The sequence below is a fragment of the Bacillus sp. JJ1532 genome, from assembly GCF_036965085.1.
Taxonomy (GTDB): Bacteria; Bacillota; Bacilli; order Bacillales; family Cytobacillaceae; genus Cytobacillus.
Genome location: NZ_JBALOW010000011.1, coordinates 33,291 through 90,961 on the forward strand (window position 1 = coordinate 33,291; position 57,671 = coordinate 90,961).

A 57,671-nucleotide genomic window follows, 5' to 3' on the forward strand; every position below is an offset into this window, starting at 1 on the left:
CTTGTTTTAGTAGTTTAAGATGGAAAACGGAAGTCATGAAGGGTTCATGAATCTCGTTTATGCAGGTTAAGTTGGAAAACAATAGCCATGAAAGTTCATGGTATTTAAGGCCGGTGATAATAACATACTAAGACAAGCATTTATGAAGTTTAGTGGAAACTTTATTGATTATCCAATATACTTGTAGGCGATGAAACCAAGAGAGTATTTAGACTAATAATGAAGGGGGAAATTGCCAGTGTCGAAATTGCCTAATTGTCCAAAATGTAATTCAGAATATACATATGAAGATGGAAATCTGTTTATTTGTCCGGAATGTGCCCATGAATGGAATCTGGAATCGGAGGCACAAAATGATGACGTAAAGGTTTATAAAGATGCAAATGGAAATATCCTAAACGATGGGGATACGGTTACGGTCATTAAAGACCTTAAGGTGAAAGGGAGTTCATCTGTTATCAAGGTTGGAACGAAGGTTAAAGGAATCCGTCTTGTGGATGGCGACCATGATATTGATTGCAAAATTGAAGGCTTTGGAGCCATGAAATTAAAATCTGAATTTGTTAAAAAGGTATAAGAAAGACAAGATATTAACATGCTTGTATGTAAGATGTCCTTACCTAAGGGCTCTGAATCGTTGAAGAAAGATAAAAGCTGTTCTGCCTAAAATGAGGCAGAAACAGCTTTTTCTTTTGCAACAAGCTGGATTTATGTGCATAGATTATGGATAAAACCAACTATGCAAAGGGGAATACTCGACATGATTCACCCACATACGGAATTACGCTTTATTAATGATCAGATAGGTTTTGGGGTATTTGCAACTGAATTCATTCCAAAGGGTACAATTACGTGGGCTTTGGATGAGCTGGATCAAATACTGGAGCCAAACGATGTTGAAAATCTAGATCAATACAGAAGGGAGCTCCTAAAGAAATACTCCTATCGTAATCAAGAAGGAAAATATATTCTTTGTTGGGATTTAGGCAGATATGTGAACCATAGTTTTCATGCTAATTGTTTAGGAACAGCTTATGAATTTGAAGTGGCAGTCCGGGACATTCATCCTGGGGAGCAATTAACGGATGATTATGGAACTTTAAATATAGATGAACCCTTTGAGTGTATACCAGAGGATGGAACAGAAAGAAAGGAAGTTTACCCTGATGATCTTCTTTATTTCTCAGAGGAATGGGATCAAAAAGTAATTGAAGCTTTACGAAACCTGCATGAGGTTAATCAGCCACTCATTCATCTCATTCAACCACAATTTATGGAAAAAGTAAAAATTGCATCGTCAGAGCAAATTCTATTGGATTCAATCCAATGCATCTATTATGACCGAAATAAACATAGGTAATGGATTATTAATGATGAAAGCTAAAAAGAGCAGGAGGTAAATTCCTTGCTCTTTCAGCATGTATATTTTTAATAGCAAAAAAAAGCTGTTATTCTACCTTAACCTTAACTTTATCAACCGCATTGTACCCATAGCCTTTTCTATTCCAGAAAGGTATCGATGGCTGAACTCGGTGGTAAGAATCGGTTGCTTTTGAAATAATCACGTATTCACCTTTCTCAGCTGCCTTCCACTGGTATGACCACGCCACCCAGCCATAACCAACAGGATCCCGATTTTCCATTTTCACATTTGTCCACGTTTGCCCATCATCCAAACTAATCTCAACTTTTGAAACAGTGCCTTCACCCGTCCAAGCTATTCCTTTTATTAAATGCTTACCTGTATTTAAAATTTTCATATCCAAAGGCTGCTGAATCGTTGAATTGACATGAAGCGTTGTGACCGGAAAAGCATCCTTGTCATTTTCCTTATGAGGATAATACACATAGTCTATCGATTGGAAAGGACCGGAAAAATGAGAATCAATAATCGATATTTGCTTTATCCATTTGACAGAAGCCATGCCGTACCATTGAGGCACAATTAATCGCAATGGGTAACCATGCTTAAACGGAATGGGCTGATGATTATATTCATAGGCAATTAAAGTATCAGGGTGCAGTGCTTTTTCGAGAGGCAGGCTTCGTGTATACGTATGAATCTGATCGGAATCGGTTCTTTTTCCATAATCGTAGCCTTCTATGACTACTTCCTTAGCCCCTTCTCTAATGCCAGTCTGTTTAAGCAAGACACGCAAAGGAACCCCCTTCCAATAACCTTGGCTTATTCCTCCCTTTTCCCATTGTTCCCCAAATACTTTAGGTTCGAAAAGGCTTCGCTTGTCTCCTGCACATTCGAGTGCAATCTTTACTGTTTTTGCTGGAAGCTGCAGAATGTTTTGCATAGAAAGCAGTGAGGGAGTTGATACGAGTCCATTAATAGGGAGCCAATAGCTTGAATAAGATAATGTCGGATAAGAAAAGTGGTTCCGTCTATAAAAAAATTTGGCTGGCACGATGTCATTTTTAATGAAATGAATCGGTGATTCCTGATTTTCAGGAACTAAGCTATGTGTTTTTAAAAAGGGCTTTACAACAGGATATGGCTGATTTTGCATAATTCCCTCCTGGTAAGAATGGTGATTAATAATGATTATGTTGAATTCATCCTAAGTAGGCATAGTTAACGTGAATAGAAAACTCAATTTATGCTTATTTTTCAAACAGGCTGTAATGGATATAACATCTATCTTTGAAATAAACTTTGATTTATTAGAAGGATCCGCGGGTTTATAAAAAATATGAAGCATACACCCTCCAACATCAGGGATGTATGCTTCTCTATACATCTATTTAACTTTTCTAATTTCAATTTGGAATTCTTTAAGTCTCTGGTACAGGGTTGTACGGGAGATGCTAAGGTGTTTGGCTGTTCTTGTGATATTTCCCTTGTGTTTCATTAATGTTTGAATGTAAAATTGGCGTTCGTGTTCATAGTTTTTTTCCTTTATATCCGTAATGCTCTTTATATTATGGAGGGTATAAGTGTCTTCCTGCTTAAATGCTTGGACATTTTCAGCTATTTCTTGAGGAAGATGCTCTTGTTCAATAATGGATGAGTTCCCTGCTAAGTAATAGGCCCTTTCAATAACGTTGCAAAGCTCTCGTACATTTCCGGGCCAATTGTATTTTTTCATTAGCATCATGGCTTCATTTGAAAATTCCTTCTTATTACCAGTTAGGGCATTGAAATCTTCTAAATAATGATAACTGAAATGGGCGATATCTTCAGGCCTTTTGCGAAGAGGTATTAATTCGATAGTAAAAACATTTAGCCGGTAATACAGGTCACTACGAAATGAGCCATTGAAGGCAATTTCCTGAAAAAGATCCTTATTCGTTGCGGCAATTATTCGAACGTCTAATGGAATAGGCTTGTGACCGCCAACGCGAACGACTTCTTTTTCTTGCAAAACCCTTAATAAGGCTGTTTGCAGCTCAAGAGGCATTTCACCAATTTCATCAAGAAAAAGAGTCCCGCCATTAGCAACCTCAAATTTGCCTGGGCTGCCGCCCTTTTTGGCACCTGTAAAAGCCCCTTCTACATACCCAAACAGTTCAGAATTAATCAGTTCTTTTGAAATTGCACCGCAATTTATCGCTACAAATGGCTTATTCCTCCGTGCACTTTCATTATGGATAGCACGGGCAAACATCTCTTTGCCAGTCCCGCTTTCCCCTAGTAAAAGAGTATTAGCTTGTATTTTCGAAGCAGAGCGTGCCAATTCAATTGTTTTTAAAAATAAATCACTAGAGCCGACTAGATCATAGGTGGTTAAGTTCTTTCTTTCATTAAAGGAAAACCGATACGGATGGCGAGGAAGGGATTTAAAATGAATAAAAATCAACGAATTTTTCTTTTGTACTTTAATCTCGTAGCTTTCTTCGCTATCCTTACGCCTTAAAATACTCTCCTCGCCCTTTTCTCTATCCGCCCTATTCAAAGAAATCTCCTGTAAAACAGTTTGTACTAGGCTTTGTTTATTTCTCCATAGTTCTGCTGCCTTATTGTTTTGAAAATGAATTTGCCCTTCCTTTATGATAAACAAGCCTCCCGGCTGCTGGTCTGTAATTTCACCAAGGGCGTTATTTAGAATATACTGTTTCTCTTGACTTTCAACTAGCTTAGAACTTAGATGGATGATACACCTAATGCTTTCCAGCAGCTGTTCAGTTGATTCAGATGAAGTCTTTGGCATATAAACGCCCAATACACCTTTAAGTTCATCAAATGATCCAATAATAGTGAACCCTGCAACAACATATGTATTGTTTGATTTCATATCCCTTTCATTTGTAACTTCATATGCGGAAGTTTTCACTCTGAAAGCAGCAGCAATTCCACTGTTTTTCAATAGAGTGCTATTTACCGTATCTCCCGGTCGCAAATTTAATAGTGGGGAGGTTGCTGCGGGAAAGCCACCATTAATGATTTCTATCAGCACACCTTCCTCATTAAAATAGGCAAACGGGAAGGGCAGCTTTGAAAGATTCTTTTTGAGTTCAGAAAGAAGGGGCTCGCATTGATTATTTTTAGTCTGGAATTGTTCATTCTTTTTGACAGGGATAATGTCCTTACGGTGTGATGGCAGGGCATCTTCCATTAAGGGAATCGGTTTAATTGGATTATCTGACTCCCATAAAATATGAAATTGACCGGATTCAGTAACCTTTCCAATCCGAGAATTTAGCCATACATGCTGATTGATCGGATCAACCATAATTTTCCCTTGTGGGGCTTCAATGGATAGACCAGACAAGGCACGTCGAATGGCATCAGCTGAGAAGGTATCTACTCTTTTGAGTGCTTCTGAAAGCAGGATCATGCTATTATAGGCACTTTCCATAACAGAACTAATAATATCAGTCCCATAAATTCGCTGGAATTCCATTATGAATTTTCTATTTTCGGCACGATCAATAGTGCTGAAATATGAAAAACTGGAATAAAGTTCAGTTTTTCCTTTAGGATCAATCGCTTTAATTTCGGTTTCTGCTGTCACATTACTAGCAATGGCCTGCTGAAACCCGAGTTTTTCATGCTGCTGGTAATAGCTAATAGTACTGTCGCCAACCAAGGTCGAAAAGATAATATCTGGATTCATCTGTCGGATTTCACTGAAATGCTTATCAAAAACTTGGTTTCCTAGTGCAACGTATTGTTCTCCAAACACAGATCCTCCGTGATATTCAACTAGCTGGCGTACGAATCGGTTTATCTCCCTAGGATAAATATAGTCTGAGCCTAGAAGGTAAAAGGTCTTTCCGACATGGCGGATGAGCCAAGGGATGAATTCCAGCAGCTGTTGATTAGGAGTTGAATTGGAATAAAAGATGTTGGGATGCATTTCTCCGCCTTCATTTATGGTCGGATAGAATAATAAATTATTATGCATTTCCAAAACGGGAATAACACTTTTCCTGCATGCAGCGGTGTAGCAGCCAACAATGGCCGTTACTTGATCGGTAACGATAAGCTTTTCAGCCTTCTGGCGAGTTATATCAGGATCGGAAGCTGCATCCTCAACGATCGGGATAAGTGTTTTTCCATTAATACCGCCGCTTTCATTAATATGTTTAATCGCTAATAAGCATGCTTGATACTGTCCCCGTTCGGTAATACTGGTTGTCCCTGTTAATGAAAAGAGAATTCCCACTTTCAACTCCTGTTTTTCCATTGATATTGGCTCCTTTCTTTTATAAAATTGTTCATTTTTTGTTCAGTACACTAATTTGACAGTTGAACATCCTCTTTACAGATTTGAGTGTACAAATGCTTAACATTTTGTTTGTGAGAAAATTTTTTAAATGAAAAATGTAATTTTTATAAAAGGAAGAAAAGTTGACTATCAAAAGGTTAACAACATCAATGTATTATATTCTTCATTTCATTAAAAAAACCTTTAAGTCTTTTATCTATGAAACTTGGTATGGATTTTGCATTACAAATAGTGAAGGGTGCAAAACAAAGAAAGGAAGTGACTGATTGTTTGGGTTTATTACAAATGTCACCCAAAATTCAAAGTTAATTGACTGACTATTCTAAAATTTATTCAGCTACTTTGGTAGGTCAGAAACATTACATGTTGAAAATTAAGGAGGGTTTATTTTGAATGCACAAGCAAAGAAAGCTTATTTAAGTACAGATAAATACATCCTTGAGAATAACATTAAGCCCCTTATTACAGAGGAGTTAATTGAAGAGCATAGAAAGCAGCCTGTTGGCAGACATAGCTATAATCTGAGCATGGTTCTCAATTTCCTAAGAAGAAATCACGAAATTATCGAAGGAAAAGATCTTATTGTTTGTACAAAGCCACATCAAGAATGGTGTTTAGGGGAGCATCCAGGGAAGCGCGGAGTTCCTTATAAAGTTTTTGAAGATCAATGCTTTGACACACGTGAGAAGGCGGAGCATGCATTATTCCTTAAAAGACTCAAAAAACATGGATTAGTAGATTAATAACTACCAAAAAGGGAGAGGATTCTATTGGCAATTAACGGTTATACAGATCGATTAAGTGTTCAGCCTGGTCAAAATATTAAATTTATGGTAAACAGTGACCAAAAAAAATATAAAACAGAAATTGTCCATCTTGTCCATGGAGATTCCAACCCTGAAGGGCCAGGACTAAAGATTTATAGTGTAGATGCAGATGTGAATAAGGAGTATGATGGCAGAAAGCAGGCCATACATATGGGGTCCTATATCAAATTCGATTCTCAGTCTCATTTTGAAAGCGTTAGCAGTTTTTCGTTGCAAGCAATGATTTTTCCAACAACACCTGATTTAGGCGTGCAAGGAATTCTAACAAAATGGTCCCCTGATCAAAATTCAGGCTATGGCCTTTTTATTGACGAAAAAGGCTGTCTGGCTTTATGGATTGGCGATCAAAACGGGAAAGTTGAGAAGGTTAGCACAAACAAGCCACTTATACAAGGCACATGGTTTTTTGTTGGGGGATCCTTTGATGCAGAAACGGGAAAAATAACTGTTTTCCAAGAAGCTGTTATTACGAAAACAAATGGGAGATTTTCACTTCCATTCGGCATTGATGATATGAATGCTAGTAATGAAGTAGAGACTGTAGTGAAGCCCCATACTTCCAATGATGCTGAATTCATTATCGCTAGTATTTTCCAAAAGGCAGACGGTAAACAAAAGGTTATTTGGCGATTCAATGGAAAAATTGACCGTCCGCGTATAGCGAATGCAGCTTTAACGAAAGAAGAAATGTCTGCATGGATTGAAAATCCTTCTGGAAATCGCGTTGTAGCTGCATGGGACTTTGCAGAGGGGATTACGAAGAAGGGCATCAAGGAGCTTGAAAAGATATATGATAAGGGGCCAAATCAAATCCATGGTGAAGCAGTTAATCACCCTACTCGCGCGATGACTGGATATAACTGGACATCTGAGGAGCAAAACTTTACCCATGCTCCAGAACAATATGGAGCTATTCAATTCCATGATGATGATATGACTGATGCGAAATGGGATGTTGACTTTGAATGGACAGTACCTGACTCGTTAAAAAGCGGTGTATATGCTGCCCATGTGTATGCAGGAGATGATGAGGATTACATTGTATTCTTTGTTAGACCGAAGAAGGGAAAGCCTACTGCGAAAGCAGCTCTAATTATTCCTACTGCCAGCTATTTAGCATACGCCAACAACCGCTTCCAGGATATCCCGCTTGCCCAGCTTATGTTTGGAAGGGCTCCAGTCGTACAGCAGGAGGATATGTATTTAGGGGAGCATGCGGAATTTGGTCTATCCACATATGATCATCATAATGATGGCTCTGGGGTTTGCTTCTCATCAAGCTTGCGGCCAATTTTGAATATGAGACCAAAATACCGTCATAATCTATCTCCTTCCCTATGGCAATTTAATGCGGATTTACACTTAATCGACTGGCTGACTGAAAAAGGCTTTGACTTTGATGTCATTACGGATCAAGACTTGCATTTTGAAGGATATGAGCTGTTAAGCCATTATCAAGTGGCCATTACAGGCTCTCACCCAGAGTACTACTCGGGCCAAATGCTGGATGCTGTAGAGGATTACCAAGCTAATGGGGGCCGCTTCATGTATATGGGCTCAAATGGATTCTATTGGGTTGTTACCTTTGATCCGAAAAATCCAAACCTCATGGAAGTTCGAAAGAATTATGGAAACCAAGGCTGGAAATCTAAACCGGGCGAAATTCATTTAAGTATTACAGGCGAACAGGGCAGTATTTGGAAGCACCGCGGCAGGGCGCCTCAAAAGGTTTGCGGCGTAGGATATATGGCGGAGGGCTTTGAAGTATCCTCTTATTATCTCAGATCAGAAGATAGCTTTGAACCAGGAGTAGAATGGATTTTTGAGGGAATTGGAAAAGACGAAAAAATCGGTGACTTTGGTCTAGTAGGTGGAGGAGCAGCTGGATTAGAATTAGATATTTATGATGAGGAGCTTGGAACTCCTTCACATGCCGTCATTGTGGCTTCATCTGTAGGCCACACAAATGTCTATGTGCCGGTAGCAGAAGAATTGTACTTTAATATTCCAGGCCTAGGCGGGGAAGAGAATCCAAGAGTTAGGGCTGATATGGTTTACTACCCGACCCCAAATGGTGGTGCGGTATTCTCAACAAGCTCTATTGCTTATTGCGGAAGCCTATCACACAATAATTACGATAATAATATTTCTCGTCTAACAGAGAATGTTTTGAATCGTTTCTTATCAGATGAACCGATTCCATTTCCGGATTTGAGCAAGAAGGCTGAAACTGTAAAATAATTGTTTTAATAAGAAAGAGTTATTGTTAGATTAATAGTTTAATGGGTATGGTAAGCTCCGGTCAAAAATTAGAGGAGCTTACCTTTTTGTTGTATAGAATCCCCTTTACTTTACTAATGTTTTAAATTAAAATATCTCCAATTAAATATAATTATCAATACGTTAGTTTATATGTATTAGGCATATAATAAAAAAAACGTTTATAAAGGGGTAATGAGGATGAACAGCTTCCATAAGAAACCAAATATTTATGTTGGAGAAGTGAATTTAAAAGTAAAAGACTTACAAGCCTCAATCAATTTTTATCAAAATTTAATGGGCTTCAATATATTAGAAGAAACTAGTCATAAAGCTGTCCTAACAACTGATGGGAAAACTCCATTAGTCACACTTGAACAGCCTGCAGATGTCGTCCCGAAAACTGGCCGTACGTCAGGTTTATATCATTTTGCCATTCTGCTGCCAACCCGAGCTGATTTATCTGTCTTTTTACGGCATTTGCTTCAGACTGGCTACCGATTTGGAGCGGCCGATCATTATGTGAGTGAAGCTTTGTATCTCAATGATCCAGATGGAAATGGAATCGAAGTATATCGTGACCGCCCGTCTGATGAATGGAATTGGAAGAATGGGTTAGTGGATATGGCAACGGAACAGCTGGATGGGGAAGGAATCTTGGCTGAAAGTAATGCGGAGTGGACTGGTTTGCCTGCTGATACTCTGATGGGGCATATTCACCTGCATGTAGCGGATCTCCATCAGGCAGAGGAATTTTATACGAAGGGCCTTGGTTTTCAGACTGTTAGCTACTACCCGCAAGCTGTCTTTCTATCAACCGGAGGCTACCATCATCATATTGCCATCAATACTTGGCAGGGAGTCGGAGCACCAACCCCTCCGGAAAATAGTGTAGGTTTGAAATGGTACACACTTGTTTTTCCGAATGAGGCAGCTAGAGACAACGTGGTTGCACAGTTGAAGGGAATCGGTGCATCGGTTAAAGAGGAAGAGGATTATTATGTGACAAGTGACCCAGCTGGGAATGGGATACGGTTGGTTGTCTAAGCAGATAAAGCAGGCCTAGAGATGGGGAGCACAACCATCTTAGGCTTGCTTTTCATTTTTTTGAAAAGAATATTGTTTCTTCGTGGTTGGAGAGTTTCCCTCCATTTTTGCCTTTTATCCTCTTTGCAGAGTATGATTAAAATATGTATGAACGTATCCTCAGAAAGGAGCGGTACATGTGGAACTGCATTTAACTCAAAAAATGATCAAAGACATGTGCGGTGCTGTCTCCTTCAAAAGAGGAGACTCTTTTTATCGTGCGGGAAAGATAAAGATAAATAAATACAGTCATAATTGCTGTGAAGCTACAGTTACAGGTACGGAAGACTTCAATGTGACGATTGAAATGAATGAAAGTGGCGGCCTAAAGACCGCATGTAGCTGTCCAAAGCTTGCTTCTGTTAAAAATGATTGCCAGCATATTGCGGCTGTTTTGCTAGCTATGTACGATCGGCAGCGTCAAGGGGCAGAGCCGATGCAGAATGATTTGCTGACGGAGGGGCTGCTTCGGCTTTTCAACGATCAGCCCGTTCGGTCAAGCGGCGAGCAGCTTCATTTTGAAAATAGACAAGTTCTTCCTGCTGAACTCATCTGTAAACCGGTGGATACGGGCAAGGGTTCATGGATGATGGGGGTCGAAATAAAAGTAGGCCCTGTTCATGTCCTGGATATTCGGGGATTTCTGGATAGAATGGGGGCAGGCCAATCCTGCGAGCTTTCTACACTATTCACGTATGATTCGGGGATTCATTGCTTTCAAAAGGAAACAGATGATGTGATTCAGGAGCTCCTTCAAGTAAGGCAAGATGAAAAGGCCTCTCTGTCAAATCAATCGGACGGTGCAAAAAGCGACCACATGGTGATGATTCCGTCTTCTTCTTGGGGACGACTTCTTCCTCTCCTTATTAAGGCTCCACTCGTTAAGCTAATGTATGCCGGAAATACGTTTGAAGGTCTACGGTTGTCAGAAGAGGGGCTTCCGTTACAGTTTGACTTTGAAGAAAGTGAAAGAAAAGGATATCAGTTGCGTATAAGCGGAATGGACCGTTTGATGGTGATGGATTTATACAGGGCAGTCTTATATGATGGGCGAATCATTCAGCTGAAAGAAGAAGACTGCAGGCGTCTAATGGAATTGAAACAAATGCTCGAAACGACCGGAACGAATGAAATTCCGATTTCGAGCAATCAGGTTGATTTTTTTTTGGAAAAAGTGATTCCGGGCTTGAAAAAAGTCGGAAATGTTCGTATATCAGATGCCATTGCTAATCGGCTTGTGAGGGCTCCATTAATCGCGAAGCTTTATTTGGATCGGGTAAAAAATCGTCTGCTCGCTGGGCTTGAGTTTCATTATGAAAATATCGTCATCAACCCGCTAGAGGGACGGGAACCGCCTTTGAGCATCATGCTCATAAGGGACGAGGAAAAGGAAGACGCGATCCTTCAGCTGATGGAGGATAGCTCCTTCGGTAAAACGGATGGCGGTTATTTTTTGCAAAATGAAGAGCTAGAGTTCGAGTTTTTATGCTACACCGTTCCAAAGCTGGAGAAGCTTATGCAGATTTATGCCACAACAGCGGTAAGAAATCGGATTTTCAGAGAAAACGCCCGTCCGCAAATTAGGGTGAGGGTCAAGAAGGAACGCACCAATTGGCTGGAGTTTAAATTTGAAATGGACGGCATACCTGAACAGCAAATCCGGGATATTTTACAAGCTTTGGAGGAAAAAAGAAGGTATTATCGTTTGCGAAACGGATCGTTGCTTTCATTGGAAACACGGGAGTTTGAAGAAATACAACGTTTCCTGCGTGCTGTTCCTGCCCAAGATGAAGATTTAGAAAGCGGGTTGAATGTCCCGATTGTTCAGGGGCTTCGGCTGCTAGATTCGGCAGAGGGGAGCCAAGCCTTTACATTGGAGGAATCGTTTAAGCAGTTTTTAGAAAAGCTTCGCAATCCTGCAAGTTTGGAGGACAAGGTTCCAGAGAAGTTAGAGCCTATTTTGCGGGATTACCAAAAACAAGGCTTTAAGTGGGTGAAAACCCTTGCCGGCTATGGGTTCGGAGGGATTCTTGCAGATGATATGGGACTTGGGAAAACACTGCAGAGCATTGCGTTTATTTTATCAGAGCTCTCGGATATCCGTGAGAAGAGGGAGCCTGTTCTGATCGTATGTCCATCCTCATTAACCTATAACTGGCTTAGCGAATTGATGAAGTTTGCTCCGGAAATAGAAGCTTTGGTGATGGATGGCAGTAAAGCAGAGAGGGTCCAATTGCAAAGGGCTTGCATAGAAATGGATGTCGTTATTACCTCTTACCCCCTGCTGCGCCGAGATATCAAATGGTACGAGAAACAGGCCTTCCATACTGTGTTTTTCGATGAGGCACAGGCCTTTAAAAATCCGATCACGCAAACAGCGAGAGCGGTGAAAAGAATACAGGCGAACCACCGTTTTGCCCTCACCGGGACGCCTATTGAAAATTCGATTGAGGAGCTTTGGTCGATTTTTCACGTTGTCTTTCCAGAATTATTTATGGGATTACAGGAATACAGTCACTTGTCAAAAAAGACGATATCCAGAAGAATTCGTCCATTCTTGCTTCGCAGGCTGAAGGAGGATGTTCTGTCAGAGCTTCCTGAGAAAAATGAAGCGGTGATATCAGTAGAGCTGTTCCCGGATCAGAAGAAATTGTATGCAGCCTATTTGGCGAAGCTTCGTCATGACACGCTTAAACATTTGGACAAGAACACACTCAGGAAAAATCGCATTCGGATTCTTGCAGGATTAACAAGATTAAGACAAATTTGCTGCCATCCAGCCTTGTTCGTAGACGGCTATAAAGGAAGCTCAGCAAAATTTTTGCAGCTCATGCAGCTAATTGAAGAGGCAAGGCTTTCAGGAAGAAGGGTGCTGATTTTCTCCCAATTTACAAAAATGCTTTCGCTTATTGGCAGAGAACTGGTGAAACAAGGTCTGCCTTTCTTCTATTTGGATGGTCAAACTCCATCCGAAGAACGTGTGGATTTATGCAATCAATTCAATGCAGGGGAGCGCCACTTTTTCCTCATTTCCTTGAAAGCGGGCGGCACAGGGCTCAACCTGACTGGTGCTGACACGGTTATTCTATATGATCTTTGGTGGAATCCGGCTGTCGAGGAGCAGGCTGCAGACCGCGCTCATCGCATCGGGCAAACGAAAACGGTGCAGGTCATTAAGCTTATATCCCGCGGGACCATCGAGGAAAAAGTGAATGAACTGCAGGAGAAAAAGCGCCATTTAATAGAAGAGGTCATAGAATCCAAGGAGGGTGTGATGTCTGCTCTTACGGATGAAGATATTAGGGAGATATTGGGGGTTTAAGGGCGACATAGAAACGCTATAAAAAAATTGAGAGACAGATACATACGTTTTGTCTCTCTCTCCTCCTTTAAGAAATTATTTAAATGTAGAAATAGATTCTTCAAGCTTTTCCGCAAATCCCTTTAATAAAAGAGTTGTTTCCTCTAAATTATTTATTTTTTCTATTTCCTCTTTCGATGCACGATCTACTTCTATCGTATCTTCAACCGTTTGTTTTGTAATATTGGCAATACTCTCTAGGGATGCGAACATTTCCTCTGATCCCGCACTTAATTGCTCCGTTACAGCTGAAACCTCATGGATTTCTTCATTTACCTTCTGAGTATTTATCAAAGTTGAAACTTCCTTCTTATTCAAACGTAAATAAGTAAATGCCTGAATATTTAACAATTTTATAACAGTTGGCATAATAGTGTTGTAACGTTCATTTGTAATTAGTATTATAGGGAAATGCAGGATAGGTATTGACCTACAATTGAAATTTCATCATACATAGGGCTTAGTACCCTTTTTTGAAAGCGCTATTAAATTTTTATTAATTTGTACATATGGTCGGAAAAAGGGAGAGAATTTTTCCGAACCAAGTTTCAAAAATCAACAAACATGATTTTTAAAAGAATATTAGATTTAAGAAACGGGAGGGAGAGTATGATGAGCGGAAACTCCATTACGATAGAACAATTGGTTCGGCAGTTTAAATTAGAGATATTAGCTGGAGAGAGTCAATTGGACCGGATCATTACAAAACCGAAAACAGTTCGACCTGGCTTAGAATTTATCGATTTCTTTGAATTTTTACCGATGGAAAATGTTCAGGTTCTCGGGAAGCATGAAGTAAATTATTTAAAGACGTTAGATGATGATGAGAGAAAGCTTCGTGCTGGCAATATTGTTAAATATAATCCCCCATGTATTATCGTGACCTCCCATCAGGAAAAACCGAAGTACTTGGCCCAATTTTGCAACGAGGAGAAGATTCCTTTGCTGCAAACAGAGGAATCCACTTACGAATTTATTGCAAAGCTTGATGCCTTTATGGTTAAAACCCTGGCACCCGAGACTGCTGTTCACGGTGTATGTGTGAACGTTTCGGGGATCGGCATTTTGCTGAGAGGTAAATCAGGCGTTGGAAAAAGCGAGACCGCCCATACGCTAATCGGACGCGGACACCGACTAATCGCCGATGACATCGTTGTGCTGAAAAAACTTAGCCCGCAAACGCTTCTCGGCTCCCATAATGGAATGAATAAGGAATTCCTTGCTCTGCGCAGCATTGGACTATTAAATGTAGTGCGTCTGTATGGAAGGAAGGCTTTCCAAGAGGAAACCCGGATCGCTCTTGATATCGAATTAACGAAGTGGGAAAAGGATGATCTTAATAACGAGCTTGAGCTTGAGTCCAAGTTTACGGAATACATGGGTGTTCAGATCCCTCATATACAAATTCAGCTCCAACCGGGCCGAGATGTGGCTGGATTAATCGAAGCCGCCGCTAATAATTGGTACTTAAAGCAGCAAGGCTACAGCGCAGCGGAAGAATTCATGAAGCGCCTTGAAGGAGAGGGGCCGGAGTCGAGCTGGAAATAAGTATTTAATGAATAGCAGACCCTCTGCCTGTTTGATATAGGGTAGGGGGTCTTTAGGATTATGTTCAGATGAATGGCCGTGCAAAGCGTTCACTATAGAAGTCTCATGGCGCGCGTTTCGAAGTCCCTTCGATAAAAACACTCACTATGAAGTGTTCATGGCACGCGTTTCGGGGACCCTTCGATAAAAACGCTTACTATGAAATATTCATGGACCTTGTTTAGCGTCCCTCACGAAAAATACACTCATCATAAAAATTTCGCACACCTTATTCACTCTAAATTCCTTAGCCTAGCCTTCTTTTGTGAGACATTTCCCTACTCATCAGCTAAACTAAAAAGGTAAAAGTAATTGTAAGGATAGGAGGAGAGGGACTATTCGGACATTAGCACGTTTTGTAACGAAAACATATAAATATATCATTTTGGCATGGATAGTACTGACGGTTGTTATGTCGTTTTTCGCTATCCGGCTTCCAGCTATGCTGCAGGGCGATGGGTTTCGGATGAATGGGGAGCATTCGGAGGTTATGGATATCGCTGCGGATACATTCAATATGCCAGTAGAAACCATGTTCCTCGTTTTCAACGAAGCTAGCGATAAAAAAATCGAGGATATGGTAAAAAAAGTAGAGGAACTTGGTGTTGCTTCTACCATTACCTCGCCTTTAGAAGATCCGACACTCTATAAAGATCAGCTAGCTTATGCGATTCTTCAATTTGATGATAAGGATCTGGATATGACCCAAGTCGTAACAGATATTCGTGAAACAATTGGAGATGAAGAGGGAATTGTGCTGACAGGGGCACCTGCGATTTCCAAGGATATCAATACAGCCAGTCAAAAGGATTTAATGATTGCAGAAGCGATTGGCCTTCCTATTGCAGTGATCGTTCTTCTTTTTGCTTTTGGAACGGTTATTGCTTCAACGATTCCGCTAATTATTGGAATTACAACGATTCTTGTTTCCTTTGGAACGCTGACGATAGTAGGCGGCCATGTGGATTTATCTATTTTTGTCATGAACATCATTCCGATGCTGGGGCTCGCGCTGAGTATTGATTTTGCGCTATTGTTTATTAGCCGGTATCGGGAGGAACGGAAAAAATCAAACTTGTTTGATGCGGTTTCTACAACCATTCGGACAGCTGGGCGATCAGTCATTTTTTCTGCCTTTTGTGTGTTTATCGGTTTAGGCGCTATGCTGTTCATTCGAGTTGAGATTTTTCAAAATATCGCTATAGGCGGGATGATTGTTGTTGCGATGGCGGTACTCACTTCCATCACACTGCTGCCATCCGTATTAATCGCATTAGGGGATAAAATTGATAAGTGGCAGCTGCTAAAAGTAAACCAAAACGGGACGGATCGCTGGCGCCTTTTCGCCAATTCGGTCATAAAGCGTCCTGTTATCATTACGATCATCGCTCTCATATTATTAGGAATTGCTCTTATCCCTGCAAAAGACATGAATTTAACGATTCCGCAAATTGATTCTTTGCCTGAATCGTATGATTCCCGTCAAGCCTATGAGCTGCTGGAGGATGAATTTGGCCTTGGAAAGAAAGCCTCTGCTTTTGTTATAGCCACCCGCGAAAATGGCTGGCAGGATACCGATGGTTTAGAGCAGATGAAGAAATTAGAAGAGGATCTGTTAAAAGACCCGCTAGTTGAAGAGGTCAAAACCATTTATGCTTTGAGTGGGATTCACTTGCCGGAGGAATGGGAACAGGCATGGACGGTGCCCGAAATGAAGGCCAAACTCGAACCGTTAACAGAATCATTCATTAACGATGAAAAGCTGCTCATTCCCGTTACCTTAAATGCTTCTGGAGCCTCGACAAAAGCACAGGATTGGGCCCGGCATTTATCGGAAAAAGAAACAGAATTTGATTTACTCATTGGTGGACAGCCAAAATTTAATCAAGAAATCTTTGATGAAATTTCGAATCAAATTTGGCTCGTTCTCACGGTGATTATCGTTTCGACCTTTTTCATTCTGATGCTTGCATTCCGGTCCATTCTCATTCCGATTAAGGCAATCCTGATGAATATCATTGGATTAGCAGCAACGTTTGGGATCCTTGTTTATATTTTTCAATATGGTCATTTTGGACTGACAGCCGGTACGATTGCCCTCATTATTCCAGTTCTCGTCTTTAGCCTCGTGTTTGGGCTTAGCATGGATTACGAAGTCTTTCTCATATCGAGAATGCAGGAGGAATATGCAAGTTCCTTTGACAATGACAGGGCCACTGTGGAAGGCCTTGCCACAACGAGTAAAATTATTACTTCCGCTGCCTTAATCATGATTGTTTTAACTGGGGCCTTTGCCTTTACGGATGTGATGCCGGTGAAACAGATCGGGGTTGGGATCGCCGTTGCCGTGGCCATTGATGCAACGATTATTCGGCTTTTGCTCGTCCCGAGCTTAATGAAGCTGTTTGGGAAATGGAATTGGTGGCTGCCTTTTCGAAAAGGGAGCTATAAAGCGGGGAATTGGCATTAATAAAATAAAGCTAGAAAATCACGGAGCACACCCCATCAAGTGCTCCGTGATTTTTTTTTCGCGGGATTCCATTAAATAGAAAAGAAACGTTCGGCACACGAAGAATCTGGTGTATAATGAAGAAATCATAAAAAATTTATAGGGGTAGAAACAAGTGGATAAACAAAATAGTAAGTATAGATGGGTTGTTTTTGCCGCAGTCTTGTTTACCTATTGTGTAATCGCAAGTCAAAGAACAGCCCCAGGATTAATTACAGATCAAATTATGAAGGACTTTAGTGTAACGGCATCGACCATTGGATTGCTGACGAGTATTCAATTTTTGGCGTATGCTAGTTTGCAAATACCAATCGGTATACTTTCAGATCGATTCGGGCCTAATATTTTTCTTATCGCGGGAACATTATTAAATGGTGCAGGGACGCTGATTTATAGTTTGGCAGAGCATGAGTATGTTCTCTTGTTTGCTAGATTATTAGTGGGAATTGGGGATGCCACCATTTGGGTAAACGTAGTCTTAATCTTAAGCCTGTGGTTTAAGGGTAATGAATTTGTAGGATTGATTGGAATAGCGGGGATGGTTGGGAGTCTGGGCTTCCTGCTGGCAACAGTTCCTTTTTCTGAGTGGATTACGGTATGGGGCTGGAGAAAACCATTTTTTACAACGGGTCTTATATTATTGCTGAGCGGATTCATTCTTTATTTTGTCCTTGTTCATAAACCGAAACAGATGTTTAAAACCGATACTGATTCCGCATCTGCCTCCCCAAAAATAAGGGAAAAACGTGAAAATACACTGAGTCTGCTTAGGCGCATCCTTACAAGCCGCCAAGCATGGGCAACCTTCTTTTGTCACTTCGGGATTGTCGGAACATATATCGGATTTATCGGTTCGTGGGCGGTGCCATATGGGATGCACATGTACGGGATGACACGTTCTGATGCGAGCCAGCTCATTATGATTGGTCTGATTGGTGCTGTTATGGGATCTCCTTTATCGAGCTGGGTGGCCAATCGGTTAGGGACGATCAAGCGTCCTTATGTCGTTGTTCATTTCATCACCGTTATTTGCTGGAGCGTGTTTTTTGTATTAAGCGGGAAGCCGCCACTTTTTATGCTGATTTCGCTATTCTTTATCATCGGCTTTTGTAACGGTGCTAATATGTTTACTTTTGCCGTTGTACGCCTATCCTTTGATGTAAGGGAAGTTGGATTTGTTTCGGGATTTGCGAATACAGGCGGTTTTCTGAGTGCTGTTCTTTTGCCAAGTATTTTTGGGAAGGTATTAGATCACTTTGGTACGGCTGCAGGTGGGTATCACTACGGATTTATCATACCGGTTCTATTTTCGCTTGTCGGTCTAATCGGGGGACTTCTAATTAAGGAACAGCGGCAGGAAGCTAAGAAAGCACTTGCTTAAATTATTTGAGAAAGCAAATAGGATTGCTTTCTTTTTTTTTGCCTAAAATTCGCATTTCCTATATGGATCAATTTTCCAGACAATATGATTACGTATCAATGAGAAATTAAACACTTTTTTCCAAGTCTTTTTAATGCCATATCATAATATTTAGGATATAATCATATATATTTCGATTATCGAATGAAATTTAAGGGGAAATTTGGATATGTGGCGAAACAAAAATGTCTGGATCATTTTATGTGGGGAATTAATCGCTGGGTTTGGGTTATGGATGGGTATTATTGGAAACCTTGAATTTATGCAGGAAAAGGTGCCATCGGATTTTATGAAGTCCGTTATTTTGGCGATCGGGTTATTAGCCGGTATACTGGCTGGTCCAATTGCAGGAAGGATTACGGACCAAAAGAGGAAGAAAATGGTGATGATCTATGCAGGTCTAGGGAGAATGGTGAGTGTACTCTTTATGTTTATTGCATTGCAAACCGGCTCCATTCTTTGGCTTATAGCCTTTGTCATTAGTATTCAGATTGCCGCTTCATTCTATTTCCCGGCGCTTCAAGCAGCCATTCCTTTAATTGTGGATGGAAAAGATTTATTGAGAATGAACGGAGTCCATATGAATGTAGCCACGATTGCCCGGATTTTAGGTACATCCTTAGCAGGCATTCTGCTAGTAGCTATGTCGTTGTTTATGTTATATCTTTCATCATTTATTGCTTATTTCTTCCTATTCGTATTTACCTTATTTTTAAAAATTGAAGAACCGGTTAAGCAGAAAAACATGAGCACGTCCAAGTCAAAGGGAAGCTTTAAAGAGGTATTACCTGTCATTAAAGGGCTGCCGATCGTATTAATGACACTTGTCCTAGCACTTGTACCGCTGTTATTCTTAGGCGGCTTTAACCTTCTAGTAATAAAAATAAGTGAATTTCATGATGATCAAATGCTGAAGGGGATTATTTATTCGGCTGAAGGGATTGCCTTTATGATAGGGGCTTTTGCCGTGAAGAAAATGAGTGATCGCTGGTCACCTTATAGCATTATGTTTTTCTTCTCGCTTATTGTAGGATTTGCACAAGTTTCATTATTCTTTGTAGATTCAAAAATAGTGACGGTTACAGCCTTCGCGGTTGTTGGTTTTTCAGTTGGCTGTTTTTATCCTACTGCTGCGACCATTTTTCAAACAAGAATGCCGAAAGAATTCCATGGGCGCTTTTTCTCTTTCCGCAGTATGTTAGATCGAGTGATGTTCCAGGTCGTCCTTCTAGGAACAGGATTTTTACTGGATTTAGTTGGGCTGCAGATGATGGTAGTGATTTTCGGAATCATTTCTGCAGGATTGACCATTTATTTCTATCTTCAGTTTAAGCGTCATATCGGTCGTGAAAACCAGAAAAAAGCCGTTTCCTTTTAATAACTGTTTACTCGCATAATGGGCGTATGTTTGGAAACTCTATAGATGTATTTTAGTCATAGAGGGGAGTGTGCGCGCATGCTAAAGCGAAAGTTAGATCAAGCAAAGGAACAGCAGCGGGTAGTGGAAGCTCAAGACCAATTCGGGCATTTTGGCAAGACAGATACGGAGTTTTCCTTAGAGGAAAGCGTACAACAGGCGATAGCGAAAAGCCAGGCTTACCAGGCGCAAAACAAACAGCCTACCTATGAGCCAAATAAACCTTTTTAGAATAATCTGCAGTCAGGCGGGAGTAAACTACTCTCGTCTATTTTTTTGCGGTATGATAATAGAAAGTAAAGAAAGGAGCTGATTTGGAATGTCAGAAAAACTAGAGCTGGCAACGTTTGCTGGAGGCTGCTTTTGGTGCATGGTATCACCATTTGATGAGCAGCCGGGGATTAGGGAGGTCATTTCAGGCTACACGGGCGGTCATAAGGAAAATCCAACTTATGAAGAGGTTTGCTCCGATACAACTGGACACTATGAAGCAGTCCGAATTACATTCGATCCTGCCATTTTCCCGTATAAAAAATTACTTGACCTGTTTTGGCAGCAAATTGACCCAACCGATGAGGGAGGGCAGTTCAATGATCGTGGGCTATCCTATCGTACGGCGATTTTTTATCATAATGAAGAGCAAAGGGATATGGCCGAAGCCTCAAGAAAAGAATTGGCTGAGAGCGGCCGTTTTCTAAAACCAATCGCAACTGAAATTTTGCCGGCCAGCCGTTTTTACAATGCGGAGGATAAGCATCAGGATTATTATAAAAAGAACCCACTTCACTATAATCTTTATAAAGAAGGGTCTGGCCGTGCGCGATTTATACGCGAGAACTGGAAAAACCGCAAAAGTGAAGAACAATTGAGGAAGGAGTTAACTCCAATTCAATATGAAGTAACACGAAATAACGCGACTGAGCCTCCGTTCCATAACGAATTTTGGGACCATACTGAAGAGGGCATCTACGTAGATATTATTTCAGGCGAGCCGCTGTTTAGTTCGAAGGATAAATATGATGCCGGCTGCGGCTGGCCAAGCTTTACAAAGCCATTGAGAAGAACAGAAATTGAGGAAAAATTTGATGGCTCTTACGGAATGAGAAGAATAGAGGTCCGTTCAAAAACATCCGAATCCCATTTGGGTCATGTCTTCGATGATGGACCTGGTCCCGACCATGCGCGGTATTGTATAAACTCTGCTGCACTGCGATTTATTCCTAAGAACAAGCTTACGGATGAAGGGTATGGGGAGTATTTGAAGTTATTTGAACATCATTAATATATGATGATTGTTAAAGGGAACAAAGACAAAGGTTAGCATACTCATGTCTTTGTTCCTAGCTTTTTATTTTCTTAGTATTGCTAATCGATAAGGGGAAAGCTTTGCTTCCATAATTCCTTTTTTAACAGCAGGATCATTTTCCATAAGCTCTATTGCTTCTTCTTCCGTATCTACTTCCAAAATAACTAGCCCTAATGGATCAGTATCTAATGTTCTGCCTGCTAATATGAGTTTCCCTTCCTTTTCTAAGCTTTGTAAAACCTCAAAATGCTCCTGAACAATGTTATTCTCCTTGTCTGTCCAATTGTCTTCATCTAATAACGATGGAATGAGCTTAAGTTGATATAGAAATTGTAATTTTTCCATGAAAAATATCTCCTTTTTTATTTAATTATTCAAGATGCAGGATCTGATTTCTTTTTAACATAGATGGAAAGAGAGGGTGGAATTTTTAAAATAGTGGTAAAGGATAAAATAAAAATGAATCGTGCTAGATTCATTTATTAACTGTTTACTTGTTTACAAACTGTAAACTTTACGTGCACAAATGCGTTTACTTGTTTACAAATTCGTATACATCCTTCAGTAGCAATAGGTGTACGGATTTGTTACACAAGTATACATAAATGTTTACAAAAAATCACTAAGTTTACAAGATGTTTACTGATTTACAGTTGTATTTTATTTCGGCTATGTCCATTGAAGATTTCAATTATCCCCCTTAACCTTAAAAGTAGAAACTGCTTTATACATATAAAACAATTAAATAAAAAAGGGATGAAGATGAAATGACTAAATCCAGAATTGCAGCGATTGATGTTGGAAATGACTCGGTTAAGGCTATTTTCGGGGAAGTAGAGTACGAATTAAATATTCCTAATATTATTGCTAGGGACACAGAGGATCGTCCGATCATTGGAATTGAAGAGCTGGATCAGAAAAATCCGCTTGATGGCATACATATAAAGGTCCATTCACCTGCTCTAAAGGAGAATAACGTCATTTACCGAGTTGGAAACTTGGCAACAAAAAGCAATAGCGCATCAGAGCTTGACCCTGGGAGCAGTAAATCAGAGGAAGATCAAACATTAATTATGCTTTTTGCAACACTGGCTTTAGATGCAGTAAGGTCAGAAAACAAAGATGTCTTCCAGCGGACAAAAAATATCATCGATGCTGCCTACACACTCGGAACGGGACTCCCTCTTCGTGAGGTTAAAGAGGGAAAGGATGCCGGATACCGTTCGAAATTAATTGGGTCTGTCCATCAGGTGGAATTTCTTGTTACACCTAAATACCAAGGATTAAAGGTGAATCTAAGGTTCGATGAGGTCAAGGTATATCCTGAAGGATTTGCTGCTTATATTAATCTAGTCATGGATAATGATTTAAAGATTATTAATAAGGATCTTATCGACAAAAGGATTATTATCCAGGATATCGGGGGGCTGTCTACAGATATAGCGGTTATTAAGAACCGAAATGTTGATGATGATAAGGCTCAAGGGTTTAATCTTGGTGTGTCCGAATCATTAGAAGCCATTAGAGAAGAAATAAGATCCAAGCATGGCATTGAACTCGACAGCCGCAGAGATGTGGTTGAAATTATTACGAAGAAAAATGACCGCAATCATATTATGGTAAAAGGAAGCCGTACAAGTGTCCATGACATTACAGATCGAATCCTGCTTGATTTGGCTAAGAAGCAGTATCGTTTATTGCGGAATGTGTGGCAAAAAAACTCGCAGACAGAGATCTGCTATTTTGTCGGCGGCGGAGCGAATGTACTTAAGGAATATATAAAAACCATAAACAATAATTTAGATGGGTATAACATAGATTTTTTTGAAAATGAAAAAGAGAGCATTTGGATGATGGCCAATGCCTATTATAAATTAATTAAAGACTATTCAAGGAAAATGGAAAAGGTAAAAGCGGTCAAAGAGCCTGTGAAGGGCTAAGGTGATTCTATGGAAAAATCAAAATCAGGTATGATTAAAAGGGGACAAGCGATATCCTTTCGTATCCCTTCAGATACACCTGACCACTTATTAAAGCATCTGCAAAAGCTAAAGGAAACGGAACGAAGAAATTTCTCAAGCAAAATGGCCGAGTTTGTTCTAGAGGGAGTTGGAAAATCCTGCTCCCAAGAAAGGGAAACGATTACCATTCCCCTTCCTCAGAGATTAAGTAAATCCCAGCGAGATTGGCTAAAGCATGAGCATTCCGAAGCCCTCATAGGCAATATTATTTATCAGCTGCTAATCGATCCCGTTCGGTCAACCTCATTACTGGCATCTATGAACAGCAAATCTATCGATATTAATGAAGCATTGTATTTGCAAGAAGAGCCCGAAATTGAGGAAACGGCTAATCTTTCAAAATATGAACAGGAATCAGCAGCCGCTTTAGAAGAATCCATGGACGATGATCTAATGGATTTTGATTGGGAAACCGCCAAGAAAAGTCAGGAGCCGGAGGTAGAGGAAGAAACTGCCGAAACCAATTTCGACCTTGATGATCTGCTTGGTGATTTCCTTGCTAAGATGAATAAGTAGAATACTAAAAGCAGTGCCTATTTAGAAAAAAGGCACTGCTTTTTTATTTGAACAGCTCTATGTATAGTAGAGGGTTTCTAAGAGGAATAAAATGGATAAGAGAGTATCGGTTTTACTTAAGAGCCGTACGATAGTCTTACTGTACGGCTCGATAAGCTTAGAAAATGTATCTCTTTTCAATATTACTTTATTTTGTTACCGCCTCTAAAGCCACTTCAATCATGTCATTAAAAGTGGTTTGTCTTTCCTGAGCTGTTGTTTGCTCATGAGTAATGATGTGATCACTTACAGTTAAAATAGATAAAGCTTTCACGCCAAATTTGGCTGCTAAATAATAAAGTCCAGCCGTTTCCATTTCAACAGCAAAAACGCCTAATTTTCCTAGCTTTAAAAATGTTTCGGTATCGTCTGTATAGAAAAGATCAGAAGATAGAACATTTCCCACATGAAGATTAAGGCCCTTTTCAACGCCGATTTCGTATGCGCCCTTTATTAATTCGAAATTCCCGATTTGTGGAAAATCATATCCAGGAAAATCATTGCGGATAATAGCTGAGTTTGTGGCAGCAGCTTGAGCAATGATGACATCACGAATTTTTACATCCTCTTGAATGGCTCCGCAAGTGCCAACGCGAACAAGATTCTTGGCGCCATAATCCTTAATTAATTCATGAATATAAATGGATGCTGATGGCATACCCATCCCTGTTCCTTGTACGGAAACACGTTTCCCTTTATATGTTCCTGTGAAGCCTAGCATGCCTCTCACTTGGTTATAGCAAACAGCATCTTCTAGAAAAGTCTCAGCAATGTATTTGGCACGCAGCGGATCTCCCGGCAGTAATACGGATTCTGCAATTTCTCCAACTTTTCCCTCGATATGAAAACTCATATATCTTCCCTCCAAAATTCTATCATTCGAAAGCGATTCCAAAAAATCATAACACAATAAAATTTTGAGTTCTGTTAAAGGGGTAACGAAAAAATTGTGAGCCAATTCACAAAAAAACGTTAAACGCATGACTCAACTACCTACAACTCATTTGCTATATTTGAATTACTCTCCAGACTAAAGAGAATTCCACTTGCGAAGTGATGGGGTCTCTTCAGTTTCGTTACATATTAATTCCAGTTTGTCTTTTTCAAGGAGGTAAACATACTTACCTTTTACATCAATAAGGCCCTCATTTTGAAAATCACCTATGGTTTTGGAAATGGATTCTCTCGTCACACCCAGCATATTTGCTAGTAAAGACTGATTTACTTTCAGGTCTATTTTGTAACCGTTATCACATGGTTTTCCGAAGTTATAAAATAAATCTATGAGTAAATTTGCAACCTTCGTGCGGACATCATAGAAGGTTAAATACCGAACTAGCCGATTAAGGATGCGGGTCCTCTCGACAAGAATTATATAGGCTTTTCTGAGGACTGATGGGTATTTTTCCACGATATTTAAGAAATCATTCCTGGAAATAAGCCAGGTTGAAACATTCTCTATTGCTTCAATCGATGAGATTCGGTGCTGGTCGTTAGAAAGTGCTTCTGTCTCACCAATAATATCTCCAGGCATTGTTATACCAAGTACAACTTCCCTGCCTTCATGTATACGGCAGACTTTTGCCATTCCTGAGCGAATGATATAAATCTCATCACTTTGATCATTTTCAAAAATTAGAACATGGTTTTTTTTGAAATGACGTTCTTTAAGTAAAGGAATGATATTAGATAATTCATTCTCGGGAATATTAGCGAAAATAGCGCAGTCTGTAATTTTGGTAATCAAAGGAATCCAACCTTTCAGTTCATTGTTTCTACTTTCTTTGGAATGATAATGAACATTATACCATGGGAATTAATATAAAAAATTTGTTTAAAAGATCAGGTTTCATTAATATTGGACTTGAAGGATTCATAGTAGCGGTGCTTTCTTTTCAGCGATTATCGCTTACTATGCCGATACGGCAGGATTAGGATTTCTATCTCTTGGATTGGCTTAGTTGGGGCATTTGTTTTTACTGTCATTTTTTCGATTATTCATACCCTTGAGGGTTATATATTCTTGCGGCAAGCACAATCTGCTGTGGTGCTTTTCATTAGAAAGAAGTGATTGGCTCTTGTTAAAACAATTAAATCAATGGTTTCATCTTCAAGAAGAAAATACGAGTGTCCGCACAGAGATGGTTGCTGGCCTAACCTCATTTATTACGGTAGCCTATATCATTGTTGTCAACGGTGCGATTTTGAATATGGCTGGCATGCCTTATGAAGCTGTCACTATTGCCACAGTGATTTGCTCCTTTATAGGCTGTATGTTATTAGCCTTATGGGCAAATTCTCCACTGGTCATCGTTCCAGGGATGGGGGACAACGCGTTTTTCGTATTTACACTCGTGTTATCTTTCGGCCTATCTTGGCAGCAGGCTTTAGCCGTTGTGTTGATAGCGGGAATTGTTTATGTATTAACGACAACTTCGAAAGTCGCTGTTTTTTTATCAAACTCTATTCCGATGTCTATGATTCATGCTATGACTGCAGGAATTGGCTTATTTATTGCATTTCTAGGTCTGAAAAATGGGGGTGTAATCGTAGCAAACGAGGGAACCTTTGTAGCGCTGGCAAAGATTAGCGATCCCCATGCTTTAACGACCTTGCTTACTCTGCTTATTCTTGTACCGTTGTTTCAGAAGAATGTTAAAGGGAACTTTTTGATCGGAATTTTGATAGGGACATTCATTGGAGCTTTATTTGGTATTGTGGACTTTTCAAAGTTGCGTGATTTCCATCTCTCATTTAACGGTTATCAAGAGGTTTTTTTAGCTTTTGATTTTAGCCAAATAGGTACGTTTCATTTTTGGACAGCCGTATTTTCTTTATCGATGGTCATTATTTTCCAAAATATGAGTGTTCAGCTTGGCATGCTTCCAGATAAATCGAAATTTCGCAAGTCCTTTCAAGCTCATTCCTTTTCAGTCATCGGTGCGGGCCTTTTTGGCTGCAGCCCGACAACGACCGCTGCTGAGTCCGCAACAGGTATTGCCGCGGGCGGCAGAACGGGCTTAACCTCATTAACAACTGGCTTACTGTTTATACCGGCACTTTTTCTAACACCAATTTTTAAAGTGATTCCTAATAGTGCAATCGCACCCGTTTTGATCATTGTTGGATGTCTTATGGTCCAATCGATAAAAGAAATTCCCTTTAGCGATTTTACAGAGGCTTTCCCTGCCTATTTAATGCTGGCCATCATGCCGCTAACGTTTAATATCGCTAACGGAATTGCTTTTGGCTTTATTGCTTACCCGGTATTAAAGTGGGCAACAGGCAGAAAAAAGGAAGTTACAGGAACGATGTATGTCATTGCTTTTTTCTTTCTTCTGTATTTTGTTGCAGGTACACTTTGAAGCGGTCGTCATGAGAACTTTATGGAACACGTTTTCGAGGGGATCCACCCGAAACGCTCGCCATGGGAGCTTCATGGAGCGCGTTTTCAAGTGGAGCCGTCCAAAACGATCGTCATGAGAGCTTCAAGGAGCGCATTTTCAAGTGGGGACGCCTGAAACGGTCGTCATGAAAGCTTTATGGCGCGTGTTTTTCAAAGGGAGCCACCTAAAATGGTCGCCATGAAATAATAAAAAGCACACTCCTATCAACCGAGTGTGCTTGAATGTCTTCTTCTATTTATAAGCCTTTTACCCTACATTTACTGGCTGAGGTGTTTGCAATACTTCCTGCAATGCAGTCATTTCCGTATTGTTTAAAGGAACTAATGGGAGCCGGACTCCGCCAACTTGAATGCCTTGCAGATTAAGAGCAGCTTTTACTGGTGTTGGATTTGGAGCATTAAATAAAGCCTTCATAATCGGAAGAAGCTCGCGATGGGCAGCAGCTGCTTTCTGAAGCTCACCATTTTTAAAGCTATTAATCATGTCTTGCATTTCGTTCCCGATAATGTGGGCAGCAACAGATACAATCCCTGCTCCTCCAATAGCTAGAACCGGTAAAGTAAGACCGTCATCCCCACTGTATAAAGTAAAGTCAGCTGGGGTTTGGCTGATGATTTGGGCCATGGCATCTAAGTCACCGCTAGCTTCCTTAATTGCTACGATATTTTGAATTTCTGAAAGTCTTACAATGGTCTCAACTGACATATTCACAACGCTTCGTCCTGGAATATTGTACAGCATGATCGGTAATGACGTTGCTTCAGCAATAGCTTTAAAATGCTGATACATGCCTTCCTGAGATGGTTTGTTATAGTATGGCGCAACAAGCATAATGCCATCCACTCCAGCCTCTTCAGCCTTTCTAGTCAAGCTAATGGAAGCTCTTGTATTATTCGAACCTGTTCCAGCTATGATGGGAACTCTGCCGCCAGCTACCTCAACAACAAACTTAAATAGAGCCACTTTCTCTTCCTCTGTTAAAGTTGGCGACTCACCAGTAGTACCTGCAACAACTAATCCGTCTGACCCATTCTCGATTAAATAGTTAACTAAATTTTTTGTCGCTTCAAAATCAACCTCACCGTTATGATCAAATGGCGTTACCATTGCTGTAAGTACTTGACCAAAATTCATAACTTCACACACCCTTTTTTAAATTTTTTTAAAAAGTAGAGGTGATAGGGCCTATTTAAAACTAAACGCAAAAAAGCAACAACGAGGGACTCGCTGTTGCTATAGAAACAATAGTGTAAAAAAATCACCGTTTCTTGTGCGATAGCCCTCCATATAGTCTCTCCTATATGACAGTCCTGTATTTATTCAACACAGGCCCAGCTTTAAGAACATGAGATTCCTAAAACTTCGGCAAATTCCCCTTTTCACAATCATCATAGGGTCTCATTATCCTCCGATTGTGTACTGATGGTCTTTGCGCCTCTATCCTCACTTCAAAAAGATCTTGAAATAAGAACTTATTTAATTGTATTCAATGTTAACTGAAGGTTCCCATAATTGCAAGGGATTTTTAGAAATGTTTTTCCATTAGCTTATTTAAGCACCCGATTCAAGAAGGCTTTTGTCCGGTCAAATTGAGGATTTGAGAACAATTGGTCCGGGTGGCCGGACTCCGCAATTTCTCCGTTATCCATAAATAGAACCTGATTGGCGACCTCTTTAGCAAAGCCCATTTCATGAGTGACGACAATCATCGTCATTTGTTCTTCAGCGAGTGTTTTCATTACTTGCAGCACTTCACCCGTTAATTCCGGGTCTAGGGCTGAAGTAGGCTCATCAAACAGAAGAATCTCTGGCTCCATCATTAAAGCTCTCGCAATAGCGACCCTTTGTTTTTGTCCGCCTGAGAGATTTCCAGGATATGTGCCTGCTTTATCCGCTAACCCAATCTTCTCGAGAATTTCCATGCTGCGCTTCTGAAGGGATTCCGCAGATTCCTTTTTCACCATCTTAGGAGCAATTTCTAAATTTTCTCTTACCGTAAGATGAGGAAATAGATTAAAGTGCTGAAAAACCATCCCCATTTTGGACGTAATCCGATTCAATTCCTGCGGTTTGGAATACTCACCATTTTTAACTAGGTAATTACCATCTATACAAATGCTGCCATCATCGATTTTCTCAAGATGAATCAGGCTTCGAAGCATGGTGCTTTTTCCTGAACCGGAAGGGCCAATGACGGCGATGACATCATTCTTTTTAACATCAAATGTAATTTGCTTCAGGACATTTAAATGACCGTATGATTTTTTTAGGTTGGATACTTCTATGATAGCCATAATATCAATCCTTCTTATTCAAATTTATAGCGCCGTTCTAGCCATTTAAAGAGCAACGTTAAGATAAGCGTAATTCCTAAATAAATAATGCCGGCAATGAAAAACGGCACAATGGTAAAGTCGCGGTTGACGGCTGTCTGGGCAAAGTGCAAAAGCTCCGGTACAGCGACAGCATATAGCAATGCAGTATCCTTAACAAGTGTCACCGATTCATTTGAAACAGCAGGGAGCGCAATACGGAACATTTGCGGCAGTACTATTCTTGTCGTTGTCTGCCATTTGCTTAAGCCAAGAACCTGTGAAGCCTCATATTGTCCCTTATCAATAGCCAAAAGACCACCACGGAAAATTTCCGCGAAATAGGCGGCGTAATTCAAAATAAAGCCTAAGCAGGCTGCAACAAAACGGTCAAGCACTAAATATTCCCCGATTACAGGGATAAGCGGGAGCCCGAAACAAATAAATAATAATTGCAAGAGGAGCGGGGTTCCACGCATCACATAAATATAGGCCTGTGCCAACCACGAAAGAGGCTTGATCGAACTTTTTACAGCTAAAGTTAAAAGAAAGCCTAATGGAATGGACACTATGATGGCGATAATAAATAATAGGATTGTCATCTGAGCCCCTTCAAGCATGGGCTTAATAATTGTGAGAATGTAGTCCATCATGAAAGAATTCCTCCAAAAACAAAACAGGCTTTCCGAGGGAAACCCTGTTTGCTTCTATAATTTGTACGATTAATTTAGAACTTTGTCTTCACCAAACCATTTTTCTGAGATTTCAGCAGCAGTACCGTCCGCGCTCAACTCATCAAGGGCTTTTTGCAGTTCTTTTAATAACTCATCGTTCCCTTTTTTCACACCTACACCGTATTCCTCTGGCGCTAATGATTCATCGAGAACCTTAAATGTACCCTCTTCTTGGGCCATATAGTAATCAATAACGACTTCATCAATGATAACCGCATCTACTCGGCCAGACTTTAAGTCACTTAAAGCAAGAACATTATCGGCGTATTCGGAAACAGACTTGATGCTGTCTTTAATCGGATTTGCATTTAAGGCATCAGATGCAGAGGAAAGACTTTGAAGACCAATCACCTTTCCATCCAAATCAGCCAAAGTGCTAATGTCAGAATCAGCTTTTGTTGCAATTACTTGGGCATTCGCTAAATAAGGCTTTGTGAATAAAACCATTTCTTTTCGTTTATCAGTAATGGTATACCCATTCCAGATGAGGTCGATTCGTCCGCTGCTGAGTTCAGATTCCTTTGTTTTCCAATCAATCGGCTGGAATTTAACTTCTTTCCCCATTTTTTCAACTGCAGCTTTCGCATAATCGATATCAAAGCCTACAAGATTATTATCCTTATCACGGAAGCCCATAGGAGCAAATTTATCGTCAATTCCAATAATAATTTCGTTATTCTTCGTGCTGGCATTTGATGAACAGCCTGCCAAAACAGTAAAAACAGTAAATAAAGATAGAATAATAGCTGAAAAACGTTTCATTAGTAGTAGACCACCTTTTGTTATAATCCTTTAGTGCGTTACCATGTTATCATGATAACAAGATAAAATAAAAAAGTAAATAGAAATATTAGGAGATTGATTCTAGTAAAAAAGCTGAGGAAAATTAGACAATAAAAAAAGAGGGGAGCGGCCCCTCTTTCATTAGAAAAATCCTATCATGTTGCTTAAGCATTTAAAGCCAGCTGAAGCATCGTTTCAATACCTGCTGGAATCGTATCCTCATCTACATCAAATTTTGGATGATGGTGAGGGTACTGGCTTTTCTCTCCTTGCATGCCAATGTTGACGAAAGCCCCAACTCTTTCCTTCAAATAAAAGGAATAGTCTTCTGCTCCCATTACGGGATCAATGGACATAAACACGCCTTCACCAAAGGTTTTTTCGATGATTCCTTTTGCATATTCGCATGCTTCTGGATGATTGTATAACGGTGGAGTCCCTTCGATAAAATGATAATGACCTTTTGCGCCAAAGCTTGCACAAATGTCCTTTGTTAATTGCTCTGTTTTTTCGTGCATTAATTCGGCGCCTTCAAATGTTAGGGCCCGAATCGTACCTTGCAGCGTCACCTTATCTGGAATGACATTATAGGAATTACCAGCTTGCATGCCTCCAATTGAAATCACGCCCGCGTGCAAAGGATTCAGGTTTCGGCTGATAATGGATTGGAACGACTGAATAAGATGAGTGGCAATATAGATTGGATCGACCGCCTCATGAGGATAACCGCCATGTCCGCCTTTTCCTTCGATCGTGATGTCAAAGTCATCACTGGAAGCCATTGCATAGCCTGTGGCAAATCCGATTTTGCCAAGCGGCACACCGGACATATAATGGATTCCGTAAATAGCGTCCACACCATCTAAAACGCCCTCTTTCACAAGCTGCTTCGCTCCACTAGGAGACGCTTCCTCAGAGCTTTGGAAGATGAACACAATATTATTTTTTACTAAATGCGGATTCGAGCTCATCCATTTAGCAACGGCGAGCAGGGTAGCTGTGTGGGCATCATGGCCGCATCCGTGCATAACGCCTGGAACAGTTGAAATGTAAGATTTGTCTCCCTCTTCTTGAAGGGGAAGGGCATCCATATCCGCTCTAAGTGCAATTGTTTTTTTTCCTTCGGTCCCTTTAAAATAGCCGACTACATTTGGTGCTGAAAAACGATTGTCAACGGCAATTCCGAATTCAGCTAATCTTTCCTTTACATAAGCAGCTGTTTCGTATTCTTGCCCCGATAGCTCAGGGTGCATATGAAAATGTCTCCGAAGTTTAATTGTCCAGTCGATTAAATTTGAATCAACTAATTTTGTCTGTAGCATGATGAATGAAACCTCCAAATCATAATTAAGTCATAAAACTTTTGGTCATGGAAAAGCCTATGGAGCATGCGGTTAGGATTAAAGGTTTCCTCCGCATACCCCATAGGTGAATTCAATTCTTAAAAAGGCCCGTATTTTATCATTTGTGCAATCAGCAGGAAAACAATCGCTAGTCCTACTTGAATGAATATAAATGGGAGTACCCATTTTACCCATTTTGTATAAGGAATGCCAGCCATCGCAAGCCCCGCAATGAGTACGCCTGATGTTGGGAATATAGAATTGGATATCCCATCACCAAGCTGAAACGCTAGAACGGCTGTCTGTCTTGTCACGCCTACTAAATCAGACAGAGGAGACATAATTGGCATTGTAAGAGCCGCTTGTCCGCTTCCAGATGGAACGAGGAAATTTAGAAACAGCTGAACGAAAAACATCCCGATTGCATTTAAGGCTGGCGGAAGCAGACCTAGGAAGGAAGAAGAGTAATAAAGAATTGAATCCATCAGTTTCCCATCCTGGATGACAACAAGGATCGCCTGCGCAAATCCAATGATGATGGCTCCGCTGATGACTTCTTTTACTCCTTCTAAAAAGCTGTCTGCAATTTTATTCGGGCTTAATTTTCCGATGACCCCGGCAATAACTCCAAATAATAGGAAGAGGGCGCCGATTTCAGTTATATACCAGCCTAGTTTTAAAACGCCAAAAATGAGTGCAACAAAGTTAAGAAGAAAAACAATTAATACTAATTTATGACGAGTTTCGAGCTTTATTTGTGTTTGCTTATTTTTACTTGTTCCTTCATGGAAATTGCCAAAAAATTTAAGCTCAGGATTTTTTTTGATTTTTTTAGCATAGCGATAAATATAAATAACTCCTGCTAAATAGAAAGCCGCGAGAAGAACTAGCCTTAAACCCATGCCAGAAAAAGTTGGCAGTTCGGCAATGTTTTGGGCAACCCCAATGTTAAATGGATTCATAACGGCACTCATAAATCCAATATTCGCTCCAAGTGCTACAATCGCATACCCAACCATGGCATCAAAGCCTAAAGCAATAGCTAATGGCGTAATGATCCCTATATAAACGATCGTTTCTTCCGCCATCCCCATCAATGTGCCGCCAGCCGCAAAAAACAGCGTTACTACTGGAATAAGCAATAATTCTTTATTGGCTAGCTTGTTAGTAATACTGACAATCAAAGCATCGAGAGCGCCAGTCGCCTTTAATACGCCAAAGGCGCCGCCCACAAGTAAAACGAAAAAGATGATTCCTGCTGCTTGGACCATGCCTGAATGAATGCTAGTAAAGATATGAAAGAATCCAACTGGAGATGGGTCCGTAAAATGAAATGAGTCCGGAACGACAATCGTGCGTCCAGCCTTCTCAATTCTATCATATTCTCCTGCTGGCAAAATATAAGTCAAAATCGTAGCGATGACAATGACAAAGAAAATGAGGACAAAAGCATTGATGTTCAATCCTTTTTTGTCTTGTTGAATAGGATTATCCATTTTTAAGCTCCTTTATTGTAAAATAATAAAATTGTCGATATTCCGATGAAGCGGAAATAGTCCATCGACAAAGACCATGACTATATGAATGTAAATAAGTTCACAAAATGAATTTTTATGCACTTTATTGTAAGATGCATTCAATTATATTGCAATAATAATTTGCGATTTAAAAAAATTGGTTAGATTGGCATAGTGGAATATATTCATAGGAATTATTCCTATTTAGGAAAATTATTTATCCATAATTAATATTTGGATACTATAGCGATTTTAGTCAAATACCACCCCGTTTCCCTTGGAAAAATTGTAATTTAGCCCAAATTACTTTTAAAAAGAAGAGATATAGAGCGACGTCTGTAATATTTGGAAATATGGAAATAATGGGACTTTTATATTGTTAAATCCTTCTTCAGCCGTTATGATGGTGATAAAATATAGGGGAGGGATATCTTGGAAAGTAAGGTGCGTTCCCGTGGCGATATATATTATTTTATCAGCGCTCATTTCTCTTGTTGTGATTTGCGCTGTGCGTGACCGTAAGAATTGGAAGTAGCTTAAAAAAATAAAAGGGACCGAGGCAAGTGGTTTTCCTTTACTAGAAAGAAGGTACTTATTTTGCTAGTCATATCAGAAAAACAACTGCGATCCATGTATACAATGAAGGACGCGATTCAGGACTTGGAACAAGCTTTACAACATTACATAGAAGGAAAAATTCTTAATCCGCACAGGACGGTTCTGGAATTCCCCGAAAAGAATGCATCGGCCCTCTATATGCCTAGTGCCATGGAGCCAATCGGAAAAACGGCTGTCAAGGTAGTCACCATTTTTCCAAACAATCCATCAGTAGGGAAGAAGACCACTCAGGGTGTCATTGTTTTAAGTGACACCGACAATGGAGACCATCTTGCTTGCATGAATGCCTCTTATTTAACAAGGCTTCGTACGGGGGCGGTAAGTGGGATCGCAACGAAGTATCTTGCGAAGGAAACAGCATCAACGGTAGCAGTCATTGGCTGTGGCGGAATGGCAGAGGAGCAGCTTCAGGCTGTTCTGGAGGTTCGTGATATTAAGAAAATCTTGCTTTATAATCGAACAAAAGAAAGAGCACATGCATTTGCTGATAAAATTGCAGATCTTAGCCCAGAGTATAAAGGCGAAATTGCGATTATAGGTCATGCAGATGAAGCTGTTTCGAAAGCAGAGATCGTTATTTGCAGTACGCGCTCAGAAACTCCTGTTTTTTCAGGGGAAGCGCTGCAGCCTGGAACACATATTAATGGTGTTGGATCGTATCTCCCGCATATGCAAGAGGTAGACGTACAAACTCTTCGTAAATGCTCAAAAATTGTTGCTGATACGATTGAAGGAGTAAAAGATGAGGCTGGTGATTTTATTATTCCTGCAAACAGAGGAGAATGGAGTTTTTCAGACCTTCATGGGGAAATTGGAGAGCTGGCAGCAGGGAGAATCGCTGGCAGGGAATCGGATGAAGAGATCACCTTTTTTAAATCAGTTGGGATTGCATATTTTGATTTGGCTGTTGCATCGGCCGCCTATGAAAAGGCTATTAAGCTCGGTGTAGGAAGCAAAGTAGAAATATAAGAAGGTAGTTTAAAAGGGTTCAAACAAAGAAAATCAATAGTGTTGATATGAGAAGGGGCATCCAGTAGTCGAAAAATCGACTTATTAGATGCCCCTTGCTTTTTTTCTTAATTTTAGCGGACAGACAATCCTCTATTTCCATAAATTCGCATATTTATCGAATGAATCGGACACAGGATCCGCTAATGAATGAAATCTATAAGAAAATAGCTTTCTTTTCACTCAATAGCGGAACCCAAGTCTATTAACTTCTAAAAAGCAATCTTTTTAGATAAATAACGGAACCAGGGTCCTTTTTTTAACGAATTCCTTTCATGAAGCTCTGAATTTTTGGAGCTAACATAAAAAGGATGATCGAAAGCACGATGGAAGCCCCGCCGATGATGCCAAAGTACATCATTTCCGTTTCTGGTGAATAGAACTTAACGATTTGTGCATTAATCGCCCCTGCAGCTGCTGTTGATAAAAACCATAGACTCATTGTCTGTGCAGAGAAAGCAGCAGGTGCTAATTTCGTTGTAGCTGAAAGTCCTACAGGTGATAAGCATAGTTCGCCAAGAGAGACAATTAAATAACTTAGTGCAAGCCATATTGGACTAACTAGCGAATCTCCGCCACTCAAATACCCTGGCAATAGAATGACGATAAAGGATAATCCAGCTAATAATAAAGCGATTGAAAACTTTTGCGGAATGGTTGGCTGGCGCTTCCCTAACTTTATCCAAAGCCAAGCAAATACAGGTGCAAAGATGATAATAAATAATGCTGGCAGAGATTGGAACCAAGCAGGTGAAATATGAATGCCTGCAAAATCTAATTGTGTACGCTTATCTGCATAGTTTGCAAGAATAGTAGCCCCTTGATCATAAATAACCCAGAACATGACAGAAGCAATAAAAAGCGGAATATAGGCAATGACTCGAGAACGTTCCACATCTGTTGTTTTTTTACTGCGGTACATCACAATGAAATACAAAGTTGGTATTAAAATACCAAGAACTCCAATGAATGCAATAAATACATCAAAAGTTAAATACCCTGCAGGAATAGCGACTGCACAGATGGCAGCGATTGCAATTACAGATAAAACAAAAATTGTAAATACCTTTTTCTTCTCATCTGGAGATAGTGGATTAGGAACGATTGTTCCTGCAAGCCCGAGATTTTTTTTCTTAGTAAAAATAAAAACGAGTAATCCTAAAAACATCCCAATAGCAGCAAAACCGAAACCTAGGTGGAAGCTTTTTCCCATAGCGCTGCCTGTGATTAACGGAGCAAGGAATGCGCCAAGGTTAATTCCCATATAAAAAATACTGAAGCCAGAATCACGTCGTCCATCTTCTTCGCTATACAAGTCACCAACAATACTAGAAACATTCGGTTTCAGTAATCCGGTACCAAGTACAATCAGCACCATGGAAATAAAGAACATCGTTGTATTTCCGGGAATAGCCAAAGCGACATGACCAAACATAATTAAAATTCCGCCGTAAAATACAGCTTTAGATGTGCCGATTAACCTATCTGCCATCCAGCCGCCAATAATTCCCGACATATAAACGAGTGCACCGTAAATCGACATAATTGATAGCGCAAATGACTGATCTAATCCTAAACCGCCTTTTGACACTTCATAGTACATATAGAATACAAGAATAGCCCTCATACCGTAATAGGAGAAACGCTCCCAAAATTCAGTGAAGAATAATGTAAATAGTCCCTTTGGGTGACCAAAAAACCCTTTTCTGGGAACGCTTTCAACAATTTGTTGCCTGCTAATATTTGACATAAGACGACCTCCTTATTATTCTATAATACTTTCGAAAGTTCGAAATTGTCAAAAGGGTATTTAGGGAAAAGAAGATACTCAGCCTCTAAACCTTGGTATAATTGGATTTTGATTACCAAATTTCTAAAATTTAGTTTTTTTGAAATAATAAATATATATTATGTTTTTCTTCGGATAGGAAAAACAAAAAAGAAGCAAGGACTCCTTGCTTCTTTTCATTAAATGACAAGCACTTCTAAAATTAACGAATCCCTTTCATAAAGCCCTCAATTTTCGGAGCTAAGATAAATAGGATGATGGAGAGTACGATGGATGCTCCACCAATGATACCGAAGTAAGCCATTTCTGTTTCAGGTGTGTAAAATTTAACAATTTGTGCATTAATAGCTTGAGCAGCAGCGTTTGATAAGAACCATAAGCTCATCGTTTGCGCTGAGAAGGCTGCAGGCGCTAGTTTAGTCGTAGCAGATAGACCAACTGGTGATAAACATAATTCACCAAGGACGGCGATGAATATACTTAGGACAAGCCATAATGGATTAACCAATGTATCAGTACCGCCAAAGTACGCTGGTAAAAGAATTACAAGGAATGATATACCAGCGAAAAGTAAAGCTATCGAGAATTTTTGCGGGATAGATGGCTGGCGATTTCCTAGTTTCACCCAACCCCAAGCAAATACTGGTGCCAAAACAATAATAAACAACGGGTTTAATGATTGGAACCAAGCTGGTGAAATCGTAATTCCTGCAAAGTTTAACTGTGTCCGAGTATCCGCATAAGCTGCAAGGATGGTAGAACCTTGCTCTGCGATGGCCCAGAACATGACGGAAGCAATGAAAAGTGGAATATAGGCAATGATTCTTGAGCGTTCTACATCTGTTGTTTTTTTACTGCGATACATGACAACGAAATAAGCAGTTGGAATCAAAATACCCAAAATTCCTACAAGTGCAATAAAGCTATCAAACGTTAGATACCCGGCTGGAATGGCAATTGCACAAATAATAGCAATAATAACGGCAACTAATCCAAATATCGTAATGGTCTTTTTCTTCTCAGCTGGTGAAAGTGGATTGTGTACAATGGTGCCAGCTAGACCAAGATTTTTTTTCTTTGTAAACATAAATACTAATAACCCTAAAAACATTCCGACAGCAGCTATACCGAAGCCTAAATGGAAGCTATAACCCATTGTACTTCCGACAATTAGTGGTGCAAGGAACCCTCCAAGGTTAATGCCCATGTAGAAAATACTGAAGCCGGAATCTCGGCGATTATCTTCTTCGCTATAAATTTCCCCAACTACACTTGAAACGTTTGGTTTCAATAAACCTGTACCAAGTACAATCAGTACCATGGAAATAAAGAAAAGTGTGATATTTCCAGGGATAGCTAAGGCTAAATGACCAAACATAATCAAAATCCCGCCGTAGAAAACGGCTTTGGACGTTCCGAATACTCTGTCGGCTAACCAGCCGCCAATGATTCCTGACATATATACTAATGATCCGTATATGGACATAATGGCAAGGGCAGTAGGCTGGTCAATACCTAATCCGCCTTTTGACACTTCATAGTACATATAGAAAACTAGAATGGCCCTCATTCCATAATAAGAGAAACGCTCCCAAAATTCTGTGAAGAAAAGGGTGAACAATCCTTTAGGATGTCCGAAAAATCCCTTCTGAGGAACGCTTGCTACAATTTGTTCCTTATCTATTTTAGACATGTAAATATCCTCCTTACTTTTTTCTATAATTTGCAATTTTACAGAAAGCTATTCGTTTAAAAAACGAGTAATATTATACTATAATACTTTTGATAGTTTTAAATTGTCAAAAACTATTTTTTAACAGGGGATGATGAAATCGCGTTAATCGTTGGTAATATAAGCTTTAATGTAAAAAGAGTAATTAAAAATAAGTTTTTTTAAAATAATAAATTTATTATGATAAGGCGGAATATTCCCCAAAAAAATTCTAGTAAAATTAAAAGTGGCCGTGATCTTTCAGCGTTATGTTATAATTTTCTGAAAAGGGGGAGAAGGGATGAAAAATAAGGTACTTCATGCAGTTCAAGATATTTATCCGGATGACTTTGCCTGGTGCTATGGGTGTGGCCGCTTAAACGAGAATGGCCACCATTTTAGAACGGGCTGGTTAGGGGAAAAGACGGTAACATTGTATACGCCTAAAGAAGAACATACCGCCATTCCGGGGTTTGTTTATGGAGGTTTAATTGCATCACTCATTGATTGTCATGGAACAGGATCTGCCGCATTGGCTCTGCACCGTAAAAATGGGCATGAGATTGGGGATGGAGCGGAGCCGCCGCGATTTGTAACAGGCTCCTTAAAGGTTGACTTTCTTAAACCGACCCCTCAAGATGTCCCCTTAAAAGCAATAGGCGCTGTAACCGAAATACATCCGAAAAAGTGGAAGGTTGACATCGAAGTGTTTGCCGAGGATGTGGTATGTGCCCGCGGCGAAGTCATCGCGGTTGTCATGCCTAGCACATTTGCCAAGACGGAATAAATAATTCAAGCAGGAGGGAAGACCTCCTGCTTGAATTATTTCGAGTATGGCAAAAGGATTTTGACATGGGTCCCTTTGGATGAACTCTCGATCATGAATTCTCCTTCATGCTCTGCAATAATGTTTTTGCAAATCATTAATCCTAGCCCCGTTCCTTTCTCCTTCGTTGTGAAGAAAGGCTCCCCGACTCGAGTAAGTAAATGTTCTGGGATCCCTGAACCTTCATCAGTGATCTGAATCATGATCCAGGCAGGATGCTGCTGTCGAATATCAATATGTATGGCACCGCCTTTGGGCATGGCCTCGATTGCATTTTTAAGAAAATTGATAAACACTTGCTTTAATTTGTTTTCATCACAATTAATAATGGGCAGGTTTTGCTCGATCGTCTTGATGATTTGGATATTATTTAAATTTGTTTGGGTTTCTAATAATGTGAGGACATGGTTTAATACAACCTCAATATTTTTCTGGGCTAATTTTGATTCTTGGGGCTTGGCCAGCCATAATAACTCGTTTAGAATCGTTTCAATTCGATTAATTTCTGAGTTAATGACATCGAAGTATATTTTATTTTGCTTAAAATCGCTCTCCATCATTTGGAAGAAGCCTTTTATGGCTGTTAAAGGATTCCTGACCTCATGTGCAATTCCGGCTGCTAACTGGCCGGCAATTGTTAGCTTTTCGGAATTAATCATCAATTCCTTTGTCTTTTCTCTATCACTGACATCACGCATAATCATGTGGATGGCCGGTTCATTTTCAAATATGGTTGGAATCGTTTTTAATTCAATATGAATAATCTTTCCATCCATGCGAATGAATTTCTTTTCAAATGGACCAACAGAATGAATATGTAGATTGCGCTGTTTAAAACACTCATGGTCCTGATACAAAATAAAGTCATAAATCGGTCTCCCGATAATATTTTCTTTATGCTGCAACCCAAGCATCTCGATCCCTGTTGCGTTAATAAAAATACATTTTTCATCTTTTAAAATAATGACGCCATCCGGGGATTCCTCTACTAAGCGGTGATATCTGCCCTCGCTTTCACGCAGGTTTTCTTCCGCTAACTTTCGGGCAGTGATATCTTGAATCTGACTGATATAGAATAAGGGGATCCCGTCCTCATCTCTCACTAATGAGACGCTCATTAACCCCCAAATATACCGTTGGTTCTTATGGATATAACGTCTTTCCATTTGATATGAATTCTTTTTCCCTTCGAAAAGAACTTGAACGATATGTTCATCTATTTCTAAATCCTCTGGAGGAATGATATCCATAATCGTTACTTGTAACAGCTCGTTTTCTTCATAGCCCAAACTGTCACATAAAGACTGATTCGCCTTTACTATTTTTCCATCCAATGAGATGAGTGCCATTCCTATTCCCGCATGTTCAAAGGCATGGATGAATAATAACTGATTATCTAAAATAATTTTATTCATCATGAATACTCCTTAATAATGATTTACTCATTCTTAGTTACAGGATTTATGTAGTTAATTTAAAGGATTAGGAAAATGTACTGTTTAATAAAAACCCCTCGTGTTTTTAAACTACCTTTAGGAAAATAGCCACTTAACAATATAATACCATTTTTAGAGAAAAATTGTATGAATTGCCAGACATCTTTTGCCCAAGGATAGGAGGTTGGTGATGCTCCGTAAGTTATGTAAAAATCATAAACCTAGATTTTTTCAATACAATAGGTAAAGAGATTTTTATATTAAAATATATGCCTGCCCACCTGGAAAATGGTGTTAAAAGTAATTTATTTCATACCTCTCTAAATCATAGCTTAAATCAAAGGATAAAAGGTTAAGAAGGGGTTACAAAACGCCGCTAATGATCAATTTGTTTTTTCACATTTTTTATATAACTCTCTTGGATAAACTATAAACAGAGAGGGTGCTGCTGAATGAAGGAATGGTGGAAGGAAGCGGTTGTCTATCAGATCTATCCACGGAGCTTTCAGGATTCGAATGGAGATGGGATTGGTGATCTCAAAGGAATCATTCAAAGGCTGGACTATATCCAGAAATTAGGCGTGGATGCCATCTGGATTTGCCCTGTGTTTAAATCCCCAAATGACGATAATGGCTACGATATTTCGGACTATCAGGATATTATGGAAGACTTTGGAACAATGAAGGAGTTTGATCAGCTTCTCGAAGCGGTACACAAACGAGGCATGAAGTTAATCATTGATCTTGTTCTAAATCATACAAGTGACGAGCATCCATGGTTTATTGAATCCAGGCTCTCAAAGGATCACCCGAAGAGAGATTGGTATATTTGGCGTGACAGGAAAAATGGACGTGAGCCGAATAACTGGGAAAGTATTTTTGGCGGATCGGCATGGGAATACGATGAGAAAACAAAGCAATATTACCTTCACCTTTTTTCGGTTAGACAGCCGGATTTAAACTGGGAGAATGGTGAAGTTCGCGAGGCTTTGTATGAAATTGTTAATTGGTGGATTCAAAAGGGAATTGACGGTTTTCGAATCGATGCGATCAGCCATATTAAAAAGCGGGCGGGTCTTCCCAATTTGCCTAATTCTAAGAAATTAAAGTATGTCCCGTCTTTCCAGATGCATTTGAATCAAAAGGGTATTCATGAGCTATTGAAAGAGTTTAAGGAACGGACCTATGGAAATTCAAATGTGATGACGGTTGGGGAAGCAAATGGAGTGACAGTAAAGAATGCCCGACAATGGGTTGGACAAAAGCAGGGCGTCATGGATATGATTTTTCAATTTGAGCATCTCGGTCTTTGGGACCCGGAAGATAAGGACACAGAGCTAGATATCATTGAATTGAAAAAGGTGCTGACTAAATGGCAAAAAGGCTTGGAGTTGGATGGATGGAATGCTTTATTTATTGAAAATCACGATAAACCTCGTGTTGTTTCAACCTGGGGGGATGACGGGGAATATTGGCGTGAGAGTGCGACAGCCTTTGGAGCGATGTATTTTTTCATGAAAGGGACGCCGTTTATTTATCAAGGGCAGGAAATCGGTATGACGAATGTTTGCTTCTCATCCATTGATGATTATGATGATGTGGCAACGAAAAACCTCTATAAAAAGAAGCAAAGCGAAGGACTAAAGAATCAGGAAATCATGAAGATTATTTGGGCCTCCTCTCGTGATAATAGCCGAACACCTATGCAGTGGTCAGCGGAAGAACATGCTGGATTTAGCACCGTACCCCCATGGATGAAGGTAAATCCGAATAATAAAGAATTGAATGTGGAAACACAGCTTCGGGATGAAGGGTCGGTTCTTTCTTTTTATAGAAAAATGATTCAATTGAAGAAACAGCATGAAGTATTTAGTTATGGTCAATATGATCTAATTTTGGAGGAGAATAAACAAATTTTTGCCTATACACGGACATTTAAGGGTGAAAAAGCGGTGGTTCTCACAAATTTGTCCGATCGGCAGGCGAAGTTTCAGTTAAATGAATGGAGCCTAAGCTCAGACCAGCTTCTTTTAAATAATTATTCAGTGGAAAAACACAGCTTACAGTCCATGTTTTCTTTTAATCCTTATGAAGCTCGAGTATATATTTGTCATTCCGTTACGTGATAAAATAAAGGAAAAACCTCGTAAGGAGCACGATGATGGCACAAGGGAAAACGAATGCCATGCGCATTCTCGATTCGAAAAAAGTGAAATATGAATTAATCACCTATGACAATCAGGATGGAAAAATTGACGGTGTCTCAGTAGCGCAGAAAATCAATAGAGAGCCGAGAGAAGTTTATAAAACACTGGTAGCACATGGAACTAGCAAACAAATTTATGTGTATATTATTCCGGTCGAGGCTGAGCTAGACTTAAAGAAAGCCGCCAAGGCAGCTGGAGAGAAGAAAATCGAAATGATTGCGGTCAAGGATATTCAGACGCTAACAGGCTATATCCGCGGCGGTTGCTCACCAGTTGGCATGAAAAAGCAATATCCAAGCTTTATTGATATTCAGGCATCAGAGCTTCAGTCCATCATTGTGAGCGGCGGGAAAATTGGCATTCAGATTGAAGTTAGAATGGAGGACCTGATTCAGGTCATACAAGCTCAGTTGAAGGATATTTGTAAAAATTGAACACATTTAATGGATTATTTACCACAGACTTGGGGCTGTGGTTTTTTTTAGGGGATTTTTTTCCTCGTCTAAGTAGGCATTCACCCATCAATCCCCATTTGCATATGGTAAAGGTGAAAAACAATTCAGGCAAATGAACGGGAAAGGACGTGTAATTGTGGCTGGAAAAATTTTAAATTACTTTGGCGGTGGAAATACAGCACGTGGTTTTTACAGCTTGTTTGAGTCTAACCTGCAAGGACTTGAACGATTATTCATCTTAAAAGGCGGTCCTGGAACGGGAAAGTCCTCTCTTATGAAAGCCATTGGTTCGGAATGGGCAGAGAAGGGATATGATCTAGAGTATATCCATTGCTCATCGGACAATAACTCGATTGATGGTGTTATTATTCCCGCTTTGAAGGTGGGAATTGTCGATGGAACAGCCCCTCATGTCATTGAACCAAAGGCCCCAGGTGCCGTGGAGGAGTATGTCAACCTAGGTGAGGCCTGGGATTCGAAGGCTTTAGCAGAGCAAAAAGAGGAAATTACGCAAATTAATGAGCAGGTAAGCCATTCCTTTGAAATGGCCTATAGCAAATTAGCAGAAGCACTGAAAATTCATGATAAGTGGGAAAACGTTTATATAGAAAATATGGATTTTGCGAAAGCGGATCAGCTTACAAATAAGCTATTGAAGGGATTCTTTGGGAATATGCAATTAAATAAGGCTTCCAATGTTAAGCATCGCTTCCTTGGAGCAGCAACACCAATTGGGGCGGTTGATTTCGTTCAAAACCTGACAGAAGGCCTTCCTAAACGATATTTTGTTAAGGGCCGTGCGGGTACAGGAAAGTCCACGATGCTAAAAAAATTAGCTAAAGTGGCAGAAGAACGAGGATTCGATCTAGAAATTTACCATTGCGGATTTGACCCGCACAGTCTCGATATGTTGATCTTTCGCGAGCTCGGTCTGGCGATCTTCGACAGCACCAGTCCACATGAATACTTTCCAGATCGTGGGGGAGATGAAATTATTGATACGTATGAAATCATTGTCACCCCAGGTACGGATGAAATTTTTGCTGAGCAAATTAAAGAAATTAGCCAGCAATATAAGGCAAAAATGAAAGAGGCTATTTCCTATTTAGCTCAGGCAAAAGCACAGCGTGAGGAATTAGAAAAAATTTATATTGGAGCGATGGATTTTAAAATGGTTGACCGGATGCGGAATGATATCAGGGCTGAAATTCTGCAAGTGTCTGAAAGAAATTAATAGCTGCAAGGTTAATAGTTTATTTGATTTTTTATATTTTTTCATTAAAGACACGGCCCACACACAAGTGAACGAACCTTGCAAAAGATTATTATAAGCAGTCAAACACCCAAAGTAGGCGTTTTGCATACATTAGAAGGAATGTAAAATGAGAGGAGATACAAAATTTATGGATTACAGCTACTATCCCTATTCATTTCCTTTGAATGCAGAGCAGAATGCTATTTATAACAGAATATTTCCGGGCGGGGGATCTGGACCTCCGGGGTACCCTCCAGGAGGTTTCCAGCCGGGCCAACCAGGATTTCCACCGGGTCAGCAACCAGGATTCCCACCGGGTCAGCAACCAGGATTTCCTCCAGGCCAGCCAGGATTCTCGCCAGGTCAGCCGACAGGTGGCGGACAGCAAGGGGGCCCTCCAACATCACCGCCGCCAGCCTTCACACCGCAAATGCAGCAAGCTACTACCTTTGCAGTGGATCCAGGAGCAATTAGAAGATGTTTATTCCGTTTTACTTATATGTGGCTTCATAATGGCCGGAGCTTCTGGTTCTATCCAGTCTTTGTCGGAAGGGATTCAGTTGCTGGCTGGCGCTGGAGGAGAAATCGCTGGGTATACTTCGGAATAGACCTGCGCAGCGTCCGCTCCTTCCAATGCTTCTAAAATCGGTGCAAGGTACCAGTTAATTAATACTGTGCGCATGGAGAGGACAGTTAAGCAGCTATAAAGACGGACCTTCGCTGGCCCGTCTTTTCCAATTAGAAAATAATATGCGCTGCTAGAACGATCATTTGGACGGATTGATATATCGGTGAACAGTTTGTCCCAATGGTTGAAAGATGGTTATCTCCTAAATTGGAATAAGAAAAAGGGCGGCCCTATATAAGTAAGGCCATCCCATTCTTTATTACTCCGAGTATTCAAGCTGCTGTTCTGCAAGCTCCCGGTATAGAGGATGAGATTGCAGCAATTCGATATGTGTTCCGGTACCTGTGATCGTTCCAGCATCCATAACGGCAATTTGATCAGCGTCGATAATCGTTGATAAACGATGGGCAATAACTAAAGTAGTTCGGTTGGCCATAAGGTTCTTAAGGGCATTCTGGACGAAGTGCTCGGATGTACTATCTAAATTAGAAGTTGCTTCGTCAAGGAGAAGGATTTTCGGATTTCGAATGATGGCTCTGGCAATGGCAATCCTTTGTCTTTGACCACCGGAAAGCTTTATCCCTCTTTCTCCTACCTCCGTTTCATAGCCGTCTGGCAGCTGATTAATAAATTCTGCTGCGTGGGCAAGCTCAGCGGCTTCCTTCAGTTCTTGATCAGAAACTCCCCTCTCTAATCCATAAACGATATTGTCTTTAATCGTGCCAGACATAAGCGGGCTTTCCTGTGAGACATAGCTAATCTGGCTTCTCCAGGAAAGAAGGTTGAATTCATTAATATTTGTGTCACCGAGCAGAATTTCCCCGCTATTAGGCTCATAAAAGCGCTCAAGCAAGGCAAAAAGGGTAGTCTTTCCACCTCCGCTCGGTCCAACAATAGCCGTTGTTTTTCCAGCGGGTATTGTTAAATGAATATTCTTGATGATAGGATTTTCATTATAAGAGAAAGATAGATTTGTAAAATATATATCTTGGGCCGGGTCTTTTACAATTAAATTCTGTTCAGACGGTTCTTTCTCAAGAGCAAGAATTCCCTGTATACGCTCAGTAGCCCCAATTGCTTTCTGAAAAGCGGTAAAAAATGAGGCCATTTGGGTAAACGGCACGACAATTTGGAACATGTAAATAATAATAGCAACGAGGGATCCTGCTGATAATTCTCCTGATGCAACTCTAACTCCTCCGTAGCCAATTAGGATGACAAGGACAAGCATCATAATAAAGGTCATAAAAGGTGAGATAATAGCTTGTATCTTTGCCTCCCTAAGGCCAAATTGGAAAAGGTGCTTAATCCCTTTTTCCCCGCGGATCTTTTCAGCGTTTTCCGCATGGTAGGACTTAACGAGACGAATATCAGTAAGAACACGTCCAAGATTTGCGGAAAAGTCGGCCATTTCATCTTGGGTAGCTTTAGAAATTTTATACATTTTTTGACCTAAAGGCATAATGAGCCCGATGGAAAGCGGGACAGAAATAATCATGATCAACGTCATTTTCCAATCGATCATTAGAAGGATAGCGATTGCCCCGATAATCGAAATGAGCCCAGTTAAAAAGGTGATTAAATGCTGGGTAATTAAATTTTTTACTATATTCGTATCCTGTGTAACCCGGCTCATCGTATCTCCCGATTGATGTTTATCGAAAAAGGGAATGGGGAGAAGTAAAATTTGCTCCCATAGCCGCTTGCGAATGGAAGCGACAATCGCCTCCCCGATGTAGGTCATAAAATAAAATGAAAATCCGGAAGAAATCGTCTGGACAATAAATGCTGCCGCTAGAAGTATAATCAAAGATGTTTCCAGTGCTGAAGCAGCCAGTTGGTCAACGAGTGACTTTGTAAAAAGGGGAACGATTAGACCGGCTCCGGTTTCGATTAGGCTTAGGACAATTGCTACGATGAAAATCAACTTCGGAGGATTTGCTTCTTTTAATAACTGCGAAAAGGCTTTCCAATTTGTGGTGGCTTGGCTATTACTCTTTCCCCGAACTTTCATTGAATTCAAACCCCATTTCCTTTAAAAATATTTCCATCGCTTTTGTAAGCCACTTTTCCTCCTCGGCTGAAAAAGGGGAGTGAAACAGGATGGGATCATCCTCTATTTCGCCCCCGCTATCAAGCAGGTCTTGAACGAGATTATGGTCGTCCCCTGTGAGTTCTTTCACTAATTCCATATAATCTCCTATTAGCCTTTGAACTTGTTCGTTTGCAGGATCTAGTCCATATAGCTCCTTTAGTTCGGAAAAAACAACAAGTGTTTTCTGATTCATTTCAAGCTGCTTTTCCTCAGGAATGCTATACATTTTCTCAACCTTCTCTTCCGGTATAATTTCTTTCAGCCATTCCTTATGCTCGTTTTCCATTTGAATATTTTTAATTAGGGAAATAAAAATGGAAGAATCAACCTCTTCATTCTTGTCCATCATATGCAGGGCATGATCGAGTGCCCGAATGACGTTTTCAAGCTGCTGTTTCTTTTGCAGCATTTCACTTTTTTGAAAGGTTAGTGAGTCTTTTAAACTCCAATCCTGCAAATGAATAAACTCACTGATTTTCTCAAGGGGATAGCCTAAATATTTGAGTGAAACGATTTTTTGCAGTTTAATTAAATCCTCGTCAGAATAAAATCTCCTGCCAGACTCGGTTATTAGGGTGGGCTTTAACAAACCAATTTCATCATAGTAATGCAGAGTCCTTACTGTCGAACCTGTTTTTTTGGCAAATTGACCGATTGAATAGTTAGCAGACATGCGGTTGATTCCCCCTCCAATAATTTCTATCTCTATCATAAAACCTAACGTTACGTAAGAAGCAAGTATAAACTTTTATAAAGTGGAGTTGTGCTGTTTTCTTTCTGAATGAATAAGCTACAATATTAGTAAAAAGAACTTGAGGTAAATAAAAATGATCCAATTATTAGTTGAACTTTTTGAACAGAACAGGGATCCGGAGAAAGCCGGCCCAATGGAAGCTTATATGAAAAACCATTTTCCTTTTCTCGGGATTAAGTCGCCTGATCGGAAGGGATTAGTTAGGCAGCTTTTTCAGGAAAGCGGGCTGTTAAAGCAAGACTTTCAGCCAGAATTTGTCCTAGCTTTATGGGAGAAAGAAGAGCGAGAATATCAATATGCTGCTATGGATTATTTAGAGAGATGTTTGAAACAGCTGGACAAGCAGCATATCTCATTGATAGAGCAATTAATTACAACAAAGCCATGGTGGGATACGGTTGATTTGCTCGCATCAAAAGCTGTGGGGGCAATAGCTGAAAAGCATCCGGAGGTAATTACTGAAACTATTGAGGGCTGGGCTTATGGGGATCACCTCTGGCTGCGAAGAACCGCTATTCTTTTTCAGCTAAAATATAAGAATCAAACAGATGAAAAGCTCTTATATCGCTACATCGAGCATAATAAAGACAGTAAGGAGTTTTTTATTCAAAAAGCGATTGGCTGGGCTTTAAGGGAGTACTCAAAAACGAATCCGGAATCTGTAAAGGAGTTTATCGAATCGACTACTCTTGCTAGCTTAAGTGTTAGGGAAGGAAGTAAATATATTTAAGGACTGAAAAAGCGTTTAGGCATTCGGTAAAAGCCGAAACTGGGTAATGAAAAGCATTGTGTTCGAAGGGAGGATAGAAATGGTTCGTATCGTATCGATAATATTTCTAGCATGTATGATCATGATCGGATGTTCCGATGAAGGGAAGAAGGATGTTGAGGACCAGGAAGCGAGTATTCCAGTAACAGCACCTCAAGTTGTGGCAGATGAGCTGCAAATTCCGTGGTCGATTTCTTTAGTTGGCAATAGCTTTTACCTATCGGAAAGGCCAGGGGCTGTTGTGAAAGTGGAAGAGGAAAAAACGGAGCGGCAAAAGGTTGTATTCGAAAAACCGCTTGCTACGGCTGCTGAGGCCGGGTTTTTAGGATTTGTGCTTTCACCAGACTTTTTACAAACAAATGAAGCCTTTGCCTATTACACCTACACGGATCAGACTGGTCAGTTTAACCGAATTGTCGTGCTCCAACTTGAAAATCAAGTTTGGCGGGAAAAGCGCCTGCTCTTAGATAAAATACCGAGCGGACAATTTCATCACGGCGGCAGACTGAAAATTGGGCCGGATGGCAAACTGTATGCCACAACAGGGGATGCCGCTACGAGTCCGGAAATCGCTCAGGATCTCGGCTCTTTAGGTGGAAAAATCATAAGAATGAATTTGGACGGCTCTATCCCAAATGATAACCCATTTCCGAATTCCTACGTATATAGCTATGGACATCGCAATCCTCAAGGTCTTGCTTGGACTGCAGATGGTGCACTTTATGAAAGTGAGCATGGACCTTCAGCCAATGATGAAATTAATTTAATACAGGCCGGAAAAAATTACGGATGGCCGCTCATCAAAGGGACAGAGAAAAGAGCGGGCATGGAGTCACCGTTATTTACCTCTGGTTCCAACCATACATGGGCTCCCTCGGGCATGGCGTTGGCTAATGGAAACCTTTATGTTTCGGCATTAAGAGGAAATGCTGTAATAGAATTTAATCTGCAAACGGGAGAGCAGCGCGAAATCATTACAGGTCTTGGGCGAATACGGGATGTGTTCATCAAGGACAATACACTGTATTTTATTAGCAATAATACAGATGGTCGCGGAAATCCGCTTGAGAGGGATGATAAATTATATCGAATCCCGTTATCATCTCAATAAAAAAAGGTTGGGGCCCAAGGCCCAACCTTTTATTGCATTTTTTGATTATAATACTTGACCGAATACAAGGCTCCCTCATCGACCATTTTATTGTCCTCAATATCTTGTGGATGAGGGTTTCCCGCCTTCTCAATCGGGAGAATTTTACTTTTATCTAATGGAGATGGTTTGATTTTTCGCTTCCAGTCTCTTAGTACATTTCCGGCCTTTAATCTATTGGGTTTAGAAGATAACCATATCGCAGCAGCTGATACACCAGCTCCTGCCGCCATTACGGATGTCATACGTAAGGCTTGTCTCATAGTAACTCCTCCTCTTAAAATTTTGGATTTGATCCTGCTTCATTTCACCTCCTGTTATTTATCATATGTATACCCTTCAGCTTTTCTATCAAAACATGAAATCTAGTAGTCTCTCTTTTCATTCTCGTTACAGAAATATTAAATACGAAAATAATAGTTTTAGATTTCATAGACGGTGGTACACATTAAGCAAGGTTGCAGCGAGCAACCGAAAAGGCAGTCTCTTAAGTCAAACTAAAGGGAGGTAAGAAAATGAATAATCGTTTTATTACTGAAATTTTGACAATGGGAATGTCTAACTATCTGTTAGGCAGTGTGGTTGATCAAGAATCTCCCCCTGCGCGAAGAATGATGAAAAGAATGTTGAGCAGGAGAAAAAAGAACCAATTCTATCTGCACGATCTTCCGATGTAAAGGTTATTTGGGGAAATTCGAGGCTGCTTAATAAATTTTAATGGAGGGAATTCAATGAATACAAAATTAATCGTTCGAGAATGTAATGATGTGGTTCAAGTCTTAAATGAGGTTAAAGCATTTGAATTCAGTGGAGTCCAGCCAGATGATATGTATGTGTTGGCTCATGAAAAGAGTCGGACGGATGAAATAGCAAGGCAATTAGGTATTAATACGATTGGTATAAAGGAAGAAGGTGTGGGGACAGCTGTAAAGAATTTGTTTGAAGGCAAAGGGGATACTCTCCGTAATAAAATACAAGAGATGGGGCTTTCCAAGGAGGAAGCAGATGTGTACGAAATGAAACTGGACCGTGGAAAAATCCTGTTGTTTGTTCAGGAGGACCAACGTACGATTGGCAGTGTGCTTTTTAATAGTTAACGTTAACTAGGCATATAGCAGAAGTTTGCTAAATTGAGTTATAAATGAAAAGAGAATTGTTCCTTTCTGTTAATCATAACAGAGAGGACAATTCTCTTTTTATATGGATTGACATGTTTGTTTGTCCACTGACAACGGACATTGACTAGCCCCAAATTTTAATTTGGTGCTAGCCCGCGCATGAGAAATTGAATGGTTAGTTCAATTTCCTCTTCATCGTTCCATTGGGAATCTGGAAATAGGATGTATCTGCTGAAAAGGTAGCCAATAATGGTAGTAACGGTTAACCGAATAACCTGCTGGGGCAGGATCTCAATAATTTGGCCCTTTTCCTGATAGTATTCTGTTACTTTTATATAGCGGTCAAAGACCTTCTTGGCAATATGCTCGAAAAATTGCTCCTTCAGCTCAGGGTGAAAAGGGATTTCCTGGATTACTATTTTTAAGAGAGGCAGGTTTTTCTTTAAAAAGATCACGCGATTTTCTATCATCGCTCTAAGAAAATCTTCAAACCTCTCATATTTCGTATCCAACACCTTATTCAAGTCCTTAATGACAAATGGGGCCAGCAATTTGGCCATAGTAGGAGCGACAATGCCTAATAACAAATCTTTTTTTGTTTTATAGTGCCTGAAAATCGTACCTTCAGCGACTCCCGCTTTTTTAGCAATTTCACTCGTTGAGGTAGCGGCATAGCCTTTTTCAGAAAATGATTCGATGGCGGCGATGATAATTCTTTTCTGCTTATCTGTTAACTCTTCTTCATTGTCGAAAAGTTGGGTAATCAATAAATCCTGTTCAGCTATGATGAACAACTCCTTTTTACACTCATCCTGATCATTTCATTATAAATGAAGTTCAGATGAGGAAGGAAATAAACAACAGATTGTTCAAATCCTTCGGTATTTTCTTAGTGCAGCAACATTAAGTATCATAAATAGCAAGGAAAATCCAGCCAACATTAGTAAGTCCTGATAAATCATATCCAAGCCAAAGCCTCTGATCATGACATTTCGCAGCGCCTCATTCGCATAATAAAGAGGGGTCAAAGGACCAATCCAGCTGAGCCACTTCGAAATGGTGTCAGGGTTAAATAAACCGGAAAAGAACAGTTGCGGAACAATCACGAGCGGGATAAATTGAATCATTTGCAGCTCATTATTGGCAAAGGATGATAATAAAGTTCCCAATGTTAAGGCTGTAAGGGAAACGAGTAAGGTGATGATCAGGACGTAGATGAAGATGCCCTCCATCAACATGCCTAGTACATAGATGGAATACCATGCAATAACGGCGGCCTGGATCATTGTAAATATTCCAAAACCGATCACATATCCCATGACAATTTCCCATTTTCTCAAAGGACTTGATAATAACCTTTCCAGCGTTCCTGTCGTTCTTTCGCGCAAAAAGGAGACACCGGCTATAAGGAATACGAAGAAGAAGACGAAATATCCTAAGAGAATCGGACCGTAGTAATCAAATTGCCCCATATCACTAGAACCATATAAATAATGCACCTCTGCCGCCTTTTGTGGCCCTCCTTGCTGTAAAGGCTTTAGTGCATCCTGCAGCCATTTTAATACAGAGCCGTTTGCACCTGGATCACTTCCTTCAAGGAATACAGCAGGCTGCTGATTCTCAAACAGGATATATCCATCTAATTTTTTATCTGCTAAATCCTTCTCAGCTTTTTGAATAGAGTCATATTGCGTAACATCAGCATGATCTAAATCTAGCTGATCTGCTATTTGCTCAAGTACATCTACTAAACCAATTTTCGGCTCATAATCAGTTCCATTAAAAACTAAATAGAGCATGGAAAGGACAAGAATGGGAGCAAAGATTAATAGAGCCATTGTCCGTTTATCACGGATGATTTGGCGTAGAATTCGAATAACTAATGCGGAAATTCTCATCCTTCAGCACCTCCATACACAAGGAAAGCTTCTTCGATATTATGGGAATTTGTTTTTTCCTTCAATTCTTCAGGGGTGCCAACAGCAATGAGCTTCCCATCTCGGATCATGCCGAGCCGGTCACATTTCTCTGCTTCATCCATCACATGGGTTGTAACAATAATCGTTGTGCCCGCATCCTTCAGCTTATAAAAAGCTTCCCAAATGCTCTTTCTTAAGACAGGATCAATACCGACTGTCGGTTCGTCAAGAATAAGCAGCTTCGGCTCGTGTAAAAGGGAAATTGCCAGCGAGAGGCGGCGTTTCATTCCGCCAGAATAGGCAGAAACTAGCTTATTTACATGTTCAGAAAGGGAGACGGTTTCCATGACCTCACGCATCCGTTCCTTTCGCTTTCCCCCTTTTAAACCGTAGAGGGCTGCGAAGAATTCAAGATTTTCCTTTGCGGAAAGCTCTCCATATAGAGCATCCGACTGGGCCATATACCCAATTTTTTCAATGAGCTTGAGATTAGGCATTTTCTTTTGAAAAATGAAGTTTTCACCATCCGTTGGGAGATCAAGTCCGACCAGCTGTTTAACTAATGTCGTTTTTCCGGCGCCAGAAGGGCCAAGAAGGCCAAAAATCTCTCCCGAAGCGATCTCTAAGCTGATGTTTTTCAGTACTTCGTGTTTACCAAAAGCTTTAGACACATGGCGAATTGAAACAATATTATTTTCCACTGTCGACACCTCTCTTTTTAAAGTGAGTAATCACTCATTATTAGTGTATGAAAAATACCGGAATTTGTAAAGTGAGTAATCACTCATTTTTTACTAATCTTAATTAAATATTGAATATGCATATCAGAGTGTGAAATTAATCACACTCAGCAAGAAGCAATCTCGATAGAATGTTATGTAGAGTAACATGGAGGAGGTGTTTCGGTATGAGCAGTTCAGTGCGTCAGTCTGATATTGAACATTTTTTAGAAAAAATTGAGATATTTAAAGATCTCCCAAAAGAATCTTACCAGCTGCTTCATAAAAGAATTAGTAAAAAACCTTATAAAAAAGGGGAAAAAGTTATTTCCGAATATGATAAAGCAGAAGGAATATTCTTTGTTCATTCAGGCATTGTCAAATTAACAAAGCAGGACGATCAAGGGAATGAGATGATCACTTGTATTAAGAAGAAGGGGGAGGTCTTCGCTGAGGCATGCTTATTTAATGAGGAGGGAACTTGCTATCCAGCAACCGCGACCATGATTCAGGACGGAGAAGTGTATTTTTTGAAAACGGAAGACTTGGAGCAAGAGTTTCTGGTTTCCCCGGAGTTGGCGGTTCAGATGATTCGCTATATGAGTGTGCAGCTGCGTGATTTTACTTCGATTCTACGGGATGTTGCTTTACTGGATGTGTATATGAAAACGGTGCGGGCATTAGAACGTTTGGCTGAAAAGTTTGGTGCCAATCATTGTAACCGAATGCATATTGAGCTTCCGATAACCGTACAAGAATTCTCAACCTTAGTTGGAACAACGAGAGAAAGTGTCAGCCGGGTTTTTTCTAAGCTAAAAAAGGATGGACTTCTCGAAATTAGCGGAAAAAACATTATAATTACGGATTGGTGCCGCTTTTGCTCCCTTTTTCATCATAAACTCTAATAGTTAATTCTAATAGAGTTATGTATAATAAAGGTATTTAAAAGGGTACAGAGGTGCTTTATCTATGGCAGATTTCCGTTCTAGTGTAATTATTCATAAACCGGTTTCAGAAGTATTTCATTACATGGCCAGTATGGAGAATGTTCCTGAACTCATGCCCAATGTCGTGAAAATGGAAAAACTCACCGAAGGACCGATTGGCAAAGGAACAAAGTTTAAGGAAAGCCGGTCCGTCCGAGGGAATACCGTGAATGCAGAAATTGAGTTTATTGAATATAAACAGGATCAAGCCTTCACAACGAGGAGCAATTCCAATGGCTTGATTACCGAGTACGCCTACACCTTCCATGAGATTGAGGAAGGAACCCAGGTGGAACTTGATGCCTTTGTGAAGACGAGCGGACTTAGGATGAAATTAACAAAGAGATTAATCGTTAATATGATCAAAAAGGAAGACGGATTTCAGCTTGAGTATTTAAAGGAAATGCTTGAAGGCGGAAAAAGTGAGTAATTAGACAAAAAAAAGCAGTTTTTCTCAGTGATGCGAGAAAAACTGCTTTTTTGCATGAAAGGCCCTAGAACGTGTAGGTCCAAAAACGCTCGTTATGAAATCTGGCTACATACTCAGGATCTTGGTTCTCCAGGTTTATCGCCATCTGGCTCACGACCAGCTGTGTTTGCGATACATGTGCTTTAATGGTAGCGAGCTTTTTATCAACAAAAGCAGATACATCATGAACGACATCTGCCTGGCCGATTTCCTCCTCACAATTATGGGAAAAGGCCACACAATGAACCTTTGGACGTTCTTCAGCGGGCATTTCTCTAACTGCCCGAATAACGGCTGCCCCTGTAGCATCATGGTCCGGATGCACGGCATAGCCTGGGTAGAATGTGATGATTAAGGAAGGGTTCACATCTTTAATAATGGAGGCCATATGGGCAGCGACAACTTCCTCATTTTCAAATTCGATTGTTTTATCTCGATAGCCAAGCATTCTTAAATCCGTGATCCCTAGAATATTCGCAGCATCCTGTAATTCTTTTTTGCGAATCTGGGGCAAGGATTCTCTTGTTGCGAAAGGAGGATTTCCCATATTTCGACCCATTTCGCCCAAGGTCAGGCAGGCATAAGTGACAGGCGTACCGCTATCAATATGGTAGGAAATCGTTCCGGATACACCAAATGCCTCATCATCTGGATGGGGGAATACGACTAGAACATGTCTTTCTTTTTCCATTGTGTTGTCTCCTTTCTATCTGATTTGCATATTTAAAATGAATGTTTAACTTAAAAAGGTGATTTGCCAATTTGCAGCGCCACTGCGAGCCTGCCTTCAAAGTCATGTCCAGCTAAAAGGAGACGCCCCTTTTCATCGATTTCAAAATGGGTAATCCCCTCAGCATACACCCAGCCAAAGCTCATTTTGAGCCCAACTCGATAAGGTCCTTTTCCAACTATTTTTCCATGCTCATATTGCAGGAAAGCATTTCGAATATAGGCCCCCGAAGAGAAAAAAGACTTATCAAAATGGGAAGCATAGGCCCCGTTCGTTGTTTCCAAATGAATATATACATCTTTCTTAGCAAAGCGGTCTATTTCCTTTTGCACCTGCTCAGGTTTAACAGCTTCCATAATGGGCCTCCTTTCCAATTTATATTTATAAACTTACGTTTTGGTGAATATGAAGGTTCATGAGTTTTAATTTTCACCCATTTATTTTACTAAAAATAAACAGTAAAAGCGAAACTGACGCTTCTGTGATGAGAAAAAGCATGACTGCACAGATAGATGGAGCCTTTTTGCAAAAAAACAGAGCCAAAAAGGCTCTGTTGAAATCATTGTAAAAGACTTATTCTGCTGCTTCAGATCGTCCAGCACCAAACAGACGGTATGCACCGTGCATCGTTGGCCCCACGTATTGATTTAATTTAAAGCCATGATTAATAGCTGCCGTAATGAAATCTTTTGCTGTTTCAACTGCTTCAACAACCGTTTTGCCTTTCGCAAGCTCAGCTGCAATGGCTGATGCGAATGTGCAGCCTGCCCCATGTGTGTAAGTTGTGTTGACCAACTCAGATTCCAAAAGCTTGAATTCTTTTCCATCATAGAAAAGATCAACGGCTGTAGGGTGGTTTAGCTTGCTGCCGCCTTTGATCACTACATATTTTGCCCCAAGTTCA

The 57,671-nt window shown here is 40.2% G+C and carries 51 protein-coding genes and 1 riboswitch (1 of these 52 only partly in view); of the genes, 27 read left to right on the forward strand and 24 right to left on the reverse strand.

The features are described 5' to 3' along the window. The first annotated feature begins 238 nt into the window (after positions 1-238). Together V7122_RS04665 and V7122_RS04670 are read left to right on the forward strand one after the other, a co-directional pair. Entirely contained in the window at positions 239-577 is a 339-nt protein-coding gene (locus V7122_RS04665) for a zinc ribbon domain-containing protein YjdM (protein WP_066296368.1), read from the forward strand. Positions 578-760: 183 nt separating this feature from the next. Next, positions 761-1,360, forward strand: a complete 600-nt coding sequence (locus V7122_RS04670; RefSeq protein WP_335344820.1) for an SET domain-containing protein — start codon at positions 761-763, stop codon at positions 1,358-1,360. A gap of 88 nt (positions 1,361-1,448) precedes the next feature. On the opposite strand, the gene V7122_RS04675 is transcribed toward V7122_RS04670, so the two are convergent. Beyond that, positions 1,449-2,519, reverse strand: coding sequence for a sulfite oxidase (locus V7122_RS04675; protein ID WP_335344819.1), 1,071 nt, complete (start codon positions 2,517-2,519; stop codon positions 1,449-1,451). Positions 2,520-2,750: 231 nt separating this feature from the next. Beyond that, on the reverse strand, positions 2,751-5,639 hold the full coding sequence (locus V7122_RS04680; protein WP_335344818.1) for a transporter substrate-binding protein: 2,889 nt from the start codon (positions 5,637-5,639) through the stop codon (positions 2,751-2,753). 431 nt (positions 5,640-6,070) lie between these two features. On the opposite strand from V7122_RS04680, the gene V7122_RS04685 reads away from it, so the two are divergent. From V7122_RS04685 to V7122_RS04700, 4 genes are all read left to right on the forward strand, one after another. Then, entirely contained in the window at positions 6,071-6,424 is a 354-nt protein-coding gene (locus V7122_RS04685; protein WP_315666659.1) for a hypothetical protein, read from the forward strand. Positions 6,425-6,451: 27 nt separating this feature from the next. Beyond that, entirely contained in the window at positions 6,452-8,749 is a 2,298-nt protein-coding gene (locus V7122_RS04690) for a N,N-dimethylformamidase beta subunit family domain-containing protein (protein ID WP_335525918.1), read from the forward strand. A gap of 219 nt (positions 8,750-8,968) precedes the next feature. Beyond that, positions 8,969-9,814: a VOC family protein gene (locus tag V7122_RS04695; RefSeq protein ID WP_335344816.1), complete on the forward strand. Its 846-nt coding sequence runs from the start codon at positions 8,969-8,971 to the stop codon at positions 9,812-9,814. Positions 9,815-9,992: 178 nt separating this feature from the next. Then, positions 9,993-13,175 carry a DEAD/DEAH box helicase gene (locus V7122_RS04700; protein ID WP_335525919.1) on the forward strand — a complete coding sequence of 1,061 codons (3,183 nt, stop codon included), beginning with the start codon at positions 9,993-9,995 and terminating at the stop codon, positions 13,173-13,175. Positions 13,176-13,250: 75 nt separating this feature from the next. Here the strand turns inward: V7122_RS04700 and V7122_RS04705 are convergent, their stop codons facing one another. After that, positions 13,251-13,508, reverse strand: coding sequence for a hypothetical protein (locus V7122_RS04705; RefSeq protein ID WP_335485062.1), 258 nt, complete (start codon positions 13,506-13,508; stop codon positions 13,251-13,253). A gap of 315 nt (positions 13,509-13,823) precedes the next feature. Here V7122_RS04705 and hprK point away from each other — a divergent pair, with 315 nt between their 5' ends. The 6 genes from hprK (at position 13,824) to msrA (ending at position 21,429) form a co-directional block, all read left to right on the forward strand. Then, positions 13,824-14,762 carry an HPr(Ser) kinase/phosphatase gene (gene hprK, locus V7122_RS04710; RefSeq protein ID WP_335525920.1) on the forward strand — a complete coding sequence of 313 codons (939 nt, stop codon included), beginning with the start codon at positions 13,824-13,826 and terminating at the stop codon, positions 14,760-14,762. A gap of 376 nt (positions 14,763-15,138) precedes the next feature. Further along, a complete protein-coding gene (locus tag V7122_RS04715; RefSeq protein ID WP_335525974.1) occupies positions 15,139-17,271 on the forward strand; it encodes an MMPL family transporter in 2,133 nt (710 codons plus the stop codon). 154 nt (positions 17,272-17,425) lie between these two features. After that, positions 17,426-18,691 (forward strand): MFS transporter, encoded by a 1,266-nt coding sequence (locus V7122_RS04720; RefSeq protein ID WP_335525921.1) that lies wholly within the window; start codon positions 17,426-17,428, stop codon positions 18,689-18,691. Positions 18,692-18,899: 208 nt separating this feature from the next. After that, the gene (locus V7122_RS04725; protein ID WP_335525922.1) at positions 18,900-20,108 is read left to right on the forward strand and encodes an MFS transporter; all 1,209 of its coding nucleotides are present in this window, start codon (positions 18,900-18,902) and stop codon (positions 20,106-20,108) included. Between the two features lie 78 nt (positions 20,109-20,186). Next, positions 20,187-20,378: a hypothetical protein gene (locus V7122_RS04730; protein ID WP_335525923.1), complete on the forward strand. Its 192-nt coding sequence runs from the start codon at positions 20,187-20,189 to the stop codon at positions 20,376-20,378. Between the two features lie 88 nt (positions 20,379-20,466). Beyond that, on the forward strand, positions 20,467-21,429 hold the full coding sequence (gene msrA, locus V7122_RS04735; protein ID WP_335525924.1) for a peptide-methionine (S)-S-oxide reductase MsrA: 963 nt from the start codon (positions 20,467-20,469) through the stop codon (positions 21,427-21,429). A 66-nt stretch (positions 21,430-21,495) separates the two neighbouring features. Here the strand turns inward: msrA and V7122_RS04740 are convergent, their stop codons facing one another. Further along, on the reverse strand, positions 21,496-21,798 hold the full coding sequence (locus V7122_RS04740) for a YciI family protein (protein ID WP_335525925.1): 303 nt from the start codon (positions 21,796-21,798) through the stop codon (positions 21,496-21,498). 422 nt (positions 21,799-22,220) lie between these two features. On the opposite strand from V7122_RS04740, the gene V7122_RS04745 reads away from it, so the two are divergent. Both V7122_RS04745 and V7122_RS04750 read left to right on the forward strand, forming a co-directional pair. Beyond that, positions 22,221-23,393, forward strand: a complete 1,173-nt coding sequence (locus tag V7122_RS04745; RefSeq protein WP_335344806.1) for a ParM/StbA family protein — start codon at positions 22,221-22,223, stop codon at positions 23,391-23,393. Positions 23,394-23,402: 9 nt separating this feature from the next. Beyond that, positions 23,403-23,990 (forward strand): hypothetical protein, encoded by a 588-nt coding sequence (locus V7122_RS04750; protein ID WP_335525926.1) that lies wholly within the window; start codon positions 23,403-23,405, stop codon positions 23,988-23,990. A 187-nt stretch (positions 23,991-24,177) separates the two neighbouring features. Here V7122_RS04750 and deoD read toward each other — a convergent pair whose 3' ends face one another. Together deoD and V7122_RS04760 are read right to left on the reverse strand one after the other, a co-directional pair. Continuing rightward, the gene (gene deoD / locus V7122_RS04755) at positions 24,178-24,882 is read right to left on the reverse strand and encodes a purine-nucleoside phosphorylase (RefSeq protein ID WP_335525927.1); all 705 of its coding nucleotides are present in this window, start codon (positions 24,880-24,882) and stop codon (positions 24,178-24,180) included. Between the two features lie 177 nt (positions 24,883-25,059). After that, on the reverse strand, positions 25,060-25,776 hold the full coding sequence (locus V7122_RS04760; RefSeq protein WP_335525928.1) for a Crp/Fnr family transcriptional regulator: 717 nt from the start codon (positions 25,774-25,776) through the stop codon (positions 25,060-25,062). Between the two features lie 331 nt (positions 25,777-26,107). On the opposite strand from V7122_RS04760, the gene V7122_RS04765 reads away from it, so the two are divergent. Next, on the forward strand, positions 26,108-27,394 hold the full coding sequence (locus V7122_RS04765; RefSeq protein WP_335525929.1) for an NCS2 family permease: 1,287 nt from the start codon (positions 26,108-26,110) through the stop codon (positions 27,392-27,394). 288 nt (positions 27,395-27,682) lie between these two features. Here the strand turns inward: V7122_RS04765 and dapA are convergent, their stop codons facing one another. From dapA to V7122_RS04795, 6 genes are all read right to left on the reverse strand, one after another. Then, positions 27,683-28,570, reverse strand: a complete 888-nt coding sequence (gene dapA, locus V7122_RS04770) for a 4-hydroxy-tetrahydrodipicolinate synthase (protein ID WP_335353227.1) — start codon at positions 28,568-28,570, stop codon at positions 27,683-27,685. A 134-nt stretch (positions 28,571-28,704) separates the two neighbouring features. After that, a riboswitch (Lysine riboswitch) is annotated at positions 28,705-28,884 on the reverse strand. 99 nt (positions 28,885-28,983) lie between these two features. Then, positions 28,984-29,730 (reverse strand): amino acid ABC transporter ATP-binding protein, encoded by a 747-nt coding sequence (locus V7122_RS04775; RefSeq protein WP_335525930.1) that lies wholly within the window; start codon positions 29,728-29,730, stop codon positions 28,984-28,986. Between the two features lie 14 nt (positions 29,731-29,744). Beyond that, positions 29,745-30,401 carry an amino acid ABC transporter permease gene (locus tag V7122_RS04780; protein WP_335344797.1) on the reverse strand — a complete coding sequence of 219 codons (657 nt, stop codon included), beginning with the start codon at positions 30,399-30,401 and terminating at the stop codon, positions 29,745-29,747. A gap of 69 nt (positions 30,402-30,470) precedes the next feature. Then, complete coding sequence (locus tag V7122_RS04785; protein ID WP_335525931.1) at positions 30,471-31,244, reverse strand: amino acid ABC transporter substrate-binding protein; 774 nt, start codon at positions 31,242-31,244, stop codon at positions 30,471-30,473. A gap of 185 nt (positions 31,245-31,429) precedes the next feature. After that, positions 31,430-32,587 carry a M20 metallopeptidase family protein gene (locus tag V7122_RS04790; RefSeq protein ID WP_335353230.1) on the reverse strand — a complete coding sequence of 386 codons (1,158 nt, stop codon included), beginning with the start codon at positions 32,585-32,587 and terminating at the stop codon, positions 31,430-31,432. 119 nt (positions 32,588-32,706) lie between these two features. Continuing rightward, positions 32,707-34,104, reverse strand: coding sequence for a YfcC family protein (locus V7122_RS04795; RefSeq protein ID WP_335344794.1), 1,398 nt, complete (start codon positions 34,102-34,104; stop codon positions 32,707-32,709). Between the two features lie 618 nt (positions 34,105-34,722). Here V7122_RS04795 and V7122_RS04800 point away from each other — a divergent pair. Next, on the forward strand, positions 34,723-35,712 hold the full coding sequence (locus V7122_RS04800; protein WP_335344731.1) for an ornithine cyclodeaminase family protein: 990 nt from the start codon (positions 34,723-34,725) through the stop codon (positions 35,710-35,712). A gap of 298 nt (positions 35,713-36,010) precedes the next feature. On the opposite strand, the gene V7122_RS04805 is transcribed toward V7122_RS04800, so the two are convergent. Next, positions 36,011-37,501 carry a peptide MFS transporter gene (locus V7122_RS04805; RefSeq protein WP_335525932.1) on the reverse strand — a complete coding sequence of 497 codons (1,491 nt, stop codon included), beginning with the start codon at positions 37,499-37,501 and terminating at the stop codon, positions 36,011-36,013. Between the two features lie 241 nt (positions 37,502-37,742). Beyond that, the gene (locus tag V7122_RS04810) at positions 37,743-39,233 is read right to left on the reverse strand and encodes a peptide MFS transporter (RefSeq protein WP_335525933.1); all 1,491 of its coding nucleotides are present in this window, start codon (positions 39,231-39,233) and stop codon (positions 37,743-37,745) included. Between the two features lie 319 nt (positions 39,234-39,552). Between V7122_RS04810 and V7122_RS04815 the strand changes: the two genes are divergently transcribed. Next, positions 39,553-40,038 (forward strand): PaaI family thioesterase, encoded by a 486-nt coding sequence (locus tag V7122_RS04815; protein ID WP_335344728.1) that lies wholly within the window; start codon positions 39,553-39,555, stop codon positions 40,036-40,038. A gap of 35 nt (positions 40,039-40,073) precedes the next feature. Here V7122_RS04815 and V7122_RS04820 read toward each other — a convergent pair whose 3' ends face one another. Next, positions 40,074-41,492, reverse strand: coding sequence for a PAS domain S-box protein (locus V7122_RS04820; RefSeq protein ID WP_335525934.1), 1,419 nt, complete (start codon positions 41,490-41,492; stop codon positions 40,074-40,076). A gap of 473 nt (positions 41,493-41,965) precedes the next feature. On the opposite strand from V7122_RS04820, the gene V7122_RS04825 reads away from it, so the two are divergent. From V7122_RS04825 to V7122_RS04840, 4 genes are all read left to right on the forward strand, one after another. Continuing rightward, entirely contained in the window at positions 41,966-43,639 is a 1,674-nt protein-coding gene (locus V7122_RS04825; protein ID WP_335525935.1) for a glycoside hydrolase family 13 protein, read from the forward strand. A 35-nt stretch (positions 43,640-43,674) separates the two neighbouring features. Further along, positions 43,675-44,154, forward strand: a complete 480-nt coding sequence (gene ybaK, locus V7122_RS04830; protein ID WP_335525936.1) for a Cys-tRNA(Pro) deacylase — start codon at positions 43,675-43,677, stop codon at positions 44,152-44,154. A gap of 157 nt (positions 44,155-44,311) precedes the next feature. Further along, entirely contained in the window at positions 44,312-45,409 is a 1,098-nt protein-coding gene (locus V7122_RS04835; RefSeq protein WP_335525937.1) for a PRK06851 family protein, read from the forward strand. Positions 45,410-45,557: 148 nt separating this feature from the next. Continuing rightward, on the forward strand, positions 45,558-46,073 hold the full coding sequence (locus V7122_RS04840) for a hypothetical protein (RefSeq protein WP_335525938.1): 516 nt from the start codon (positions 45,558-45,560) through the stop codon (positions 46,071-46,073). Between the two features lie 244 nt (positions 46,074-46,317). Here V7122_RS04840 and V7122_RS04845 read toward each other — a convergent pair whose 3' ends face one another. Further along, on the reverse strand, positions 46,318-48,072 hold the full coding sequence (locus V7122_RS04845; RefSeq protein ID WP_335525939.1) for an ABC transporter ATP-binding protein: 1,755 nt from the start codon (positions 48,070-48,072) through the stop codon (positions 46,318-46,320). Continuing rightward, a complete protein-coding gene (locus V7122_RS04850) occupies positions 48,050-48,826 on the reverse strand; it encodes a MerR family transcriptional regulator (RefSeq protein WP_335525940.1) in 777 nt (258 codons plus the stop codon). Before V7122_RS04850 ends, V7122_RS04845 begins: the two co-directional genes overlap by 23 nt. A 154-nt stretch (positions 48,827-48,980) precedes the next feature. Here V7122_RS04850 and V7122_RS04855 point away from each other — a divergent pair, with 154 nt between their 5' ends. Then, positions 48,981-49,637, forward strand: a complete 657-nt coding sequence (locus V7122_RS04855) for a DNA alkylation repair protein (RefSeq protein WP_335525941.1) — start codon at positions 48,981-48,983, stop codon at positions 49,635-49,637. 79 nt (positions 49,638-49,716) lie between these two features. Further along, positions 49,717-50,787, forward strand: a complete 1,071-nt coding sequence (locus tag V7122_RS04860; protein ID WP_335525942.1) for a PQQ-dependent sugar dehydrogenase — start codon at positions 49,717-49,719, stop codon at positions 50,785-50,787. Between the two features lie 29 nt (positions 50,788-50,816). Here the strand turns inward: V7122_RS04860 and V7122_RS04865 are convergent, their stop codons facing one another. Beyond that, positions 50,817-51,089 carry a hypothetical protein gene (locus tag V7122_RS04865; RefSeq protein WP_335344718.1) on the reverse strand — a complete coding sequence of 91 codons (273 nt, stop codon included), beginning with the start codon at positions 51,087-51,089 and terminating at the stop codon, positions 50,817-50,819. A 252-nt stretch (positions 51,090-51,341) separates the two neighbouring features. On the opposite strand from V7122_RS04865, the gene V7122_RS04870 reads away from it, so the two are divergent. Together V7122_RS04870 and V7122_RS04875 are read left to right on the forward strand one after the other, a co-directional pair. After that, on the forward strand, positions 51,342-51,503 hold the full coding sequence (locus tag V7122_RS04870) for a hypothetical protein (RefSeq protein WP_335484974.1): 162 nt from the start codon (positions 51,342-51,344) through the stop codon (positions 51,501-51,503). 54 nt (positions 51,504-51,557) lie between these two features. Then, positions 51,558-51,923: a general stress protein gene (locus V7122_RS04875; protein ID WP_335525943.1), complete on the forward strand. Its 366-nt coding sequence runs from the start codon at positions 51,558-51,560 to the stop codon at positions 51,921-51,923. A 158-nt stretch (positions 51,924-52,081) separates the two neighbouring features. On the opposite strand, the gene V7122_RS04880 is transcribed toward V7122_RS04875, so the two are convergent. The 3 genes from V7122_RS04880 to V7122_RS04890 all read right to left on the reverse strand — a co-directional run bounded on the left by V7122_RS04880 (position 52,082) and on the right by V7122_RS04890 (position 54,564). Then, positions 52,082-52,729, reverse strand: a complete 648-nt coding sequence (locus V7122_RS04880; protein WP_335353810.1) for a TetR/AcrR family transcriptional regulator — start codon at positions 52,727-52,729, stop codon at positions 52,082-52,084. 84 nt (positions 52,730-52,813) lie between these two features. Beyond that, the gene (locus tag V7122_RS04885; RefSeq protein ID WP_335525944.1) at positions 52,814-53,842 is read right to left on the reverse strand and encodes an ABC transporter permease; all 1,029 of its coding nucleotides are present in this window, start codon (positions 53,840-53,842) and stop codon (positions 52,814-52,816) included. Continuing rightward, a complete protein-coding gene (locus V7122_RS04890; RefSeq protein ID WP_335344714.1) occupies positions 53,839-54,564 on the reverse strand; it encodes an ABC transporter ATP-binding protein in 726 nt (241 codons plus the stop codon). The genes V7122_RS04885 and V7122_RS04890 overlap by 4 nt, the downstream gene beginning before the upstream one ends. A gap of 206 nt (positions 54,565-54,770) precedes the next feature. Here V7122_RS04890 and V7122_RS04895 point away from each other — a divergent pair, with 206 nt between their 5' ends. Continuing rightward, positions 54,771-55,487 carry a Crp/Fnr family transcriptional regulator gene (locus V7122_RS04895; protein ID WP_335344713.1) on the forward strand — a complete coding sequence of 239 codons (717 nt, stop codon included), beginning with the start codon at positions 54,771-54,773 and terminating at the stop codon, positions 55,485-55,487. 64 nt (positions 55,488-55,551) lie between these two features. Next, positions 55,552-55,998 (forward strand): SRPBCC family protein, encoded by a 447-nt coding sequence (locus tag V7122_RS04900; protein WP_335525945.1) that lies wholly within the window; start codon positions 55,552-55,554, stop codon positions 55,996-55,998. Between the two features lie 64 nt (positions 55,999-56,062). Here V7122_RS04900 and bshB2 read toward each other — a convergent pair whose 3' ends face one another. The 3 genes from bshB2 to pdxK form a co-directional block, all read right to left on the reverse strand. Continuing rightward, entirely contained in the window at positions 56,063-56,728 is a 666-nt protein-coding gene (gene bshB2, locus V7122_RS04905) for a bacillithiol biosynthesis deacetylase BshB2 (RefSeq protein ID WP_335525946.1), read from the reverse strand. A 50-nt stretch (positions 56,729-56,778) separates the two neighbouring features. Then, positions 56,779-57,123, reverse strand: coding sequence for a YojF family protein (locus V7122_RS04910; RefSeq protein WP_335525947.1), 345 nt, complete (start codon positions 57,121-57,123; stop codon positions 56,779-56,781). Between the two features lie 217 nt (positions 57,124-57,340). After that, positions 57,341-57,671, reverse strand: the final stretch of a protein-coding gene (gene pdxK, locus V7122_RS04915) for a pyridoxine/pyridoxal/pyridoxamine kinase (RefSeq protein WP_335525948.1). 500 nt of this gene lie beyond the right edge of the window; 331 of the gene's 831 nt are visible here — the last part of the coding sequence; its start codon lies beyond the right edge, outside the window; its stop codon occupies positions 57,341-57,343.

Bases quoted from the DNA above. Each gene is read 5' to 3' on its own strand.
- V7122_RS04670 (WP_335344820.1), top strand. From the start codon at position 761: ATGATTCACCCACATACGGAATTACGCTTTATTAATGATCAGATAGGT.
- V7122_RS04850 (WP_335525940.1), bottom strand. From the start codon at position 48,826: ATGTCTGCTAACTATTCAATCGGTCAATTTGCCAAAAAAACAGGTTCG.
- V7122_RS04820 (WP_335525934.1), bottom strand. From the start codon at position 41,492: ATGAATAAAATTATTTTAGATAATCAGTTATTATTCATCCATGCCTTT.
- V7122_RS04790 (WP_335353230.1), bottom strand. From the start codon at position 32,587: ATGCTACAGACAAAATTAGTTGATTCAAATTTAATCGACTGGACAATT.
- V7122_RS04895 (WP_335344713.1), top strand. From the start codon at position 54,771: ATGAGCAGTTCAGTGCGTCAGTCTGATATTGAACATTTTTTAGAAAAA.
- V7122_RS04680 (WP_335344818.1), bottom strand. From the start codon at position 5,639: ATGGAAAAACAGGAGTTGAAAGTGGGAATTCTCTTTTCATTAACAGGG.
- V7122_RS04815 (WP_335344728.1), top strand. From the start codon at position 39,553: ATGAAAAATAAGGTACTTCATGCAGTTCAAGATATTTATCCGGATGAC.
- V7122_RS04795 (WP_335344794.1), bottom strand. From the start codon at position 34,104: ATGGATAATCCTATTCAACAAGACAAAAAAGGATTGAACATCAATGCT.
- msrA (WP_335525924.1), top strand. From the start codon at position 20,467: ATGTCAGAAAAACTAGAGCTGGCAACGTTTGCTGGAGGCTGCTTTTGG.
- V7122_RS04730 (WP_335525923.1), top strand. From the start codon at position 20,187: ATGCTAAAGCGAAAGTTAGATCAAGCAAAGGAACAGCAGCGGGTAGTG.
- V7122_RS04785 (WP_335525931.1), bottom strand. From the start codon at position 31,244: ATGAAACGTTTTTCAGCTATTATTCTATCTTTATTTACTGTTTTTACT.
- ybaK (WP_335525936.1), top strand. From the start codon at position 43,675: ATGGCACAAGGGAAAACGAATGCCATGCGCATTCTCGATTCGAAAAAA.
- V7122_RS04745 (WP_335344806.1), top strand. From the start codon at position 22,221: ATGACTAAATCCAGAATTGCAGCGATTGATGTTGGAAATGACTCGGTT.
- V7122_RS04870 (WP_335484974.1), top strand. From the start codon at position 51,342: ATGAATAATCGTTTTATTACTGAAATTTTGACAATGGGAATGTCTAAC.
- V7122_RS04750 (WP_335525926.1), top strand. From the start codon at position 23,403: ATGGAAAAATCAAAATCAGGTATGATTAAAAGGGGACAAGCGATATCC.
- V7122_RS04860 (WP_335525942.1), top strand. From the start codon at position 49,717: ATGGTTCGTATCGTATCGATAATATTTCTAGCATGTATGATCATGATC.
- V7122_RS04825 (WP_335525935.1), top strand. From the start codon at position 41,966: ATGAAGGAATGGTGGAAGGAAGCGGTTGTCTATCAGATCTATCCACGG.
- V7122_RS04875 (WP_335525943.1), top strand. From the start codon at position 51,558: ATGAATACAAAATTAATCGTTCGAGAATGTAATGATGTGGTTCAAGTC.
- V7122_RS04780 (WP_335344797.1), bottom strand. From the start codon at position 30,401: ATGATGGACTACATTCTCACAATTATTAAGCCCATGCTTGAAGGGGCT.
- V7122_RS04675 (WP_335344819.1), bottom strand. From the start codon at position 2,519: ATGCAAAATCAGCCATATCCTGTTGTAAAGCCCTTTTTAAAAACACAT.
- deoD (WP_335525927.1), bottom strand. From the start codon at position 24,882: ATGAGTTTTCATATCGAGGGAAAAGTTGGAGAAATTGCAGAATCCGTA.
- V7122_RS04885 (WP_335525944.1), bottom strand. From the start codon at position 53,842: ATGAGAATTTCCGCATTAGTTATTCGAATTCTACGCCAAATCATCCGT.
- V7122_RS04775 (WP_335525930.1), bottom strand. From the start codon at position 29,730: ATGGCTATCATAGAAGTATCCAACCTAAAAAAATCATACGGTCATTTA.
- hprK (WP_335525920.1), top strand. From the start codon at position 13,824: ATGATGAGCGGAAACTCCATTACGATAGAACAATTGGTTCGGCAGTTT.
- V7122_RS04845 (WP_335525939.1), bottom strand. From the start codon at position 48,072: ATGAAAGTTCGGGGAAAGAGTAATAGCCAAGCCACCACAAATTGGAAA.
- V7122_RS04695 (WP_335344816.1), top strand. From the start codon at position 8,969: ATGAACAGCTTCCATAAGAAACCAAATATTTATGTTGGAGAAGTGAAT.
- V7122_RS04740 (WP_335525925.1), bottom strand. From the start codon at position 21,798: ATGGAAAAATTACAATTTCTATATCAACTTAAGCTCATTCCATCGTTA.
- V7122_RS04865 (WP_335344718.1), bottom strand. From the start codon at position 51,089: ATGAGACAAGCCTTACGTATGACATCCGTAATGGCGGCAGGAGCTGGT.
- V7122_RS04855 (WP_335525941.1), top strand. From the start codon at position 48,981: ATGATCCAATTATTAGTTGAACTTTTTGAACAGAACAGGGATCCGGAG.
- bshB2 (WP_335525946.1), bottom strand. From the start codon at position 56,728: ATGGAAAAAGAAAGACATGTTCTAGTCGTATTCCCCCATCCAGATGAT.
- V7122_RS04840 (WP_335525938.1), top strand. From the start codon at position 45,558: ATGAGAGGAGATACAAAATTTATGGATTACAGCTACTATCCCTATTCA.
- V7122_RS04810 (WP_335525933.1), bottom strand. From the start codon at position 39,233: ATGTCTAAAATAGATAAGGAACAAATTGTAGCAAGCGTTCCTCAGAAG.
- V7122_RS04900 (WP_335525945.1), top strand. From the start codon at position 55,552: ATGGCAGATTTCCGTTCTAGTGTAATTATTCATAAACCGGTTTCAGAA.
- V7122_RS04725 (WP_335525922.1), top strand. From the start codon at position 18,900: ATGTGGCGAAACAAAAATGTCTGGATCATTTTATGTGGGGAATTAATC.
- dapA (WP_335353227.1), bottom strand. From the start codon at position 28,570: ATGAATTTTGGTCAAGTACTTACAGCAATGGTAACGCCATTTGATCAT.
- V7122_RS04805 (WP_335525932.1), bottom strand. From the start codon at position 37,501: ATGTCAAATATTAGCAGGCAACAAATTGTTGAAAGCGTTCCCAGAAAA.
- V7122_RS04910 (WP_335525947.1), bottom strand. From the start codon at position 57,123: ATGGAAGCTGTTAAACCTGAGCAGGTGCAAAAGGAAATAGACCGCTTT.